This window comes from Lautropia dentalis (genome assembly GCF_003892345.1).
Taxonomy (GTDB): Bacteria; Pseudomonadota; Gammaproteobacteria; order Burkholderiales; family Burkholderiaceae_E; genus Lautropia; species Lautropia dentalis.
Genome location: NZ_RRUE01000001.1, coordinates 1,903,449 through 1,961,119 on the forward strand (window position 1 = coordinate 1,903,449; position 57,671 = coordinate 1,961,119).

43 protein-coding genes and 1 tRNA gene (2 of these 44 cut by a window edge) are annotated in these 57,671 nt (G+C 67.4%); 27 read left to right on the forward strand and 17 right to left on the reverse strand.

The features are described 5' to 3' along the window. Positions 1-2,466, forward strand: partial view of a UvrD-helicase domain-containing protein gene (locus tag EHV23_RS16025; protein WP_420813048.1) — the final stretch only. Its footprint begins 2,664 nt before the window's first position; 2,466 of the gene's 5,130 nt are visible here — the last part of the coding sequence; its start codon lies off the left edge, out of view; the stop codon is at positions 2,464-2,466. Further along, the gene (gene recD / locus EHV23_RS07395; protein WP_238990320.1) at positions 2,463-5,057 is read left to right on the forward strand and encodes an exodeoxyribonuclease V subunit alpha; all 2,595 of its coding nucleotides are present in this window, start codon (positions 2,463-2,465) and stop codon (positions 5,055-5,057) included. The genes EHV23_RS16025 and recD overlap by 4 nt, the downstream gene beginning before the upstream one ends. On the opposite strand, the gene mnmC2 is transcribed toward recD, so the two are convergent. Further along, a complete protein-coding gene (mnmC2, locus tag EHV23_RS07400; protein WP_125095351.1) occupies positions 5,048-5,866 on the reverse strand; it encodes a tRNA (5-methylaminomethyl-2-thiouridine)(34)-methyltransferase MnmC2 in 819 nt (272 codons plus the stop codon). The two genes, recD and mnmC2, sit on opposite strands and share 10 nt — an antisense overlap. 261 nt (positions 5,867-6,127) lie before the next feature. Here mnmC2 and EHV23_RS07405 point away from each other — a divergent pair, with 261 nt between their 5' ends. The 6 genes from EHV23_RS07405 to sstT all read left to right on the forward strand — a co-directional run bounded on the left by EHV23_RS07405 (position 6,128) and on the right by sstT (position 12,607). Then, entirely contained in the window at positions 6,128-6,811 is a 684-nt protein-coding gene (locus EHV23_RS07405) for a paraquat-inducible protein A (RefSeq protein ID WP_158615874.1), read from the forward strand. Continuing rightward, complete coding sequence (locus tag EHV23_RS07410) at positions 6,808-7,638, forward strand: paraquat-inducible protein A (protein ID WP_238990321.1); 831 nt, start codon at positions 6,808-6,810, stop codon at positions 7,636-7,638. The genes EHV23_RS07405 and EHV23_RS07410 overlap by 4 nt, the downstream gene beginning before the upstream one ends. A gap of 44 nt (positions 7,639-7,682) precedes the next feature. Beyond that, positions 7,683-9,458 (forward strand): PqiB family protein, encoded by a 1,776-nt coding sequence (locus EHV23_RS07415; protein ID WP_125095353.1) that lies wholly within the window; start codon positions 7,683-7,685, stop codon positions 9,456-9,458. 25 nt (positions 9,459-9,483) lie between these two features. Further along, the gene (locus EHV23_RS07420; RefSeq protein ID WP_158615875.1) at positions 9,484-10,209 is read left to right on the forward strand and encodes a PqiC family protein; all 726 of its coding nucleotides are present in this window, start codon (positions 9,484-9,486) and stop codon (positions 10,207-10,209) included. 158 nt (positions 10,210-10,367) lie between these two features. Next, positions 10,368-10,991, forward strand: coding sequence for a tRNA adenosine(34) deaminase TadA (gene tadA / locus EHV23_RS07425; RefSeq protein WP_125095355.1), 624 nt, complete (start codon positions 10,368-10,370; stop codon positions 10,989-10,991). Positions 10,992-11,359: 368 nt separating this feature from the next. Beyond that, positions 11,360-12,607, forward strand: coding sequence for a serine/threonine transporter SstT (gene sstT, locus EHV23_RS07430; RefSeq protein WP_158615892.1), 1,248 nt, complete (start codon positions 11,360-11,362; stop codon positions 12,605-12,607). A gap of 378 nt (positions 12,608-12,985) precedes the next feature. Here the strand turns inward: sstT and EHV23_RS07435 are convergent, their stop codons facing one another. The 3 genes from EHV23_RS07435 to EHV23_RS07445 all read right to left on the reverse strand — a co-directional run bounded on the left by EHV23_RS07435 (position 12,986) and on the right by EHV23_RS07445 (position 15,027). Then, complete coding sequence (locus EHV23_RS07435) at positions 12,986-13,801, reverse strand: peptidylprolyl isomerase (RefSeq protein ID WP_125095357.1); 816 nt, start codon at positions 13,799-13,801, stop codon at positions 12,986-12,988. Positions 13,802-13,954: 153 nt separating this feature from the next. Then, positions 13,955-14,221, reverse strand: coding sequence for a BolA family protein (locus tag EHV23_RS07440; protein ID WP_125095358.1), 267 nt, complete (start codon positions 14,219-14,221; stop codon positions 13,955-13,957). Positions 14,222-14,433: 212 nt separating this feature from the next. Then, positions 14,434-15,027: a septation protein A gene (locus tag EHV23_RS07445; protein ID WP_125095359.1), complete on the reverse strand. Its 594-nt coding sequence runs from the start codon at positions 15,025-15,027 to the stop codon at positions 14,434-14,436. 354 nt (positions 15,028-15,381) lie between these two features. On the opposite strand from EHV23_RS07445, the gene EHV23_RS07450 reads away from it, so the two are divergent. After that, entirely contained in the window at positions 15,382-17,229 is a 1,848-nt protein-coding gene (locus EHV23_RS07450) for an acyl-CoA dehydrogenase family protein (RefSeq protein ID WP_203228903.1), read from the forward strand. Between the two features lie 213 nt (positions 17,230-17,442). Here EHV23_RS07450 and ygfZ read toward each other — a convergent pair whose 3' ends face one another. Then, the gene (ygfZ, locus tag EHV23_RS16615) at positions 17,443-19,041 is read right to left on the reverse strand and encodes a CAF17-like 4Fe-4S cluster assembly/insertion protein YgfZ (protein ID WP_158615876.1); all 1,599 of its coding nucleotides are present in this window, start codon (positions 19,039-19,041) and stop codon (positions 17,443-17,445) included. Positions 19,042-19,164: 123 nt separating this feature from the next. On the opposite strand from ygfZ, the gene mltG reads away from it, so the two are divergent. The 8 genes from mltG (at position 19,165) to EHV23_RS07505 (ending at position 27,524) form a co-directional block, all read left to right on the forward strand. Further along, a complete protein-coding gene (mltG, locus tag EHV23_RS07460; RefSeq protein ID WP_125095362.1) occupies positions 19,165-20,253 on the forward strand; it encodes an endolytic transglycosylase MltG in 1,089 nt (362 codons plus the stop codon). A 4-nt stretch (positions 20,254-20,257) separates the two neighbouring features. Next, complete coding sequence (gene tmk, locus EHV23_RS07465) at positions 20,258-20,896, forward strand: dTMP kinase (protein WP_125095363.1); 639 nt, start codon at positions 20,258-20,260, stop codon at positions 20,894-20,896. Beyond that, positions 20,893-22,143: a DNA polymerase III subunit delta' gene (holB, locus tag EHV23_RS07470; RefSeq protein ID WP_158615877.1), complete on the forward strand. Its 1,251-nt coding sequence runs from the start codon at positions 20,893-20,895 to the stop codon at positions 22,141-22,143. The genes tmk and holB overlap by 4 nt, the downstream gene beginning before the upstream one ends. A 5-nt stretch (positions 22,144-22,148) precedes the next feature. Beyond that, positions 22,149-22,526 carry a PilZ domain-containing protein gene (locus EHV23_RS07475; RefSeq protein WP_125095597.1) on the forward strand — a complete coding sequence of 126 codons (378 nt, stop codon included), beginning with the start codon at positions 22,149-22,151 and terminating at the stop codon, positions 22,524-22,526. 9 nt (positions 22,527-22,535) lie between these two features. Continuing rightward, on the forward strand, positions 22,536-23,399 hold the full coding sequence (locus EHV23_RS07480; protein WP_125095365.1) for a TatD family hydrolase: 864 nt from the start codon (positions 22,536-22,538) through the stop codon (positions 23,397-23,399). Positions 23,400-23,609: 210 nt separating this feature from the next. Further along, positions 23,610-25,433: a hypothetical protein gene (locus EHV23_RS15560; protein WP_203228904.1), complete on the forward strand. Its 1,824-nt coding sequence runs from the start codon at positions 23,610-23,612 to the stop codon at positions 25,431-25,433. Then, entirely contained in the window at positions 25,433-27,079 is a 1,647-nt protein-coding gene (locus EHV23_RS07500) for an MFS transporter (protein WP_125095366.1), read from the forward strand. The genes EHV23_RS15560 and EHV23_RS07500 overlap by 1 nt, the downstream gene beginning before the upstream one ends. A gap of 55 nt (positions 27,080-27,134) precedes the next feature. Beyond that, entirely contained in the window at positions 27,135-27,524 is a 390-nt protein-coding gene (locus tag EHV23_RS07505) for a Fur family transcriptional regulator (RefSeq protein ID WP_125095367.1), read from the forward strand. 29 nt (positions 27,525-27,553) lie between these two features. On the opposite strand, the gene EHV23_RS07510 is transcribed toward EHV23_RS07505, so the two are convergent. The 7 genes from EHV23_RS07510 to upp form a co-directional block, all read right to left on the reverse strand. Further along, a complete protein-coding gene (locus EHV23_RS07510) occupies positions 27,554-28,306 on the reverse strand; it encodes an amino acid ABC transporter ATP-binding protein (protein ID WP_125095598.1) in 753 nt (250 codons plus the stop codon). Between the two features lie 28 nt (positions 28,307-28,334). Then, entirely contained in the window at positions 28,335-28,988 is a 654-nt protein-coding gene (locus EHV23_RS07515; RefSeq protein WP_125095368.1) for an amino acid ABC transporter permease, read from the reverse strand. Positions 28,989-29,085: 97 nt separating this feature from the next. After that, positions 29,086-29,895: an amino acid ABC transporter substrate-binding protein gene (locus EHV23_RS07520; protein ID WP_125095369.1), complete on the reverse strand. Its 810-nt coding sequence runs from the start codon at positions 29,893-29,895 to the stop codon at positions 29,086-29,088. A 319-nt stretch (positions 29,896-30,214) separates the two neighbouring features. Then, a complete protein-coding gene (locus tag EHV23_RS07525) occupies positions 30,215-30,709 on the reverse strand; it encodes a DNA alkylation repair protein (protein ID WP_125095370.1) in 495 nt (164 codons plus the stop codon). A 94-nt stretch (positions 30,710-30,803) separates the two neighbouring features. Next, positions 30,804-33,443: a DUF1631 family protein gene (locus tag EHV23_RS07530; RefSeq protein WP_158615878.1), complete on the reverse strand. Its 2,640-nt coding sequence runs from the start codon at positions 33,441-33,443 to the stop codon at positions 30,804-30,806. 501 nt (positions 33,444-33,944) lie between these two features. Further along, positions 33,945-35,372, reverse strand: coding sequence for a glutathione-disulfide reductase (gene gorA, locus EHV23_RS07535; RefSeq protein WP_125095372.1), 1,428 nt, complete (start codon positions 35,370-35,372; stop codon positions 33,945-33,947). Between the two features lie 16 nt (positions 35,373-35,388). After that, positions 35,389-36,024 (reverse strand): uracil phosphoribosyltransferase, encoded by a 636-nt coding sequence (gene upp, locus EHV23_RS07540; protein WP_125095373.1) that lies wholly within the window; start codon positions 36,022-36,024, stop codon positions 35,389-35,391. Between the two features lie 245 nt (positions 36,025-36,269). On the opposite strand from upp, the gene EHV23_RS07545 reads away from it, so the two are divergent. Then, positions 36,270-37,805, forward strand: coding sequence for an FAD-dependent oxidoreductase (locus EHV23_RS07545; RefSeq protein ID WP_275265087.1), 1,536 nt, complete (start codon positions 36,270-36,272; stop codon positions 37,803-37,805). Positions 37,806-37,913: 108 nt separating this feature from the next. On the opposite strand, the gene purL is transcribed toward EHV23_RS07545, so the two are convergent. After that, on the reverse strand, positions 37,914-42,107 hold the full coding sequence (gene purL / locus EHV23_RS07550; protein ID WP_125095375.1) for a phosphoribosylformylglycinamidine synthase: 4,194 nt from the start codon (positions 42,105-42,107) through the stop codon (positions 37,914-37,916). 570 nt (positions 42,108-42,677) lie between these two features. Between purL and EHV23_RS07555 the strand changes: the two genes are divergently transcribed. The 3 genes from EHV23_RS07555 to EHV23_RS07575 all read left to right on the forward strand — a co-directional run bounded on the left by EHV23_RS07555 (position 42,678) and on the right by EHV23_RS07575 (position 47,582). After that, on the forward strand, positions 42,678-43,949 hold the full coding sequence (locus tag EHV23_RS07555) for a Glu/Leu/Phe/Val family dehydrogenase (RefSeq protein WP_203228905.1): 1,272 nt from the start codon (positions 42,678-42,680) through the stop codon (positions 43,947-43,949). Positions 43,950-44,288: 339 nt separating this feature from the next. Then, positions 44,289-47,015 carry an NAD(P)H-hydrate dehydratase gene (locus EHV23_RS16040; protein WP_238990323.1) on the forward strand — a complete coding sequence of 909 codons (2,727 nt, stop codon included), beginning with the start codon at positions 44,289-44,291 and terminating at the stop codon, positions 47,013-47,015. A gap of 132 nt (positions 47,016-47,147) precedes the next feature. Beyond that, positions 47,148-47,582 (forward strand): nuclear transport factor 2 family protein, encoded by a 435-nt coding sequence (locus EHV23_RS07575; RefSeq protein WP_203228906.1) that lies wholly within the window; start codon positions 47,148-47,150, stop codon positions 47,580-47,582. 112 nt (positions 47,583-47,694) lie between these two features. Here the strand turns inward: EHV23_RS07575 and EHV23_RS07580 are convergent, their stop codons facing one another. After that, complete coding sequence (locus EHV23_RS07580; RefSeq protein ID WP_125095377.1) at positions 47,695-48,384, reverse strand: ABC transporter ATP-binding protein; 690 nt, start codon at positions 48,382-48,384, stop codon at positions 47,695-47,697. Positions 48,385-49,032: 648 nt separating this feature from the next. Between EHV23_RS07580 and EHV23_RS07585 the strand changes: the two genes are divergently transcribed. Continuing rightward, complete coding sequence (locus EHV23_RS07585; RefSeq protein WP_125095601.1) at positions 49,033-49,707, forward strand: arylesterase; 675 nt, start codon at positions 49,033-49,035, stop codon at positions 49,705-49,707. A gap of 802 nt (positions 49,708-50,509) precedes the next feature. On the opposite strand, the gene EHV23_RS07590 is transcribed toward EHV23_RS07585, so the two are convergent. Together EHV23_RS07590 and EHV23_RS07595 are read right to left on the reverse strand one after the other, a co-directional pair. After that, a complete protein-coding gene (locus EHV23_RS07590; protein WP_125095378.1) occupies positions 50,510-51,112 on the reverse strand; it encodes an RES family NAD+ phosphorylase in 603 nt (200 codons plus the stop codon). A 6-nt stretch (positions 51,113-51,118) separates the two neighbouring features. After that, on the reverse strand, positions 51,119-51,739 hold the full coding sequence (locus EHV23_RS07595; RefSeq protein ID WP_125095379.1) for an integrase: 621 nt from the start codon (positions 51,737-51,739) through the stop codon (positions 51,119-51,121). Positions 51,740-51,865: 126 nt separating this feature from the next. Between EHV23_RS07595 and EHV23_RS07600 the strand changes: the two genes are divergently transcribed. Then, on the forward strand, positions 51,866-52,333 hold the full coding sequence (locus EHV23_RS07600) for a DMT family transporter (RefSeq protein ID WP_125095380.1): 468 nt from the start codon (positions 51,866-51,868) through the stop codon (positions 52,331-52,333). Positions 52,334-52,550: 217 nt separating this feature from the next. Here EHV23_RS07600 and EHV23_RS07605 read toward each other — a convergent pair. Continuing rightward, positions 52,551-52,626, reverse strand: a tRNA-Gly gene (locus EHV23_RS07605). A 195-nt stretch (positions 52,627-52,821) separates the two neighbouring features. Between EHV23_RS07605 and baeS the strand changes: the two genes are divergently transcribed. From baeS to EHV23_RS07630, 4 genes are all read left to right on the forward strand, one after another. Then, positions 52,822-54,498 (forward strand): sensor histidine kinase efflux regulator BaeS, encoded by a 1,677-nt coding sequence (gene baeS / locus EHV23_RS07610; protein ID WP_158615879.1) that lies wholly within the window; start codon positions 52,822-52,824, stop codon positions 54,496-54,498. 151 nt (positions 54,499-54,649) lie between these two features. Then, the gene (locus EHV23_RS16390; protein WP_275265088.1) at positions 54,650-55,519 is read left to right on the forward strand and encodes a response regulator; all 870 of its coding nucleotides are present in this window, start codon (positions 54,650-54,652) and stop codon (positions 55,517-55,519) included. 394 nt (positions 55,520-55,913) lie between these two features. Further along, a complete protein-coding gene (locus EHV23_RS07625) occupies positions 55,914-57,272 on the forward strand; it encodes an efflux RND transporter periplasmic adaptor subunit (RefSeq protein WP_125095382.1) in 1,359 nt (452 codons plus the stop codon). A gap of 11 nt (positions 57,273-57,283) precedes the next feature. After that, positions 57,284-57,671, forward strand: partial view of an efflux RND transporter permease subunit gene (locus tag EHV23_RS07630; RefSeq protein WP_125095383.1) — the start only. 2,747 nt of this gene lie beyond the right edge of the window; only the first 388 of its 3,135 coding nucleotides appear in the window; the start codon lies at positions 57,284-57,286; its stop codon lies off the right edge, out of view.

Consider the following 57,671-nt stretch of genomic DNA (forward strand, 5'->3'; position numbering starts at 1 on the left):
GCGGACATGGCCGTCCTGGTCAATGACGGGCAGGAGGCCCGGGCCATCCGTCGCGCACTGCGGACGCAGGGTATTCGCAGCGTGTATCTGTCGGACAGTGAATCGGTCTTTGCCACGCCGGTGGTGGGCGAGCTGCTTTTCTGGCTGCAGGCCTGTGCGGAACCGGGGAATGCCCGGGCCGTGCGTGCGGCGCTGGGCACCTCGCTGTGCGGGCTGGATGCGCAGAGCCTGCTGCGGCTGTCGCAGGATGAGCTGTACTGGGAGGCGCAGGTGGCGCGTTTCATGCAGTACCGCGACATCTGGCGCCGGCAGGGCGTGCTGCCGATGATCCGGCGGATGCTGCAGGATTTCCGGGTGGTCGAGCAGCTGCTGGCGCGGGACGAGGAGCGCCAGCTGACGGATCTGCTGCATCTGAGCGAGCTGCTGCAGACCGCATCCGGCCAGCTGGAGGGCGAGCATGCGTTGATCCGCTATCTGCGCGAACAGCGCCGGCAGCCCGAAGGGGAGAGGGATGCCCGCAAGCAGCGGCTGGAGAGCGATGATGCCCGGGTGCGCGTGGTGACCGTGCACAAGTCGAAGGGGCTGGAATATCCACTGGTCTTTTTGCCCTATGCCTGTGCGGCCAGGGAGGTGGATCCGAAGGCATCGGGCGGAAAGACGGCATTTCTGTCGTGGCACGATGCGCAGGGCGATCTGCAGCTGACCCTGTGCGGCAGTGGCGAGCTGCCGCCGGGCGTTCGGGAGCAGGCGGATGAGGAGCGCCTGGGTGAGGATCTGCGCAAGCTGTACGTGGCGCTGACGCGGGCCCGTCATGCCACCTGGGTGGGCATGGCGCCACTGGACAGGCTGGAGCACAGCGCAGCCGGTCATCTGCTGGGGCTGGCGGCTGCCCCGGTGACACGCGTCTCGGGTGGGCGCCGGGATGAGGATGGCCCGGGGGAGGCGCCGGCCGGTGTGGCCGGGGGGCACGAGGGCAGGGCGGATGCCCTCGACGGCAAAACAGCGGATGTCGTCGATGAGGCCGTCGTGGATGCGAAGCCAGCGTCGACGGGCAGCCTTGCCGGTCGGGTGGAGAGCCAGGTGGCAGCGCTGGTGGCATCGGCACGGCCTGGTGAGATGGCCATGGTTCAGCGGGCTGCTGGCGAACATGGGGCGCAACAGCAGGCCGTGCCGGCGGAACATCCAGTTCGCTGGAAGACGCCACCGGCGCTGGCTGCCCGGCGCTGGCCACGCTGGTGGATTGCCAGCTATTCGGCACTGGACCGGGAGGACGGCGTGATGGCTGGTCCGGCGCCGGCCAGCCTGCCGGGTGGGCATGATGCGCTTCGGGGAGGGGCCGCGCTTTCGGGCGGCCATGATGCGCTTCGGGAGGTTTCCGTGTTGCCGGGAGGCCATGACGCGCTGCGAGGGGATTCCGCACAGCCGGCGCGCCGTGATGGGCACCGGGAGGATTCCGCGCTGCTGGGAGACAGTGATGCCCCCTACGGCGATTCGGTACTGACCGAGCGCTGGGCCGAGCAGCAGGGGGCCGATGCAGCGTGGCAGCGCCAGATGCAGGCCCGGGCGCTGCAGGACATGCCGGTGGACGGGATGGATTCGGGCGTGCTGCAGCATGCGTCCATCGCTGAGCGCATGGCAGGTTCCTTCCCGGGAGGGGGCTTGGTTCCTGATGTCCTGCGGCCCGTAACGGGCATACAGGCCGATGGGGAACTGGCCGGTGTGCATGCCTTTGCCCGGGGACCGCAGGCCGGTACCTTCCTGCACGGGCTGCTGGAATGGGCGGGACAGCAGGGGTTTGCCGCTGCTGCGGCTGACCGGGCGCTGCTGGCCGCGCAGGTGCGCCGGCGCCTGCAGCGGGTGCCGGCCTGGCAGCCGTGGGAGGACATGCTGACCGGCTGGCTGCTTCAGGTGCTGACGCAGCCGCTGCATTCCGCCGTGCTGCCGGTTTCGCTGCCAGCACTGGCAGACCTGCAGCAGTATCAGGTGGAAATGGGTTTCATGCTGGCCGTGAATGGCATCGACCTGCCGGGGCTGGATGCCTGGGTGCGGGTGAACACCCTGGACGGGGCGCCGCGTCCGGCACTGCTGCCCGGGCAGCTCAACGGCATGCTCAAGGGTTTCATCGATCTGGTGTTCGTGCACGAGGGGCGGTATTTCGTGCTGGACTACAAGTCGAACTGGCTGGGCAGCACCAATGCTGCCTACCGGCCGGAGACGATGGCGGCGGCGGTGCTGGCGCATCGCTACGAGCTGCAGTACCTGTTCTACGTGCTGGCGCTGCACCGGCTGCTGAAGGTAAGGCTGCCCGATTATGACTACGACCGTCATGTGGGTGGAGCGCTCTATCTGTTTCTGCGGGGGATGTCGGCGCCCTCGGGAGGTGTCTTTGCGGCCCGGCCCTCACGGGAGATGATCGAGACGCTGGATGCTGCCTTTGCCGGCAGGAAACGGGAGGTGGCTGCATGACGCGCAGGCCGACACGACGCGCCAGGGGCGCGCAACCGGACGGGCTGACGGGAGACCTGTTTGCCGGGCTGGATGATGAGGCTGCAGGCATGAAGAGCTTGCCCGGGGATGCGGCACCTGGTGTCGGGGATGACGCCGACCCTGACCGGCCCGCATGCACGGTTCGGAACGGGGTCTCCGATACCGTGTCGGATACGGGGACGGATGCCGCTCCCGGGCGGCTGACGCGTGCCGTCGGGGACGCAGCCCACGATGCGGCGGTGATCGATGGGCTGGATGCGGAACGGCATGCCGGGCAGATGCTGCTCCGGACCCCGGCCCGGATGCTGACCCTGCTGGACGCGTGGCAGACACAGGGGATGCTGCGCTACATCGATGTGGCGCTGGCCCGTTTTCTGGCGCAGGAGGTGCTGTCCGGGGGTGAACCGGACCCGGAAGCAGCCGGTGCGCTGGCCCTGGTGCTGCTGGGGGCGGCGCTCTGCAGTGCGCAGCTGGGCCAGGGGCATGCCTGCCTCGACCTGCAGGCCGTGACGGCCGATCCGGCGGGGATACCGGGCCTGCCGATGGCGGACGCGCTGCACGGCCTCGATGCGCTCCGGTGGCAGGCAGCGCTGCGGGCATGGCCGCAGCTGGTGTCGTGTCCCGCGCAGGCGGAGGATGCGTGCGCCGGACGGTTCACGCCGCTGGTGCTGGCACACGGCCGGCTGTATCTGCACCGTCTGTGGCGTTGTGAGCAGGATGTGCAGCAGGGCATTCTGCAGCGGCTCGGACGGGATGATGCGGCAGTGGCGGGTGCCATGGATGCACAGCGGGCAGCGGCTGCAGCGAATGGGGCAGATGCCATCGATGATGCGCAGACGGCCCGCCTGCAGCAGGCGCTGGATGTGCTGTTTCCGTCGGCCCTGACAGCCGGCGCACAGGCAGATACCCGTGCACCGGCCGATGCCGCTGACGACAGCGGAGGAGACACGGCAGCGGACCGGCCTGCCGGAGGGAAAGCCCCTGTAGAGAGCTGCCTGGTTGCGAGGCATGGGGCCGCAGCCATCCATTCCTCTGGTGGGGGGCGCGGTACTGCGGACCAGCCCGCCGACTGGCAGAAGATCGCCTGCGTGCTGGCTTCGCGCCAGCGCTTCGGGCTGATCACCGGTGGCCCCGGCACGGGCAAGACGACCACGGTGCTGCGGCTGCTGGCGCTGCTGCAGTGGCAGGCGCTGGCGACGCATGGAAAACCCCTGCGCATCGGTCTGGCGGCACCGACCGGCAAGGCGGCGGCACGGCTGTCGGGTTCGATTGCCGGAGCCATCGGACGCCTGCCGCTCGATGATGTCCCGCAGGGGGAGGTCATACGTGCAGCCATTCCCCATGCGGTGAGCACGCTGCACCGGCTGCTGGGCAGCCGCCCGGACTCGCGCCATTTCCGGCACGATGCGCGCAATCCGCTGCGGCTGGATGTGCTGGTGATCGATGAGGCGTCGATGATCGACCTGGAGATGATGGCGGCGGTCATGCACGCACTGCCTGCCTCTGCGCGGCTGATCCTGCTGGGCGACAAGGACCAGCTGGCCTCGGTGGAAGCCGGGGCCATCCTGGGCGAACTGTGCGCACGGGCGCAGCAGGGGCACTACTGGCCGGAAACGGCCATCTGGGTGAGCGAGGTGACCCGGGAGGTGGTGCCTCCCGCCCTGCAGGATGTGGCCGGAACGCCACTGGACCAGAGCATCTGCATGCTGCGGCACAGCCACCGCTTCGGGGCGGACAGCGGTATCGGGCGGCTGGCGGCTTTCGTGAACGCCGGGGATGTGCAGGGCGTGGCACGGCTGTGGCGCGAGGCCGGACAGGGGGCTGGCCAGTTTCCCGACATTGCCCGGTACGAGGTGGATGCATCCCGCCGGGGGCTGCGCGAGCTGGTGATCCACGGCCGGGGTGAAGAGCCGGTGGGTTACGCCCATTATCTGCAGGTGATGCATCAGCATCAGCCGGCGTCCGACGCGGACCCGGCGACGTTCGATGCCTGGGCGCAGCAGGTGCTGCAGGCGCACGGGCGTTTCCAGTTGCTGTGTGCGCTGCGGCAGGGACACTGGGGCGTGGATCACCTGAACCGGCAGATCGCGGTCTGGCTGCAGGGCGCCGGGCTACTGGCTGCCAGCGAGGGCTGGTATGCCGGGCGTCCGGTGATGATCACGCACAACGATTATGAGCTGGGCCTGATGAATGGCGATGTGGGCATCACGCTGGCCGGTCCGGGAGGACGGTTGCGGGTGGTGTTCCTGAATGACCGGGGGGCGGTCCGCTGGGTGCTGCCCAGCCGGTTGCAGGCAGCCGGCACGGTGTTTGCCATGACGGTGCACAAGGCGCAGGGCTCGGAGTTCGACCATGCGGCGCTGGCCATGCCGGAGGCGCTGTCGCCGGTGCTGACGCGGGAGCTGGTCTATACGGCCATCACCCGCGCGCGGCGCTTCTTCACCCTGGTGGGGCCGGCGGCAGAGGGCGAGGCCGGTACCCGGGGGCTGGACGATGTGATGGCCCGGGCGATCCGCCGGCAGGTGCAGCGGGCCAGCGGACTGATGGCGGGAGCGCTGTCTCAACCCTGAAGGCATGCGCTCAGGCAGTGGCGCTTGGGCGGCAGGCCGGGGCGTTTCTCGCAGACGAAACCGCTGGCGGCCAGGGCATCGCGCACGCTGCGGGCCACGCACCAGGTGGCCATCCGGGTACCGGGGCGGCAGTGGCGGGCCAGGGCCTGCAGTGTGCTTGCCTGCCACATGGCGGGATTCTTTCGGGGGTCGAAACCATCGAGAAAGACGCTGTCGGCGTGCAGGGGGCCATGCTGTTGCAGCCACGCGTCAAGCACGCGCGTGGTGTCGCCCAGCAGGATGATCAGTTCGACGGTGCCGTCCGGTACCTCTGTGGCCCCCGGGAAGCAGAAGTGCAGGACCGGGGCCTGCAGGGAGGCCCTGGCCCAGCGCTGGGCCAGCTGTGCGGCCAGTGGCTGCAGGACGGGATCATCGGCTGCCGCCTGCCGGATGTCGTCGGCGCCGACCGGATGGGCTTCGGTGGAGACGAAGCGCAGGTGCCGGGCCGTCCGGGCGTCATCGTCCGCGGAGGCGGGTGCTGGGTCCGGGCGGTTTGCCAGCCAGCTGGCCCAGGTGGACAGGAAATTCAGGCCCAGTCCGAAGCCGGTTTCGAGGATGGTCCAGCGGCCGGATGACAGCCAGGCCCGGGGCAGGCCGCAGCCGCCCAGAAAGACGTGCTCCGCCTGGGCGCGGGCACCGCTGAGCGTGTGGTAGCGGTCACCATACAGGGGGCTGAAGGGCTGGCCGTCCTGCCAGGTGATGAGGGCCGGGCCGGCGGGCAGGGCGGCTGCATCGGCGGTTCCATAGGCGGGGGCCTGTCCGGCAGGCATGGCCGGTACAGCCGGAAGGCCGGATCGTGAAGAGGATGTGACCGCAGGGGTGGCCGGTGAATCCGGAGCAGGTGCCGGGAATCCGGAAGCAGGGAATGGTGACATGTGGGAAGGGAACCAGCCGGGGTTTGGTGGGGCGAATGCGTCCATGACATGCATCCGGAGAGGCAGATCGTGGGATACTGCAGACAGTTCCGTTTTGCGGGCGGGGCGGCTATCATCGGCCGCCCGCCATGCTCCCATTTTCCCGGTTTCGTTTTCATGCGTGAAGTTCATGGTCTGACGGCCTGTCCGATGTGCGATACGCTGCACCAGCGGGTGCGGCTGCGCGACGGCCAGCGGGCACGCTGCCGGGTGTGCGGGTCCGAGCTGGCCCGGTCCTCCCGGCTGAACCGGGCACGGATGATTCCGCTGGTGCTGGCCTGCCTGCTGCTGTTCATCATGGCCAACGTGTTTCCGGTGGTGGCCATCGAGCTGCAGGGCTCGGTGCACCAGCTCACGCTGGTGGGCGCGGTACTGACGCTGCTGCAGTCGGGCATGCTGGCCGTGGCCATGATGGTGTTCGTGCCGACGCTGCTGCTGCCGGGGCTGTATCTGCTGACGCTGCTGGGCGTGCTGTGGCTGACCGGACGGGAAGGAATTCCGGCGCGGGTGGTCAATGCCCTGGTGCGGGCCATGCAGCAGATGTACCCGTGGAGCATGGTGGAGGTGTTCCTGCTCGGGGTGCTGGTGGCCATCGTCAAGCTCTCGTCGATGGCCAGCATCATTGCCGGGCCGGCCCTGTGGGCCTGGATGGGCACGACCATCACGCTGACGGTGGTGCTGACCTTCCGGCTGCGCCGGCTGATCCGGCGCACGCACCGGCCGGTGGGGCCGGTGCGGCTGCACGACGGTGAGGTGGTGTACGGGACGCGCCCGGATGCGGGCCCGGGGGAGATGTCATGAGCCGCAAGGACCCCCTTTCCCGGGGCGATGCCACGGGCCGGGAAGACCTCATGATGCAGGAAGACACCAGAGGCCGCGAGGGGGCCAGGAGGAAGGATGCCTCGCGTCCGGACCGGTCGGGGGCGCAGGCCGGGGCCGGGCTGCCGCTCACGACGGCAGGGTCGGCCCGTTTCTGCAGCCAGCGGCTGGGGATGATCGCCTGCCACCATTGCGACACGGTGTGGGCCGAGGTGCGCGAGGGTGACCGCTGCCGGCACTGCGGGGCGCGGCTTCTGCGGCGCAAGCCGGGCGGACTGGGGGTGACCTGGGCGCTGCTGATCACGGCCATCATCCTGTATTTCCCGGCCAATCTGCTGCCGGTGATGACCACCAGCACGCTGTTCGGCACCGATGATTCGACCATCCTGTCCGGGGTGGTGTATTTCTGGCACGAGGGTGAATGGGCGCTGGCAGCCATCATCTTCATTGCCAGTTTCCTGATCCCGCTTTTCAAGCTGACGGCGCTGGTGCTGATGGCGCTGATGGTGCAGTGTCGCAGTCTGTGGCGGCTGAAGCAGCGCACGCACCTGTACGACATCGTCGAATGGGTGGGGCGCTGGTCGATGCTGGATGTGTTCGTGGTGGCCGTGACGTCATCGCTGATCCAGGTACCCGGGGTGGCGGTGATCAAGGCCGGCCCCGGCATTGCTGCCTTCGGGGCCGTGGTGGTGCTGACGATGCTGGCCACGATGAGTTTCGACCCGCGGCTGGCGTGGGATGCACGGTTCAGGCCCGGTTTTCGGCGCCCGGGGGCGCGCCGCCGGCAGGCTGCCGGCTGGGGGCACTGATGATGGATTTTCTGGCGGGCCGCAGGGCCCGGAGGCTGTGACGGATGGGTATCGAGGATGAAGTGCGGGCCGGGCGCGATGCAGGTGAAGGGCGCCGTGGCCGTGAGGGATACGAGGGGCGCAGCGCCGCGGAGGCCTGGCAGGCAGGTGGCTATCATGATGATGCGCTGGTGCCCGAGGCCGAGGTGGAAGACCGACGCTATCGCTGGCTGCCGTCGCTGGTCTGGCTGCTGCCGCTGCTGGCGGCACTGGTCGGGGCCATTCTGACCTACCGCGAGATGACCCAGCACGGGCCGACGATCACCGTGACCTTCAAGACGGCCGAGGGGCTGGAGGCGGGCAAGACCAAGCTGCGTTACAAGGATGTGGAAATCGGCCAGGTCAGGCGCATCCAGCTGGCCGAGGACCGTTCGCATGTGGAGGTCGACATCGAGCTGGGCAAGGGAGCTACGAGTTTCCAGGCGAAGGATTCGCGCTACTGGGTGGTGCGGCCACGGGCCGACGTGTCCGGTGTGTCCGGGCTGGGCACGCTGCTGTCCGGGGCCTATATCGGGGTGGATGCCGGCCGCTCGAAGGAGATGGTGTCGACGTTCACCGGGCTGGAAAACCCGCCCCCGCTCAAGTATGACGAGGCGGGCAGCCAGTACCGGCTGCGCGCGAAGGATCTGGGCTCGCTGGACATCGGTTCGCCGGTGCTGTACAGGCGGATGGTGGTGGGCCGGGTGACTGGCTATTCGCTGGACGATTCGGGTGAATACGTGCTGGTCGACATCTTCGTCAACAGTCCGTATGACCGTTTCGTCGGGCAGAACTCGCGCTTCTGGGAGGCCAGCGGCATCGATGCGCAGTTCGATGCCAACGGGGTGGCCATCAAGACGCAGTCGCTGATGACGGTGGTGGCGGGCGGCGTGGCCTTTGCCTCGCCCATCGAGGGCAAGGGCAAGGTGGCCGATGTCCATACGCCGTTTGCGCTCAGCCTGGACGAGGCCACGGCCATGAAGCGTGCCGATGGCAAGTCCAGTTTCATCGTGCTGAACTTCGACCAGTCACTGCGGGGGCTGTCGCGCGGGGCCCTGGTGGATTTCCGCGGGGTGGAACTGGGGCAGGTCCGATCCATCGACATGGTGGTCGACGAGAAGACCGGCGAGGTGAAGATGCCGGTGCTGATCGAGGTCTATCCGGAGCGTCTGCACTGGCGCAGTGCGAACGGTGACCAGGCATCGCCTTTCTCGGGTCGTTCCGACAGCCAGCTGCGCCAGGAGGCGCTGGAGCGGCTGCGCAAGATGGTCGATCGCGGCATGCGGGCGCAGCTGCGGACCGGCAACCTGCTCTCGGGCCAGCTCTATGTGGCGCTGGACTTCTTCCCGCAGGCCAAACCGGCTGATCTGAAGGTGGTGGGCAACGACATGGTGGAGCTGCCGACGGTGGGCAATTCGCTGGATGAATTCCAGGCCCAGATCGCCCAGATCCTGGCCAAGATCAACAAGGTGCCCTTCGACCAGATCGGCCGCGAGTTGCATCAGACGCTGGCCGGCATGCGCCGGACGGTGAACGAGGCCGAGGGCACGATGAAGCGGGTCAACCGTGATCTGACGCCGGAGCTGCTCTCCACCGTGCAGAGCCTGAAGAAAACGCTCGATTCCGCCGACCGCACGCTGGCCCATGCCAACCGCACGCTGGCGTCCGATGCGCCGCTGCAGGAGGACATGCAGCAGACGCTGCAGTCGGTGGCGCGGGCGGCCGATTCGCTCAAGCGGCTGACGGATTATCTGGAGCGCCATCCGGAGAGCCTGATCCGGGGCAAAACCGGCAAACAATGAAGATTTTCAGGGGTGTATGGTGAAAATGCGTTCCGTGATGTGGGTGGCGGCCTCGGTCGCGATGTTCGGGCTGGCCGGTTGTGCCAGCGCCCCGGTGTCGTATCACACGCTGCAGGGGGGCAATGAGGCGGGCAGCGGTACGTCGGCCCAGCCGGATCTGCGCTACCAGATTGCGGCGGTGAATGTGCCGGAGCGGCTGAACCGGCCGGATCTGGTGCTGTCGGGCAGTCCCGGGAAGGCGGGCAAACCGGGAGGCGCTGACGCAGGGGGCGGTCAGGTGCGGGCAGATACGTCGGTGACGGTGCTCGAGAATGAACGCTGGGATGCGTCGCTCACCGATGCCCTGCGGGATGCACTGGCCGCGCGGCTGGCCGAGGCGGCGGCACGGCCGGTGACGCCGGCTAGCGCCCGTGAACCGGCCCAGTTGCGGCTGACGGCGCAGGTATACCGCTTCGATGCCAGCCAGCGGGGTGATGTGGATGTGCTGGTGGACTGGCGGCTGAGGCGCCTGGATATCGGGGATGAGGACGATGCCTCTCCGGACGCGCCCGATGGCCGGGTGCTGGCGTGCCGTTACCAGGGCCGTGCCACGGTGCCGGCGGGCAACGTGACGGCGGTGGTGGGCGCCCTGCAGCAGCAGGTGGTGCATCTGGCCGATGACATCGTGGCGGCCACCCGCCCCTGGCTGCGCGGCAGCGCCCAGTCCTGTGCCCAGGGGGGGCAGGCAGTCCAGACGGGGCCGCGCGGATGACGCCGGAGGCCGTTCCCCCTTCTCCGGTGGTTCCGGAAATCGGGGCGCAGGATGGGGGGGTACCATCCGGTGCCGGCAGACCGGATTCTGCCCTGGCGGCTCCTGCTCCGGCAGTCTCTGCTCGGGCGGTGATCCCCGTTCCGGCGGAGGTCTCTGCTATGGTGCCCCCTGCTCAGGTGGAAGCGCCTGCATTCGACACTCGGGATCACGCCATGATGCGTCTGGCCATGGACCAGGCGCTCAATGCCTCGCTGCACGGCGAGGTGCCGGTGGGCGCCGTTCTGGTGAAGGATGGCCGGGTGATTGCCACCGGATACAACCATCCGGTGGGCAGCCATGATCCATCGGCCCATGCCGAGATGCGGGCGCTGCGGATGGCGGCCGAACAGCTGGGCAATTACCGGGTGGGTGCCTCGACGCTTTATGTGACGCTGGAGCCCTGCATGATGTGTCTGGGCGCCATCCTGCACGCGCGGGTGACGCGGGTGGTGTTCGGGGCGCACGATCCCAAGACCGGCGTGTGTGGCAGTGTGCTGAACCTGCCGGCCCATGGGCAGCTCAATCACCAGACTCAGGTGGAGGGGGGGCTGCTGGCGGAGGAATGTGGCCGGCTGCTGCAGGATTTCTTTGCCCAGCGTCGTGCCCAGAGGCGGGCTGCACGCGATGCGCTGCGGGCGCAGCAGGACGAGCTGGTGCGGTGGGCGGCCACGCTGCCTGTGGAGGCTGCGCTGGGGGAATTGCGGCTGGAAGGGGCTGATCCGGATGCCGAGGCATCTGCGTGAGCAGCGTGGCGGGCCGGATGTGCAGGTATCTGCGTCAACGGTAGAGAGGCTCCCCTTGGAGGAGCGGCCCAGCCTGTGGATGCCCTGGCGCAACGACGATTCTGCGGGATATCCAACCCACGACAATTCCGTAAACGCCGGATTGCAAAGGCCCGGAGCGCGCAAAACAGTGCAAAAATAGTTCCTTTCCAGAACCGGCGGAAGTGGGCGGCCGGTGTGCCCGGCGGACCGTGTCCGGCGCCGGAAATGCCCGTCCGGCTCCGGCTTGCCCGGACCGGGGGGCTGGCCGTGTTCTGCCCCGAATACCGACACTGAGAGGCTTTTGTATGGCAGGAGAGGGAATCATCGGGTCGTGGTGACGGCTCAATCTGGTCGGCCGGATTGCCATCGGGCTGGTGGCCGCGGTCTGCGTGGCGTTGCTGACGCGCTGGCTGGGTGGGGGCACCGAGGGCTGGGAGGCCGCGGTGGCCCGTACCGGACACGTTCCGGAGGGCTGGCCGGCCTGGGTTCTTTCGACGGGTGAGCTGCTGGGCGACCTGTTCGTGGGCGCCCTGAAGGCGGTGGCACCGGTGCTGGTGTTCGCGCTGGTGATGGCGGCCATTGCGCAGCATCAGCGGGGTACGGAAACCAACATCCGGCCGGTCCTCGTCCTGTATCTGCTGGGCACGTTCGCGGCTGCCCTGGTGGCGGTGACGCTGAGTTTTCTGTTTCCCTCGGAGCTGGTGCTCAAGGGGGTACAGAAAGCCAATGAGGTGGCGCCCGGTGGCATCACGGCCGTGCTGAGGGACCTGCTGATGAAGCTGGTGAGCAATCCGGTCCAGGCGCTGGCCAACGCGAATTACATCGGCATTCTGGCCTGGGGCCTGGTGCTCGGGCTGGCGTTCCGCCATGCCAGCGACCAGATGCGTACCCTGCTCAACGAGGTGGCCGAGGCGGTGTCGAAGGTGGTCCGTTTCGTGATCAGCTTTGCGCCGGCCGGCATTTTCGGTTTGCTGCTGGTCACGCTGCTGTCACCGGACGGGTTCAGCCAGTTGCAGGGCTATCTGCATCTGCTGGGGGTGCTGCTGGGGGCCATGCTGCTGGTGGCGCTGGTGGTCAACCCGCTGATCGTCTGGACGCGGATCCGCCGCAATCCCTATCCGCTGGTGATCACCTGCCTGCTGGAAAGCGGTGTACCGGCCTTCTTCACGCGCAGCTCGGCCGCCAACATTCCGGTGAACATGGCCCTGGCCAAGAAGCTGGGTCTGCACGAGGACACCTATTCGATCTCGATTCCGCTGGGGGCCACCATCAACATGGCGGGCGCAGCCATCACCATCACGGTGCTGACGCTGGCGGCGGTGAACACGCTGGGGCTGCAGGTGGATTTTGCCACCGCCGTGCTGCTGAGCGTGGTGGCCACGCTGGGGGCCTGTGGGGCCTCCGGGGTGGCCGGCGGGTCGCTGCTGCTGATTCCGATGGCCTGCGCGCTGTTCTCCATCGACAACGACATCGCCATGCAGGTGGCCGGTGTGGGCTTCATCATCAGCGTGGTGCAGGATTCGGCCGAGACGGCGCTCAATTCATCCACCGACGTGCTGTTCACGGCTGCGGTGGATCAGGCGCAGAAGCGCTGAGTAAATATGGGGCCGGCAGGCTGCCGGCCCCAGCCCCTGTCCGGTGTGACCGGCGCTGGACTGGACATGTCTGCTGCAGCCCGTTGGTGTCAGCATGCAGGCAGTTTCCGGTCCGGGTCATCCGCAACACACGGCACAGGGCGCAAGAAGGTGGAACGTGCTCCAGATCGCAGCACGCCAGACCGGTGAAGCGGATATCCGGTGGGGCGGATGTTCCGGCTGAAGGAAAATCTTCGCGGCTTCCAGACAGCAAAAAGGCGATGCCCAGGATTGGGGGGCATCGCCTTTTTGCTGTCTGCGCCGTGGCGGGCCGCATTCGCGATTGCGGGAGGCGGCCATCATGGCGCAGTCCGGGAGCGGATCACGCCTGCGAGAGGATCACTCCTCGATCTTGGCCTTGGATTTCAGGCTTTCCTGCAGGGCCTGGATCTTCTGGCGCTCCAGCTGCTGTTTCAGCTGGGGCTTGACCTGGTCGAACGGGGGCGGTTCGGCGGCACGCACGTCGTCGAGCTGGATGATGTGATAGCCGAACTGGGTCTTGACCGGGATGACGGTGTATTCACCTTTCTTCAGGTGCGTCATGGCCTCGGAGAATTCCTTCACGAAGGTGTCGGGCGTGTTCCAGCCCAGGTCACCCCCGTTGGCGCCCGATCCCGGATCTTTCGAGAGTTTGGCCAGCGACTCGAAGCCTTCGCCTTTCTTCAGTTTGGCGATGATGTCCTTGGCCTCGGCCTCGGAGCCGACCAGGATGTGGCGGGCCTTGTATTCCTGGGCGCCGCTGGCGGCGGAGTCCTTGGCCAGCTTTTCATACTCGGCCTTCACCTCGGCGTCGGTGACGGGCGATTTCTTGAGTTCGTTGGCGATCAGGGCACGGATCAGCACGTCCTGACGCAGCTGCTGCAGCTGCTGCTGCACGTCGGCCGATTTTTCCAGACCGCGCTTGTCGGCTTCCTGCACGAACAGTTCGCGGGTGATCAGCTCGTCGCGGATCATCTTGCGGGTTTCGGGGGTGTCGGGACGACCCTGCTGGGCGAGGATCTTGACGAATTCGTCCACGCGCGAGGCCGGGATGGCCTTGCCGTTGACCACGGCTGCATTGTCGCCGGCGGCCATGGCCGGTGCGCCCATCAGCAGGGTGGCCGAAAGAACGGCGGCGGCACCGAGGGTGCGTGTGAAGCGAAGAGATTGGGTCATGGTGCTTCCAGAAAGTCGGGTTGGTAAAACGAACTGCCCTGGACAGCGGATGGCGTCGAGCAGGTGAAGTTCCTTTCAACGAATGCGCTGCCGATGCGTTGACAGTTTTCGTGCCTGGCCGTGCAACGGCCTGTATGGGGGTGTTGCAGAGGGTCAGTGGCTGGGTGTTTCGGCCCGGATGCTCAGTGCGTGGACCCGGTGTGGCATCCAGTCGGCGACGGCATCATACACCAGCCGGTGCCGGCGCACGGTGCTCAGGCCGGCAAAGACGGGCGAGACCAGTGTCACGGCGTAATGGCCGGCACCGCCTGCAGCGCCTGCGTGACCGATGTGATGATGGCTGTCGTCATGCACGGTAATGTGGGCGTCGGGAAAATGTTGTTTCAGACGTTGCAGCAGGGCGTCGGCAGTGGGTTTCATCGGAAGGAGCTGGGGAAGGCTGGTTCGGGGCGGCGTGCGCGGGTCTGGGATCGGGTTTTGGGCAGCCCCCGGAACGGGTATTTGTGGGCAGGTGCCGGGTGAGTTTTCGGAGGGACAGGGGAGACGGGCTGAGCAAGGTCAGGAATCCCGGGAGCGCGGAGGCGATGAGTCCATGCACGCTCCGGTTGTGGGGTGACCGTGGACGGCCGGCGTCAGGCTTTCGGCGTGTCGTGTTCGTCGGGTGATGGGGTGGCCTCGGTGACCGCTGCCGGGGATGGGTCCTGCAGGTGGGCGCTCAGGTAGAAGCCCTGGGCGATGATGAAGACGAAAGTGGCGCCGGTGGTGCCGAACAGCTTGAAGTTGACCCAGGTGTCGGTGGCGAACTGCCAGGCCACCCACAGGTTGACCACGCCCATGATGGCGAAGAAGGCGCACCAGAGCAGGTTCAGCCGCTTCCAGATGGTCTCGGGCAGCTGCATCTGCTGGCCCATCAGCTGTTTGAGCGGCAGTTTGCCCAGCAGGCTGGCCACGCCCAGCGCGACGGCAAACGACCAGTACAGGATGGTGGGTTTCCACTTGATGAAGGATTCGTCGTGCAGCAGCAGCGTCATGCCCCCGAAGACGACGATGATGGCCAGGCCGACCCACTGCATGGCATCGACCGGGCGTTTTTTTACGAGCAGCCAGCCGATCTGCAGCACGCTGGCCGCAATGGCCACCGCCGTGGCGATGTAGATGTCCGCCAGCTTGAAGGCGGCGAAGAAGAGGATGACCGGCAGCAGGTCGAACAGCCATTTGTTTTTCATGGGGGTGATGATAACGGGGGATTGGCGGCAGGCGAGTTGCGTCCCGTGCCGGAAACGGGAATGAATGGGTGCCTGGGTGTGGATGGCCGATCTCCGGCAGGCAGGTGGCGACGGGTGGTGGTGTTTCAGGTGCAGGCCGGGGCCGAAGGATGGACAGGGGGCGACAATGGCAGCAGCGGGGCGGAGGGCAGAACGGGCAACGGGGCAACGGGGCGAAGGAGCAGAGGGCAGAGGGCGACTCTGTGGGGCGGCGACCCAAAAGGAGTGTTAAATCAAGCGACAACGTAAGCGTTTATGTGTAGATGCAACAGTTGTTGTCTGTTTCGGCGTTAGACTGCGCCAATGAAGAAAACGATGCTTGCCAGCAGGGATCTGAACTTCCTGCTGTATGAGTGGCTGGATGTTCTGTCCCTGTGCCGCCGCGCCCGCTTCGACGCCCATCACCGCGACCGTTTCGATGCGGTGCTCGTGCAGGCGGCAAGGCTGGCCCATGACCACCTTGCCCCGGTCAACCGTCTGCTCGACGAGCAGGAGCCGCGGCTGACCGAGGCGGGTATCCGCACGCCCGAGGTGCTGCGCGAGGCACTGGCGGCCGTGCGGCAGTCGGGCCTGCTGGCGATTTCGCAGGACCGGGCGCTGGGCGGGCTGCAGCTGCCGGTGCTGGTCGAGAAGGCGGCAGCCGCCTGGTTCTATGCAGGCAGTGCGGCGGCCACGGCGTATCTGTTTCCGGCGCGGGCCGGCAGCCGTCTGCTGCAGCGCCACGGCGGTGCGGCCATGGTGGCCGAATGGGTGCCCCCGCTGCTCGATGGCCGGGCCACGTGCACTTTCTGTGTGTCTGAACCGCAGGCCGGTTCATCGCTGTCGGACATCCGCACACGGGCGGTCCGCCAGGCAGATGGGAGTTTCCGGCTCTACGGCAACAAGATGTGGATCGTCGGTGGTGATCACGAGCTGTGCGACAACATCGTGCATCTGGTACTGGCCCAGATCGAGGATGAGGACGGGCGGATCGAGAGCGATACCGGCCATCTGTCACTGTTTCTGGCCCCGAAGTATCTGCCGGGCAGCGACGCAGATGGGCCGGTAACGTCGGCGGCCCGGCCGGCAGGAGGGGTACGCAACGACATTGCAGCCACGGGTCTGTATCCGCAGATGGGCCAGCGGGGTGCCACCAGCTGCCTGCTGAGCTTTGGCGAGGGCAATCATCTGCCGTTCGGGCAGGCCGGTGCGGTGGCCTGGCTGGTGGGCGAGGAGAATGCCGGCATGCGCCTGGTGACCGAAGCCTCGCCGGAGATCCAGATCGATGTGGGCCTGTCGGCGGTGGCACTGGGCTATGCCGGTTATCTGCAGGCGCTGGACTATGCCCGGGAGCGCCGGCAGGGGCGGGTGCCGGGGGTGAGCGTCCTGGGCAGTGGCCAGATTCCGATCATCGAGCACGCCGACATCCGTCGCATGCTGCTGATCCAGAAGAGCTTTGCCGAAGGCGGGCTGGCACTGGCCCTGTGGTGCGCCCGGCTGATGGACGAGAGGGATACGGCCGAAACCGCCACCGAGCGGGTCCGGGCACACGACCTGCTGCTGCTGATGACGCCGGTGCTCAAGAGCTGGTGTGCACAGCACTGTGTGGTGGCCAATTCGCTGGCCATCCAGGTGCTGGGCTGCTATGGCTACACGCGCGACTACCCGGTCGAGCAGCTCTACCGGGACAACCGCTTCAATGCCATCCAGGAAGGCACGCACGGGATTCTGGCGCTGGAGCTGATGCGCGACCGGCTGCTGAAGGATGACTTCCGGGGCCTGCAGCGCTTCATCACGGAGGTGGAAGAAACGCTGGGGCGGGCGGCTGCGCGCTGTGGCGATGTGCGCCACATGGCGGTACAGCTGCAGAAGTATGCCGAACGTTTTGGCTGGATCATCAACCGGCTGCGCCAGGAGCCGGAAGCCGGCCGCCGGCTGGCCAATGCCTCCGTGTTCATGGAGGCTTTCGGGCATTTCGTGATCGGGTGGGTCTGGCTGGAGCAGGCGCTGGTGGCCGAGGTGGCCTACCTGTCGGCCTATGGTGCCGAACGCAATTTCTATGCGGGCAAGTGTCAGACGGCGCGCTTTTACTTCCAGCACGAGCTGCCGCGCATCGAGCCGCAGCTCGTGCTGCTGGAGCAGCTGGACATGTCGGCGATGGACATGCAGCCCACCTGGTTCTGACGCGTTTCCGGCCTGGATGGACATGCAGCCCGCATGGTTCTGATGTGTCTCCGGCCTGAGCGGACGCCCCGTCCCGTCCGTGAACGAGGCCCGGGCATCAGCCCCGGCTGCGGGGCAGCCCGGGAGCGGGGGCCCCATGAGACATACCAGACCGTGCAGGGACGAATGCGCCCATGACACGCGCCCGGCCAGTCGTCCGGCCAGTCGCCCGTCTCAGCCTTCGGGCAGGGGGTAGGGCAGCTGCAGCAGGCCGATGGCGGCGTTGCCGATGCGCAGGCTGGTGGCGATCATGCCGGCCAGACGGGGCTGGGCGCCAACGGCCTCGAGGCGGGCCTCGAAGAGCAGCAGGAAGCGACGCCCGACCAGAGTGATCGGCAGCTCGTCGGGGTTGTAGTCCGGCTGGCCGTCGCCGCTGGCCAGGGCCTCGTCATCGGTGTCGGCCGAAAGGCGTGCCACGCAGATGACCTGGCCGATCGGACTGCCGTCCCAGGCCAGCACGTCGGTACCGGCCTCGGGGAGCGGACCGCTGCACATGCCGGCGAACATCCGGCGTTTGACCTTGCCGCGGTATTCGCTGCGGGCCACCACTTCCTGGCCGGGGTAGCAGCCTTTCTTGAAGCTCACGCCACCGGCCAGTTCGAGGTTGAGCATCTGAGGCACGAAGGATTCGGTGGTCGCAGCCGTGATCCAGGGCACGCCGCTGGCCACGTCGAGCTGGAGCCAGTCGGCCTCGGTGAAGCGGAACTCGGCCGAGGCCGGGAGTGACCGGGGTGGCGTGCCGTCTGCGGCAGCAGCCGTGTCACCGGATGGGGTGGTGCTGGCGGCGCTCGCTGGTTCACCCGATGCCGCGGTGCTGCCAGATGCCCCGACATTGCCGGATGTCACCGCGTTGTCAGAGCGGGCGTCATCACCGGACGCTGCATCACCATTGCCAGAGGCTGCATCATCGCCGGACGCTGCATCACCATCGCCAGAGGGGGCATCATCGCCGGACGCAACATCACCATCGTCAGACGCTGCATCATCATCGGTCGCTGCAGCATTGCCGGATGTCGCGGCGTCGGAGCCGGCGTTGCCGGCATCGCCGGCAGCCGGTGTCTCCGGTGCTGCGTCGGCCGGCAGCGTATCTGCCGGTGACGGGTCTGCCGGTCCTGTGTCTGCCCGTGCCGTGGCGGTGGCGGCGGCCGGTGCTGCGTCCTGTGGTGCGGATGGGTCGTCGTCGCCGGCCTGCGGGCGGGGTACGACCAGCAGGCTGCGCACCAGCAGGCGGCCGGGGGCCAGCTGATGCTTGGCCGGGGTGGTCAGCAGGTCGGCCGTGGTTTCGGTGATCTGCACCTCGGGCAGCTCGGCCACCACCGGCTGGATACCCCGTTTGGTCAGGGCGCGGGCCGCGCGGCTGGTGGCGCCGACAAAGCCCAGCAGCTGGTGGTTGTCGCTCATGTCGCGTACCCGGCACTTGGCGCGCAGCACGTACATCGACAGGCGTTTGGCCATGGGGGCGGCCAGATCCCGGGCGCAGACCATCCAGAAAACCGGTTCGTCGGGTTTGCCGGCCTCGGGCGGCGCGTCGTGGCGCAGAACCCAGAAGGTGGCGAGCAGCCGGCCGTTGGGGGTGAGATAGCCCGCCAGACGGGCCTGGCCCGCCGGGAGGGAGAGGATGTCGTTGCTGAGCTGGCCCTGCAGGAAGGTGGGTGCGTCGTTGCCGTGCACCTTCAGTACGCCCAGGTGCTCGAGCGGTGCATAGGGCAGGGCATGCGTGGCGGCGTTGGGGCCGGCCTGCATGGAACGGGCGGGGGATGTCAGGTCGTTCATGGCGGATGGGCTGTGACTGGGGTGTTGTACGCAGGAATCGAACGCGGCCCAGTCCTGTCTACTCTGTATCATAGCGTGTAGCGCCACATTCTTTCGGCGAAATATCTGGCCGGTCAACTTCCTATGCGTCTGCTTCGTCGTCTTTTGCTGTCCGTGCTGCTGGTGTGCCTGTCCGTGGCGGGCTGGCAATGGTGGAGCTACGGCCACCGGGTGCTGGTTGCCGACGGTGCCGAGGCCGCCTTCGATGTGCCGCGCGGGCAGGCCGGTCCGCAGCGGCTGGCCGGTGTGCTGCAGCAGGCCGGGGTGCCGGTGTCGTCCTGGCAGCTGGCGGCGGCACTGCGCCTGCGGGGTGATGCGGCGCAGATCAAAGCCGGCAATTACCTGATCACCGGGCCGGCCACGCTGCAGGACGTGCTGGGCGAGCTGGTGGCCGGGCAGCAGGAAAAGGGCAGGTTGCTGACGCTGCTCGAGGGCTGGCGCATGCGTGACATCCGGGCAGCCCTCAAAAGGGCGCCCGAGCTGAACGATACGCTGTCGGCGCTGAGCGATGCCGAGGTGATGGAACGGCTGGGGGTGGCCGGTGCGAGTCCCGAGGGACGCTTTGCGCCCGACACCTACGCCTACCGTCCGGGCAGTGACGACATCACCGTGCTGCACCGGGCGCTGGCGCTGCAACAGAGCCGGCTGCAGGCAGCCTGGGAGAACCGGGCCACCGATTCCCCCCTGAAGACTCCGGACGAGCTGCTGACGCTGGCCTCGGTGGTGGAGAAGGAAACGGGCCACGAGCTGGACCGCGAGATGGTGGCCTCGGTGTTCATCAACCGCCTGAAAAAGGGCATGCCGCTGCAGAGCGACCCCACCACCATCTACGGACTGGGCGAGGGCTTCGACGGCAACCTGCGCAAGAAGGATCTGCGCCATCCGTCGCCCTACAACACCTATGTGCACAGGGGCCTGCCGCCCACGCCCATCTCCCTGCCCAGCATGCGGGCTTTGCAGGCAACCGCCCGCCCGGCCCGGTCGGACAACCTGTATTTCGTGGCACGGGGAGATGGCCGCTCGGAGTTCTCGGCCGATCTGGCCAGCCACAACCGGGCCGTGAACCGCTTCCAGCGCAAGGCGGGGGGCCAGCCGCTCAAGGGGACGGCAGCGGCAGCCGAGGCCGCGGGGGCGGCGTCCAACCACGCGCCAATGAGACAGAATCATGAGTGAAGCCATGAAACACAAGCAGGGCTGCTTCATCAGCTTCGAGGGCATCGACGGTGCCGGCAAGAGCACGCACGTGGATGCCTGTGTGCAGTGGCTGCAGGGGCGGGGCGAACAGGTGACGCTGACCCGGGAGCCGGGCGGCAGCCCGCTGGCCGAGACGCTGCGCGGGCTGCTGCTGGCGCAGGACATGCAGCCCGATACCGAGGCGCTGCTGGCCTTTGCGGCGCGCAGCGACCATCTGCAGCGGGTGATCCGTCCGGCCCTGGCGGCGGGCGGCTGGGTGGTCTGTGACCGTTTCACCGATTCGACCTTTGCCTATCAGGGAGGCGGTTCGGGGGTGGATACCACCCGGCTGGCCCAGCTCGAGGCGTGGGTGCAGGGCGGGCTGTCACCGGTGCGCACCTACCTGTTCGACCTGCCGCCCGAGGTGGCAGCGGCGCGTCGCGCTGCCGTGCGGGCAGCCGACCGCTTCGAGGCCCGTGAACTGGACTATTTTGCCCGGGTACGCCAGACCTACCTGGACCGGGTGGCGGCCGACCCCGGCCGCTTCTTCGTGCTGGATGCCACGGCCACGCCGGACGTGGTCGGCGCCCGGCTGCTGGCCGATCTGGCCGGCGTGCACGCGCGCTGGCGGGAGGGGGCGTGAACGCCGCCGGCCGTGCCTCCGGCAGCGGCGCCAGCCGCGGTACCGCTGGCAGCGGGGGCGGGCGCGGTGCCGCATCTGCCCACCGTGCTGCCACGGGGCGCGGGCGTACCCACCTGCCGGTGCACGATGGTGAAGCGCCGGCACCGGCCGATGGCGTCGATGAGGCCGCGACTGCCACCACGCTGGACGGCCCGCTGCTGCCCGTGTTCGACAGCCAGCAGCCGCTGCTGCACCGTCTGCTCGGCGAGGGCGACGACCTGCACCACGCCCTGCTGCTGGCCGGGCTGCCGGGCATCGGCAAGGGAGCGTTTGCGCGGGCGCTGGCCCAGGGGCTGCTGTGCGAGCAGCTGCCGAAGCCGCCCGCGCCGGTCCAGGCCTGCGGGACATGTCCGGCCTGCCGCTGGTTTGCGTCCGGCCATCATCCGGATTTCCGGCTGCTGGAACTGGCCACCTCCGAGTCGCGCAGCAGCCGGGCGAAGGAGGGGGCACAGACCACGAAGGCGTGGGACATCTCCATCGACCAGGTGCGCGATCTGGAGCACTTCATCACCACCACCAGTGCCCGCGGGCATGCACGGGTGGTGATCATCGATCCGGCCGAGACGCTGTCCACGCCGGCAGCCAATGCGCTGCTCAAGATGCTGGAAGAGCCGGGCGAACATACGTGGTTCCTGCTGGTGTCCCACCTGCCAGCCCAGCTGCCGCCCACGGTACGCTCCCGCTGCCGGTCGGTGGCAGTGCCGCAGCCCGCGCAGGACGAGGCGATGCGCTGGCTGCAGGCGGTCACCGGGCTGCCGGCGGCCGATGCCGCCCAGCTGCTGGCGTGGTCGGGCATGGCGCCGCTGCACGCGCGCGATCTCGCCGACCCAGCACACCTGACCGTCTATCGGACGCTGCTTTCATCGCTGTCGGCGTTGCCCGACACTGGGCTGGATACGGTGGCCGACAAGGCGACGACGGTGCCGGCGGCAACCTGGTATTACCTGCTGCTGCGCTGGATCAGTGATCTGCTGCGTGCCCACGCCGGTGCCGCGCCCCGTTTCTTTCCGGAGTCTGCATCCCGGCTGGCCAGCCTGGCCCAGCGCAGTTCGCTGGTCCGGCTGGCCGAGGTGTCAGCAGCGTTGCAGCGGCAGGCGGGGCTGGTTCGGCATCCGCTCAACCCGCGCCTGTTCATGGAGTCTGCGCTGACGGCCTATCTGGAGGCATTCGTCCGTCGTCAAACCCCAGGACGCGCACACCCACGATGAGCACCATGTACCCGGCGCCCGGCGCCACCTCCGGCAACCGGCCCGCCACCCGCCCCGGCGTGATCCCGCTGTCGATCAAGGAAAAGTCTGCCCTGCTGGCGGCCTACATTCCGTTCCTGGAAAACGGCGGGCTGTTCGTTCCCACCGACAAGCCGGCGCAGCTGGGCGATGAACTCTACATCATCCTCACGCTGATGGATGACAGCACCAAGACTGCCATTCCCGGCCGGGTGGCCTGGATCACTCCGGCTGGCGCCACCAACCGCCGCCAGGGCATCGGCATCCAGTTCAGCAAGACCGATGCCAGTGTGGTGGCCCGGGAAAAGATCGAGACGCTGCTGGGGCCTGCACTAAAATCGCCTCCCAATTCGTACACGATCTGAACGGGCTGCATGTTTGTCGACTCCCACTGTCACCTGAATTTTCCTGAATTTCACGACCCGGAGCACCCGGAGCGCTGGCCGGAGGTGCTGGCCACCATGGCCGCCAACGGGGTCGAGCATGCGCTGTGCGTGTCCGTCAATCTGGAAGACTGGCCGGACATGATGACGCTGGTGGGCAGGCACGCCGGCCTGCTCAGCGCGTCGGTGGGGGTTCATCCCGACTATCTGGATGTGGCCGAACCCACCGTGGCCCAGCTGGTCCAGCTGGCCATGCATCCGCAGGTGGTGGCCATCGGCGAGACCGGGCTCGATTACTACCGCATGCCGGCCGCGGAGCTGGACTGGCAGCGCGAGCGCTTCCGAGTACACATCCGGGCTGCGCGCGAGGCGGGCAAGCCACTGATCATCCATACCCGTGCGGCGGCCGAAGACACGATGCGCCTGCTGCGGGAAGAGGGCGCCGGGGCGGCCGGTGGGGTGATGCACTGCTTCACCGAAGACTGGGAGATCGCCCGGCAGGCGCTGGATATCGGCTTCTACATCTCGATGTCGGGCATCGTCAGTTTCAAGAAGGCCACCACGGTGCACGAGGTGGCCCGCCGGGTGCCCGCCGACCGGCTGCTGATCGAAACCGATTCGCCCTTTCTGGCGCCGGTGCCGTACCGGGGCAAGCAGAACCAGCCGGGCTGGGTGGCCCATGTGGCCGAGGCTGTTGCCGCCCTGCGACAGGTGCCGGTCGGGGAGATCGGCCGCATCACCACCGAAAACTACGACCGGCTGTTCGGTCGTGGCCGTCCGGCTGCCGGTGTGATACCTGCCAATACACGGATTCACGGCCCAGGCGGAGACGAATGTACCCATGGCCCATCCTGATGGGTTTCCTGCAACATCCGGGGCCGTTTCAGCCGCCCCAGGTGGCCGCTCATGCCCGGGTTGACGCAGTCCGTCCGGCGTCCGAAGATACTTGAAGCCGTTCGAGACCCCGGCCCACACGACATGAACCGCGCATTCGCCCCGTTGTCCGATTCCTCATCCCTTCGCCCGGCCCCGGCGCCGCGGCATGAATCGATCTTCCAGCCTGCCATGTCCCCATCCGATGCTTTCGCTCCGGTCTCCCGCCTGCCCGCCGTGTCGCTGCAGTCCATCCATTCGCCGGGGGGGCGCCTGCGGGGCGCTGCGCTGGCACGGGGCATCCAGGCGGCCCTGCTGGGCATGGGGCTGGCGGCGCTGGCTGCCTGCAGCACACCCGGCAGCAGTTCCGGGGGGAGCGGTGCCGACTACAGTACCAATTCGTCGATTTCCGGGGCGGCCAGCGTCAGCAGCCCGGCGTCCGAGCGCGTGCTCGATGGTGTGGTGGACCTGGCGCTGACCGACCGCGTGACTGGTAGCTTCGACGAGGCGCGTGCGCACCCGGTCGGTACGGTGAAGGATGGTCAGTCGCTGTACCTGTACCTGCGTTCCACCCGGCCCCTGGGCGAGATTGCCCACCCGGCCGACCCCTACGGCAAGAATTCGTTCTCGGGTTATCCGCATCTGTTCGTGCAGATCGGTGACAACCAGAGCCTGCGCATCATCAATACCTGCTATGTGACGCTCACCCCGGCCGAAGCCAAAGCCACCGAGCTGATCGTGCCGCTGGCGCCGCTGTCGAACCGCGTGGGGGATCTGCCCACCGACTGCTGGCTGGAGACGGTGACCCATCTCGAACCGGTGCGCCAGACGCTGGAAGTGCGCCTGGCCGGCTTCCCCGGCAAGTTCGAGAGCTGGCTGCCGGTGCCCGACCTGCTCGGCGTGGTGGCGGTCGATACCGACCTGTCGGGTGGCAGCGCGGCCTGGGGCCGGATGCTGCGCGCCAAACCGGTTGAATCCCCCGCGCTGCCAGCAGCCGGGCGTGCTGGCAAGACGGCCGCAGCCGGGGGTGCGTCCGGTACCGCGGGCGCTGCCGGTGCCGCAGTATCCGCCCGCAAGGCCGAGGAAGCCCGTCGTGCCGAAGAGGCACGCAAGGCCGAAGAGGGCCGCCGGGCAGAAGCAGCCCGCAGGGCGGAGGAAGCTCGCAGGGCTGAAGAGGCCCGCCGTGCCGAAGAAGCGCGCAAGGCAGAGGAAGCCCGTCGTGCCGAGGAGGCCCGCAAGGCCGAAGAAGCCCGTCGTCTCGAAGAAGCTCGCAAGGCAGAGGAAGCCCGTCGTGCCGAGGAGGCCCACAAGGCAGAAGAAGCGCGTCGTGCCGAAGAGGCCCGCAAGGCAGAAGAGGCGCGTCAGGCCGAAGCCGCCCGCAAGGCTGCCCGTGACAAGGCCCAGAGCCCCATCACCCGTAACGAGATCTTCCCGCTGAACCGGGCGGGCAGTGCGGTTGCACAGGGCGGTGCTGCCGTTGCCGGCGGCGCGGCTGCGGTGGCTGGAGGGGCAGCCTCGGCGGCCGGGGCTGCCGGTTCGGCCGGCACGGCCCAGCCCGCAGTACCCGTCAACAGTCGCGCAGCCACGGCCGCCTCGACGGCGGCAGCCGTCAAGGGCGCCCGTGAAAGTGCTGCCCAGCAGCCGGTCAAGCCGATCAGCACCATGCCGGCTGGCGCCCGGCTGACCGCCGTGACGCCGTTGCGCCCGGCGGCCCGGCAGGCCGTGGGTACCCAGCGCATGGCCCACCAGCTGCAGAGTCTGACCAGCACGCTGCTGGGACGTGAGCCGAGCGAGACCTATTTCATCGATCGCCGCTGGCAGACCCAGCGCGAACCGGGCGCACCGCGCAGCACGGCCCGCCAGACCATCCATGCGGTGGCCGTGTTCCGCGGCGAGGAATGCAGCTGGCAGTCGCTGCTGGTGACCCGCCGTCCGGGCTCCGGCACGCTGACCGAGGTGGTGGCCGAGGGGGATGAGGTTCGCATTCCCTGTCCGGACCTGAAAGCCGCGCCCTGATGGCGGAGCAGGCGTCTTCGCGCCGGCGATGGCTGGCGGATTCTCCACTGGGCATCCCGGCCTACCGGCAGCTCTATACCGGAGCCGTGACCACCTCCATGGCCTACACCATGCAGTCGGCCATGGCCGGCTGGCTGATGGCCGGGCTGAGCGGATCCGCGCTGCTGGTTGGGCTGGTCCAGGCGGCCAGCACCCTGCCTTTTCTGCTGTTCGGGCTGGTGTCGGGGTCGCTCTCCGACGTGTTCGACCGTCGCTACATTCTGGTGTTCACCCATCTGATGATGGGTCTGGCCACGGCCGCCGTCGGGCTGATGGCCCAGCACGGTTCCCTGCAGCCCTGGTCGCTGGTGGCCTGCACGCTCCTGTGCGGGCTGGGCTATACCTTCTACCAGCCGGCACAGCAGGCTTCGATCAATGGCCTGGTGCTGCGCCCGCTGCTGCCCAAGGCGGTGGCGCTGGGTTCCGTGGCCTTCAATGCCGCCCGTTCGGTGGGGCCGGCGCTGGCCGGCCTGATCGCAGCCACGCTCGGCGAAGGACTGGCCGTGATGGCGGCTGCACTTTTCTTCCTGCCGATGCTGCCGGCCGCCCTGCGGGCACTGCCGCCGCAGCCACCGGCCTACAGCACGGGCCGCGAAACCCTGTGGGCCGGCATCCGCAGTGGCATGCGCTTTGCCGGTCATGCCCGCGTGCTGCGGGCGGCGCTCATCGTCAACTTTGCCTTCTGCTTCTGTGCGGCCGCCCTGTGGGCGATGTTCCCGCTGGTGGCGCAGCAGCGTCTGGGTCTGGCGGCCGACGGCTATGGCTTTCTGTACAGCACCTTTGGGCTCGGTGCCGTGGCCTCGGCCCTGTGGCTGCCGCGCTTTCTGCGCCAGGGGCCCGGTGCCGGACGCATCGTGCGGGGTTCCCTGTGGTTCTGGAGTGCAGCCAGCCTGACGGTGGGGCTGTCGCGCTGGGTACCCCAGGCCGTGGTGGGCACCTTTCTGGCCGGCATGGCGTGGGTGGGCGTGCTGGCGGGCCTGTCCACGGTGGCCCAGAGCATTGCGCCGGCGTGGGTCCGTGCCCGCGCCGTGGCCAACAACCAGATTTCCGTTCAGGCCGGACTGGCACTGGGCAGCCTCTTCTGGGGGGTCGTGGTGAACGTGAGTGGCCTGCAGCAGGTGCTGATCGCGTCGGCCGTGCTGCTGGCCGTCTTTGCCGTACTGGCACGGCGTCTGCCGGTGCGGCTGGGTACGGACGAGGATGTGACGGCCGATGACTACATGGTGCGCCAGCTGGACACCATGGACGGGCAGGGCGGTGATGTTCCCTCCCGGCCGGCAGCCATGGAGATGCCGGATGGCCGCTATCGGGTGAGCGTGGGTTATCGTGTCCGCGCGGGGCAGAAAGCCGCATTCCAGCGTGCGATGCAGGGGATGCGCGAAAGCCGCCTGCGCAACGGCGCTTCCCGCTGGCAGCTGCGGCAGATGCCGGTGGCGGGAGGGGCCTCTGTCTGGGAAGAGGTGTTCCTGCTGCCCTCGGCGGCCGAATGGCAGCGTTTTCCGGAGCGGATGACCCAGGCCGACCGCATCGCCTTCGAAGGTGTGCTGGCCGTGCTGGCCCCCGCCAGCGGTGCTGCTGCCGGCGAGCCGGAGGCCGGGACACCCTAGGGACACGACACTATAATCGGAAGCAGTACAGCTGCTGCCGGAGGGTGCCATCCGTATGAAACGCGTGACCCGACAACGCACCGAGATCCTGCGGGTCATCGACGAGTCCGAACGGCCGCTGGGGCCGCAGGAAATTCTGCAGGCGGGCCGCGAGGCCATCCCCTCGCTCAGCATCGCCACTATCTACCGTACGCTGCGCGACCTGCTGGCCGAGGAGCTGATCAAGACCGTGGCCCTGCCGGGCGACAGCCCACGTTACGAGAGCCTGCACGCCCACGCCCATCACCACCACCATTTTCAGTGCACGCGCTGCCAGAAGGTGTTCGACATCCATGGCTGTCCGGGCAGCCTGCAGGGCATGGAGGTGCCGCCCGGCTTTCAGGTGGACCACCATGAGGTGACGCTGTACGGCCTGTGTGCCGACTGCGTGGGGGTGGGTAGCTGATACGCGCGCCGAAGGGCGATGGCTTCGGCCTACAGCACGTGTTCGAGGAAGGCGCGCGCGCGCTCGTGCTGCGGGTTCTCGAAGAAGGCGCGGGCAGCGCGCTCCTCCACGATCTGCCCCTTGTCCATGAAGCAGACCCGATGGGCCACCTCGCGGGCGAAGGCCATTTCGTGGGTAACGACCAGCATCGTCATGTGTTCGTGGGCCAGCTGGCGCATCGTGCGCAGCACCTCGCCGGTCAGCTCCGGATCGAGCGCCGAGGTGGGCTCGTCGAACAGCATGATGTCCGGGTCCATGGCCAGTGCCCGGGCAATGGCCACCCGCTGCTTCTGGCCGCCCGATAGCCGGTTGGGGTAGGCACCAGCCTTGTCCAGCAGGCCCACCTTGCGCAGCAGCTCCTCGGCACGCGGCACGATCTCGTCGCGCTTCATCCCCTTGACGGTGACGGGGGCCTCGATGAGGTTTTCCAGCACCGTGAAGTGCGGGAACAGATTGAAATGCTGGAACACCATGCCCATGCGCCGGCAGACGCGACGGATCTCTGCCTCGGGTATATAGCGCGCGCGGCCCTGGGTGTCGGTGTCGACCAGCTTCTCGCCGGCGATGAGAATTTCGCCGCGGTCGATGATTTCCAGATGGTTGAGGCAGCGCAGCAGCGTGCTCTTGCCCGAGCCGGACGGGCCGATCAGCGCGATGACCTCGCCACGGTCGATGTGCAGCGACACCCCGCCCAGCACCTGCAGGGCGCCGAAACGCTTGTGCAGGTCGCGGGCCACCACCATCGAAGAGCCGGGCAGGGCGGTCGTGGACTCAGGCGTCATGGCTGGCATAGCGTTTTTCGAGAGACTGGAACATCCAGGTCAGCAGCAGCGTCATCAGCAGATAGAACACGGCCGCCACGATGAACGGGGTGATGGTGAAATCGCGCTGCACGATGCCGCGCGCGGCGCGCAGCAGGTCATTGAGGGCCAGCACGTAGATCAGCGAGGTGTCCTTGACCAGCGTGATGAACTCGTTGGACAGCGGCGGCAGAATGCGCCGGATGACCTGTGGCATGATGACGCGGCGCATGGTCTGCGGATAGCTCATGCCCAGCACCTTGGCCCCTTCATACTGGCCCCGGTCGATCGACTGGATGCCGGCCCGGAAGATTTCGGCGAAGTAGGCGGCGTAGTTCAGCACGAAGGCCACCACGGCCGCCGGAAAATCCGGCAGCTGAATGCCGCCCCCCGGCAGCAGCGGCAGCGCATAGTAGATGAACAGCAGCTGCAGCATCAGCGGCGTGCCCCGCATCAGCCACAGATAGCCGTTGACGCCCAGCCCCAGCCAGCGATGGCGGGACAGGCGCATCAGCGCCAGCACCACGCCCAGCGGGATGGACAGCAGCAGCGTGATGAAGAAGAGCTGCAGCGAGACCAGCGAGCCTTCACCCAGTGGTCCGAGAAGGGAAAGAATGTAGTCCAAGACGGGAACGGCCTGTCAGGAAGGTCGGGGGAAGCAGGGTGGTGAGGGGGCCACGCGGCGGGCGTTGAGAGGTGCCGTGCAGCCCCCGGCACGTGCATCACTGGATGATGTTCTTGCCGAACCACCGGGTGGAGATTTCGCCGGCCTTGCCATCCTTTTTCATGGCGTCGATGGCAGCCCCCAGCTTCTGCTGCAGCGCCGTGTCGTCCTTGCGCAGGCCCACGCCGTATTCCTCGGTGCCGAAGTTGTCGTCGAGCACCACGTACGCATCGGGCTTCTTGGCGATGTAGTAGCGGCCGACCACTTCATCCAGCACGGCCGCATCCAGGCGGCCGGCATCCAGATCCAGCAGCACCGACACGTTGTCACCGTATTTTTTGAGAGTTTTCATGGACTTGAGCGTGGTCTCGTCCTTCTCGATGGCATCGACCGCACTGCTGCCATCCTGCGTGCCGACCACCTTGCCGGCCAGACCGGCCTTGTTGGTGATGGGCGAGCCGGCCTTCACGATGATGATCTGGTGGTTGGTCATGTAGGGCTGCGTGAAGGCGATGTTCTGCTTGCGCTTCTCGGTGATGGTCAGCCCGTTCCAGAGCGCATCGACCCGCTTGCCGATCAGCTCGGCTTCCTTGGCGTTCCAGTCGATGGGCTTGAACTCGACCTCGATGCCCATGCGGCTGGCTGCTTCACGGGCGAAGTCGATGTCGAAGCCGACCAGCTGGTTCTTTTCGTCCCGAAAGCCCATGGGCGGGAAGTTGTCGTCCAGGCCGATGACCATGTGTGTGGGCGCGGCTGCCTTGCCGGCATCGGTGCCCGGGGCCGGCGCGTCGGAGGATTTTGTACAGGCAGCCAGGACCAGGGCAGCGGACATGGCCAGCAGGAGACGGCGACGGGACGGTGTAATCATGGCGCAGGGAGTCTGAAGGTGCAGGGGCTGGGGGAACCATGCAAACCCGCACGGCAGAAGCGGCGTACCCGGAGACGCTCCCGCAGGCGGTGTATGGCACAGACCACGATGTTAAACGAAAGTTGCGTTATGTTTTCCTGCCACAAGAAGCGCCAGCAATGGAGGGCGTGGATTGGGCGGGCATGTGCAGCGATCCCGGTGAACCCGGGTGGCGGGATGATAGTACTATATTTCGCATAATCAGTATTATGTCAAATTGACGATGCTACTGATGCTGGCTGCAGCCAGGCCCGGCGTAAGCTTCCCTGTCATCAGGTGCTCAAGCTCCAGCCTGGGTAAAGCTGCGCTGCACGTCGCGCGGCATCTTTTCGATGGCATAGCGCAAGGTGGAGCGTTTGATCCGTGCCAGATGCCGGTGCAGGAAGTCATGCACGGCCTGAAGTTCATATTGGCTGAGCACCTTCAGCATCCAGCCGACGCCCTTCTGCACATACGGGTCGGCATCGCCAAGCAGGCGCTCGCAGTTGGCAAAGACCAGCGCCTGATCGACGTCGGGGCTACGGCCCACGAACTTGAGCAGCGCCACATTCGAGGCGCGCCGGCACCACGGGCCTGGCAACGTTCCCCAGTCGTGGATACGCTCCAGCAGCTGCGGACGCCGCTGCAGATACACGTACAGCGGTTTGATGCAAAGGTCATCGCATTGCGCCCAGTTGCTCACATAGCGTTCCAGCCAGACTTGCAGGCGCTTCAGCAGGCGGCCGTTTTTGTCATCCAGGCCACGCGCCACTTTCGCCACCAGCGCCGAGGCCATGATGAAATACTCGTCCCCGCGAAACCCCTTGGATGGTACAGGGGACACTTTGGGTGTCGACAGGACCGCGCAGCATCCTGTCAGGTCATCCGCATCAGGCCGCCTGCAGCGCGTCGATGGCCGCTGCCGTGGAAGCAGGCTTGCGCACGACGCGAACCTGTCGGGCCACCATCAGCTCGTGCAGCTGGCGACGGTTGACCGTCCAGTGCTCGCGCGGATAGCGCGAGAAGATGTACACGGTGGCCGACGGGCTGACCCAGCCCAGCTTGTAGCGGCGTGTCTCACCGTCGATGTCGCGTTCGATCTCGTCGCCGTGGGCCAGCCGGTTGCGGGTAATTTCGTCCCAGGCCGGATCGTAGTCATCTGCGACACCGGGTGTGCCGCCGGTGGTTGCCGGCTGTGCAGCCTGCAGCGTGCTGCCGTCGGACATCGGCCGGGTGGCCGGGCCTGCCATGGTACCTGCGGCACGGGCCGTCGAGGCTGCCAGGCTGGGCGAGGCAGCGATGGCCGAACCCGGTGCGCTGCCGGTGCGCATCGGGCCGGTGGCCGGTGCGCTGCCGGTGCGCATCGGGCCGGTGGCCGGTGCGGTGGTCGTCTGGTGTGCCTGGGCGGTGGCTGGTGCGGCGGTCGTCTGGTGTGCCTGGGTGGTGGCCGATGCGCCGGTGGCCGGTTGTGTCCGGCTGGCTGCAGCAGCCATGGTGCCTGCCGGGCGTGTCTGGGAGGCTGCAGGCGCCGTGGCGGATGGGCGTGCGCCGTGTGCCTGCGTGGCCGGTGTGCCCGGCTGCCCTGCCCGGCCCGTGGCGCCATGCTTCGCCGTGATGGTCTGGCCGGTACTGCTCGCTGGTTGGTGCTTGCTCTGTTCGATCACCTTGCCATGGGTGGCCATCAGTTCCTTGAAGAACGCCTCGCGCTCGTTGCTGGGCATGGCGATGAAGGCCAGTCCGCGTGACAGGTCGGCAATCAGCTGTGGCAGTGTCTTTGCCAGCTCCTTGATGTCCGTGGCTTTCTTGGGCTGAACGCTCCAGATGAGGGTTTCCAGCACGCGCTGGGCACGGGCCTCGTCGAAGGGCAGCTCGCCGGTTTCGTCGCGCAGCCGCACGATGACTTCGGTCCAGGCGTGTTCGGCAAAGTGCTGGATGGATTCCGGCACGCCGCCGGCACCGATGCGGGTACGCATGCCCTGACGGATTTCCTGGCGCAGCAGGTCGATGCGTTCGGCACGGCTGGCGGCTTCGGCGATCTTCTGCAGGCGTTCGTCGCGGCGGGCGGTTTCCTCGGCAATGATCTTCTCGGTGCGGTCCAGTGCCTCGGCAATCACCACCAGTTCGCGCTCGAAGTTGTTGAGCACCCAAGTGACCAGCGCTTCGGTGGCGTTGACCAGTGGCGAGCCGGGTTCCGTCTCGAAGTCCGGATCCGAACCCATTTCGGCCAGCCGGTCGACGAAGCGGCGCATTGGGTGGTCGGGCCGGGCAAAGAAGCTGGCGTCGATCAGGGCGGCCTTGAAGGCGGCCACCTGCAGGCGCAGCAGCTGCTGCTTGATGGCGTTGGCAATGGCGTCGTCTTCGTAGACGTGCTGGAACACCTGGGCCACGGTTTCGACGATCAGCCGGTCCAGCGGTGTGCCGTGCGACTGGGCGGCGGCCGACGACTGCTGGCGCACTTCCTGAATCAGCACGCCCATGTCCTCGGGGCTGTTGGCCTCCTCGGTACGGGCCTGCAGCTCGTTGAGTACGGCCATCAGCTGGTCGGAGGCAGCCTGCCGGTGGGCGGCCACCTGGCCATCCTGACCGAAGTTGCGCGGATCGGCCAGATAGCGGGTGGCCTGGGCCAGCGAAGCCGACCGCTCGTGGCTGTCCACGGTGCCGATCTGGTCGGCCCACCGGCCCAGTTCGGCCTCGGAGACCTCGACGGCACCCAGGCCGCGAGCGCTGCCCGCACCCCCTGCCCGTCCAGAGCTGCCTTCGCCCTGGGCGTCCTCTGTCGCACCACCCTCGCCTTCCTGCCCGAAGGCGCCGGCCTGCTGGGAACCGCGCGATTTGGCAATGCTGTAGCGCAGCTCGGGCAGCACGCCGCGGGCGATCAGCTGTCGGTTGACGTCCTGATAGGTCTCGATCAGTTCGACCGTCAGTTTGGGTTCGAACAGATCCAGCAGGAACGAGGCGGTGCTGGCGTTCTGCCGCGGTGCCTGTCCCTGGTGTGCGGTGAAGATCTCGCGCAGGATCTCGAAGATGATGTCCGGCGCGATCGGGTATTCGTTCTCGGCAAACCAGTCCTGGCCCAGCAGTGCGCCGAAGCGCGCACGCAGGCCATCGGCCAGCTCCTCGTCCATGCGGCGGCGGGCGCGGGCCGAAATGCGGGCGACCAGCAGCTGGTCGCGCATGGTGTCGTCGTCGACGAGACGCAGTGTGGGCGGTTCGTCGCTCAGCAGGACGGCCTCCGGCATGCTGTACGAGCCATCGGCCGAGACGCCGGTACGGCGCTTCCAGTTGCGGGCGCAGGCGGTTTCGAACTGCTGCTCGATGCTGGCCTTGCCGTTGCGCAGCAGGTCGAGCGAGGCGTTGAGCTGGTCCTGCCGCTCCCAGGAGGTTTCGAGCACGATCTGCTCGACCAGCTGGTCCACCACGGCGACGTAGGCGTTGCGGAAGCTCCGGCTCAGCGCAAAGAGGATGGGCTGGCGAATATCCCGCAGGATTTCCAGGTGTCTGGCTTCGATCTCGGTACCGGTGGTTGGCACAGGGGGGCTCCCGGGTATGGCTTGGAGGGCTCGGGAGCCTCCGGGAAAGTCCTGGGACCAGGGCGCTGGCAGACTTTTTCGGAGGCTCCCTGGGGAGTCTCTCCGGTCAGGCTGCCCGTGCTGCCTGCTGGCCCGGCTGGAGACTCCCCTGCAGGAAATCCCGGATGCCACTGGCAATGGGGTGTCTTTGGCTGCCATGACACCACATGCCCGGTTTCCGGGAATTCCCTGCCCCGCGAGAATGCCAGTTTGTGCACGAAAATCCGCCGGCTGCCGTCTATTCGTCTGACGGCAGCCGACTGCCGGTCGGCTGTGCGGCGTGCCGGACACGTCATGGCCGTGATGCGCGGTGCTTCCTGCCCCGGACTGCGTCCTGCTGGTGGCCAGTCATTTCCGCGCAATGCGGCAGCCTGGCGTTCTCCGGCCGATTGCTGCGGCCGCGGAGCATGTGATGCCAGGGCTAGCGGCCGCTTCCGGTCGCGCGAGTGCGCGTGATCGTGATCAGCAGTCCTTGCAGAGCACCTTCTGCCGGTGCAGATGCCGGCGGTGCCGGGTGGCCGGGGTGCGCATCGTCATCAGCTCCTCGGCGCTGCTGGGGTGCAGCGGCATGGTCTGGTCGAGGTCGCGCTTGGTCACGCCCATGCGCATCAGTGTGGCGATGATCTGCACGGTCTCGGCCGAATCCGGGCCCAGCAGCTGCACACCCAGCACCTTGTCGGTACAGGGGTCGACGAGGATTTTCTGGTGCACGCGTTCCTGCGTGCCCGACAGCGTGGCCTTGAGCGTACGGAAACTGGTGCGGTAGACATCGACCAGCGGATAACGCTCGACGGCCTGCTCCTCGTTGAGCCCCACGGTGCCCAGCTCCGGTGTCGAGAAGATGGCGGTCGGGATGAAGTCCAGATCGGCCACCCAGGGCTTTTCGCCGAAGGTGGTGTCGGCAAAGGCATGGCCCTGGCGGATGGCCACCGGGGTCAGCGCCACGGTGCCGGTGACATCGCCCACCGCGTAGATGCCCGGCATATTGGTGCGCGAGAGCCGGTCGACGATGATCTCGCCCTGTTTGCCGGTTTCCACGCCCACGTTCTCCAGGCCGAGGTTGCGCGTGGCCGGACGGCGGCCGGTGGCGATCAGCACCTGGTCCACGTCGAGTGTGCTGTCATCGTGCAGGGTGATGCGGATGCTGCCGTCGGGCTGGCGGTCCAGCCGCTGGAGGGTGGTGTTCATCCGCATGTCGATGCCCTTCTCGCGGTAGGCCTCGACGATCAGGTCGGCCATCTGCACATCGAAACCGCGCAGCACGCGCGGCCCGCGGTGGATCTGCGTGACCTGTGCACCCAGCCCGCTGAAGATGCCGGCAAACTCTACGCCGATGTAGCCGCCCCCCACCACGGCGATGCGACGCGGAAACTCGGGCAGATCGAAAACCTCGTTGGAGCTGATGGCCAGTTCCACGCCGGGCAGGTCGTCCGGCATCACCGGCTCACCGCCCGTGGCAATGAGAATGTCCCTGCTGCTGACGGTTTTCCTGCCGTCGGCCGTGGTGATTTCCAGCTGGTTGGGGCCCAGGAAGCGGGCGTAACCGGCAAAACGCTGGACACCGGCCTTGTCGAGGTTGCCCGAATAGGCACCTTCGAGGCGGGTGATTTCGGCATTCTTGGCGGCCACCAGTTTCTTCCAGTCGAAATGGACCTCCGGCACTTCCCAGCCGAAGCCGCGGCTTTCGGCAAAACCCTGCGGAAAGCGCGAGGCGAACACCAGCAGCTTCTTGGGCACGCAGCCACGAATGACACAGGTACCGCCATAGCGGAAGCCCTCGGCAATGCCCACGCGGGCGCCATGCTGGGCCGCGATGCGGGCGGCGCGTACGCCCCCCGAACCGCCACCGATGACGAAGAGATCGAAGTCGAATTGCTGTTCTGCGGTCATGCGGGAATCCTGTGGGTTATTTGGTACCGAATATCCGGTCGCCGGCATCGCCCAGGCCGGGCAGGATGTAGCCGTGATCGTTCAGGCAGCGGTCCACCGCTGCGGTGAAGACGGGCACATCGGGGTGGGCCTTCGTGAAGGTGTCGATGCCTTCCGGGGCGGCCAGCAGGCAGACGAACTTGATCGAGCGCGGCTTCGTTTCCTTGATGCGCGAGACGGCCGCCACGGCCGAGTGACCGGTGGCCAGCATGGGATCGACGACGATCACGTCACGCTCGTCCAGCTCCGGTGGCATCTTGAAGTAGTATTCGACGGCCTGCAGCGTTTTCGGGTCGCGGTACAGGCCGATGTGACCGACGCGGGCGCCCGGCACGATGGCCAGAAAACCATCCAGAATGCCACTGCCGGCCCGCAGGATCGAGACCAGGCACAGTTTCTTGCCGTCGATCAGGCGGGACTGCATGGTCTCCAGCGGGGTTTCGATGGTGACTTCGTGCATGGGCATGTCGCGCAGCACTTCATAGGCCAGCAGCGCACTCAGCTCGCCCAGCAGGCGGCGGAAGTTGGCGGTGCTGGTTTCGGCCCGGCGCATCAGGGTGAGTTTGTGCTGGACCAGCGGGTGATCGACAACCGTGACGTTGGCACGATCCATGGCAGTATGGGCTCCTGGAATGTCCTGGAATGTGAATGCGCCCCCGGGGAAACGCCGTCGAAGTGCCGCAGGACCTTTGCAGAGGCTTCAAGGGCCTTTGCGGGATTGCCCGGGCCGGCAGGCGGCGCAGAACGCCGGCGCGGACGACCTTGCAGGGGCGCCTGCCCGGGCGGCACGGTTTTTCGGGGGCTCAGGGTAAACCATGAAAGACTAGCACGGATCGGGTACTGGTGCAGGTACCTGGTGTGGCGGATGCTTCCGGTGCCCGGACAGCGGAGATTCAGATGCAGCATGTGGTGGTGATTGGCGGTGGCCTGGCGGGCTGTGCGCTGGCCGAGGCGTTTTCCCGCCGGGGCTGGCAGGTGACGGTGCTGGAGGCCCGCGACCGGCTGGGCGGTGCGGTGGCCGGGCTGCCGCTGATAGCCCAGCATCCGGCACTCACGCCGGATTTCGATCTGCGCAGCCGGCTGCTGGTGACGGCGCTGCAGCAGCATGCCCGGTTGCGGGCCGGACCGGCAGCCGATCTGGCGCCGGCTTTCGAGGTCTGCGGGCGGCTGCAGCCGATGGATGCCGCGCGGGCCGCACGCTGCGTGGCCCACGTGGCGGCCCCGGTGGCGCAGGTCTGGCGGGCTGCTTCCCTTCCGATGGCAGCTTCCCCTGTGATGGCGGCATTGCACCAGACCGGCCCTGCCGGCCAGGGATCCCGTACCGTGCGGGATGAGCTGCCGCCCGATGTGCCCGGGCAGCCTGCACAGGCCGGCATCTGGTTCCCCGGTTGTGCGGCGGTGTCGCCGGCACGCTGGTGGCAGCAGGTACGGCAGCGGCCGCAGGTGACGGTCCGGCTGGGTGTGAAGGTGGGGCGGATCCGGGAGCATGCGCCCCGGGAGGGCGCGCCGGCACCGTTTTGCTGGCAGGTGTTCGACACGGCCGGTGCGCTGCTGGCCCGGGCCGATGTCGTGGTGCTGGCCTGCCAGCTGGACAGTTTTGCGCTGGCGGACATGCAGGAGGCCGATCATGGCCGGCTGCGCCTGAGTGCCGCCTGTGCATGGACGGCCCGGGCCGACGGTGGCTCCCGGGATGAGGACCCTGGCCACCCTGCCCTGTTGCCCATGGTGGGCGGGAAAGGTCTCGTACTGACGCGGCCGGGGAGCTTCTGGCTGCGTTCGGACGAGGCCCATCGGCACTGGCTGGACACCGGGGTGTTGCCCGCCGCCGTGTACTGGCCGGGTCCGGCGAACGCGGCTGCTCCGGATGAGGCGGGGCCTGATGCCGGGGAAGGCATGCCCACATGCGCCGTTACCGGCCGTGAAATGTCGTGCGGCACCGTTGCGCAGGGTTCCACCCCATGGGGAGGTGCTGCGGGGGGCTCCTCCGCATGGGATGACGACGCGCTGCAGGACTATCTGTCGCGCCCCGAATCGTGGCTGCAGGGGCCGGTCGGTGAGCGACTGCAGCTGCGTGACAACCTGCCGATGATCGGCCGGGCACCGGACCTCGTGGCCATTGCCGCGCAGGCCGATGCGCTGGCACGCAACGACCGGCTGCCGGTGCCGCGGCGGGCGGGGCTGCACATCCTGACCGGCATGGCTGGCCGGGGGGCGCTGTATGCCGCCATCGGCGCCGAGATGATCGCGGCCGACGCCTGCGGCGAGCCGCCGGTGGTGGAGGCCACACTGGCCCGTGCCGTGGATCCGGCCCGTTTCATCAAGCGCCGGCTGCAGCGGGCGTGGAGCCGGAGGGACTCATCTGGCGCCAGTGGTTCTGCCTTTGCCGACAGATGATGTCTTCAGGCGCTCATCCCGGTTCGGGGTCCAGAGCGCCCGCAGATTTGTGCAGAGATTCCTCTGCGGTGCTTCATCCCGATCCCGGGGCCGCCCGGAGGGCATCCATTACCCGAACTGCCGCCGCGCGTTGTGCCACAGACGCATCCACGGCGAGTGATCCAGGCCGCTGTCGCGCAGCTCGCGCGGTGCCCACGACCACTGCGCCAGACGGAATACCCGCTCGGGGTGCGGCATCATGATGGTGGCGCGGCCGTCGGCGCTGGCAAAGCCCGTCACCCCCTGCGGTGAGCCGTTGGGGTTCAGCGGATAGGTCTCGGTGGCCTGGCCCAGGCCATCGACGAAGCCCAGCGCCGGGTGGGCGGCAGCCATGCGTGCGGCCAGTGCGTCGGTGGTGCCTGTGCCGGTCTCGCCACCCTCCCTGTCCAGGCCGAAATCGGCCCGGCCCTCGCCGTGCGAGACGACGATGGGCAGCCGGTCACCGGCCATGCCGTCCAGCCACAGGGAGGGGGAAGACAGGATTTCCACGCTGGACAGGCGCCCTTCGTACTGCTCGGAACGGTTGCGTACGAAGCGCGGCCAGGCGTCGGCCCCCGGAATCAGCCCCTTCAGGTGCGAGAGCATCTGGCAGCCGTTGCACACGCCCAGCGACAGTGTGTCGGGGCGGGCAAAGAAGGCGGCAAAGGCATCGGCCAGCTGCGGGCTGAACAGGATGGTGCGCGCCCAGCCGGCACCGGCACCCAGCACATCGCCGTAGGAGAAGCCGCCGCAGGCCACCAGTGCCTGGAAGGTGGCCAGATCGTGGCGGCCGGCGATCAGGTCGCTCATGTGCACGTCGAAGGCGTCGAAGCCGGCCAGGTCGAAGGCCGCCGCCATTTCGCGCTGGCTGTTGACGCCCTGCTCGCGCAGGATGGCCACGCGCGGCCGCTTGCCGCCGACCGCCGGAACCGGCATGTTGCGCCAGGCCTCGCGGGAGGCGTCGGACAGGTGCACCGACAGCGGTGCGGGATCGTCGCGGGTGGCCCCTTCCAGCGCAAAGGCTTCAGCCGTGCAGGCCGGATTGTCGCGCAGGCTGGCGATGCGATGGCTGGTCTCGGACCACGCCTGCTGCAGCGTGGTACGCGGCAGGCTCAGCAGGCATTTGCCGTCGTTGTGGACCTCGATGGTGTCCTGGGCGTTGGGCGTGCCCACCACGTGCGAGTGCACCGACAGGCCGTGGGCGCGCAACAGGCCCAGCAGGGTGTCGCGCTGGGCACGGGTGGTCTGCAGCAGTACGCCCGGCTCCTCGTTGAACAGGGCACGCAGCACCCGGGCCTGCCGCAGTTCGGCCACCTGTTCGGTGCGGATCTTGAAGTCGCCGGCATCGGCCGTGAACGGGTCGATGGTCAGCATGTCGAGCTGCAGCGACACGCCGCAGTGGCCGGCAAAGGCCATCTCGCAGGCGGTGGCGAAGAGGCCGCCGTCGGAGCGGTCGTGGTACGCCAGCAGCAGGCCCTGGGCCTGCGCCTCGCGCACGGCATCCCACAGCCGGACGAGCAGCTGCGGATCGTCCAGATCCGGGGCGGCATCGCCGGTGCGGCCGGTGATCTGCGCCAGTGCCGAACCGCCCAGGCGCTGGTTGCCGGCACCCAGATCGACCAGCACGAAGCAGGTCTGCAGGTCGGCGCTGATCTCGGGGGTGAGCGCACGGCGCACGTCGCTGACCGGGGTGTGGGCGGTGACGATCAGCGAGACGGGCGAGCCGACTTCCACGGCCTGTTCACCATCCTGCCAGCGGGCACGCATGGACAGCGAATCCTTGCCCACCGGGATGCTGATGCCCAGATCGATGCACAGCCGGCTGGCGGCCTGTACGGCGGCGTAGAGGGCGGCGTCTTGTCCGGCGCTGCCGGCGTTGGCCATCCAGTTGGCCGAGAGCTTCGTCTGGCGCAGGTCGTCCGGCACGGCCGACAGCAGGTTGGTCAGCGATTCGGCAATGGCCAGACGCGAGGCGGCGGCGGCATCCAGCACGGCCACCGGCGTGCGCTCGCCCATGGAGAGTGCATCGCCGTGGTGGTTGCGGTAGTCCAGCAGACCCACGGCGCAGTCGGCCACCGGCACCTGCCACGGGCCGACCATCGGGTCGCGCACCGACAGGCCACCGACGGTCCGGTCGGCAATGGTGATCAGGAAGCTCTTGCTGGCCACGGCCGGCAGCTGCAGGATCTGCATGGCCAGCGTGTCGAGGTTCAGTTCGGCCAGTTCCATGCCGGGCAGTTCGCCGGCTGCGGGGGTCCGGCCCTCGCGGCGCAGCTTCGGCGACTTGCCGAACAGCACGCTCATGTCGATGTCCACGGCGGGGGCCTCACCGGGGCTGGCCAGCTTCAGGTGTTCGGCGTCGGTGACGGTGCCGACCACGGCCATCGGGCAGCGCTCGCGCGCGCACAGGGCCTGCAGCTCGGGCAGACGTGCCGGATCGATGCCCAGTACATAGCGTTCCTGCGACTCGTTGCACCAGATTTCGGCCGGCGACATGCCGCTCTCGGCCACCGGGATGCGGGAGAGATCGAAATCGGCCCCTTTGCCGGCATCGTGCGCCAGTTCCGGGAAGGCATTGGACAGACCCCCTGCCCCCACGTCGTGGATGGACAGGATCGGGTTGTGCTCGCCCATGGCGCGGCAGGCATTGATGACTTCCTGCGCGCGGCGCTCCATTTCGGGGTTGGCACGCTGCACCGAGGCAAAGTCCAGCTCGGCGGCATTGCTGCCCACGCCCATGCTGGAGGCTGCTCCGCCACCCAGACCGATGCGCATGCCCGGACCGCCCAGCTGCACCATCAGGGTACCGGCCGGCAGCGGGCGTTTGGTCTGGTGGCGGGCATCCACCGAGCCCACGCCACCGGCGATCATGATGGGTTTGTGGTAGCCCCAGCCGGACAGGGCGGAGACGTCCCTGCCCTGCACGGCAGCGGTCTTTCCGGCCTGCGCACTGCCTGTCGCGGCAGCATGCTTCGGTTGCAGTGGTGTTTCGAAGGTCCGGAAATAGCCCAGCAGGTTCGGGCGGCCGAACTCGTTGTTGAAGGCAGCGCCGCCCAGCGGCCCCTCGATCATGATCGAGAGCGGCGTGGCCAGGGTGGGCGGACGGCTGTTGGCCGCCTCCCAGGGCTGTTCCCAGCCGGGAATGCGCAGGTTCGAGACCGTGAAGCCGGTCAGGCCGTAGCGCGGGGTGCCACCGCGGCCGGTGGCGCCCTCGTCACGGATCTCGCCGCCGCTGCCGGTGGCTGCCCCCGGGTGCGGGGCGATGGCGGTGGGGTGATTGTGCGTTTCGACCTTCAGCAGGCGGTGCACCGGGGTATCGGTCCAGCGGTACTGGCCGGTGGCCGGATCGGGCGCCCAGCTTTGCTGCGTGCCGCCCTCGAGAATGGCGGCATTGTCGGAATACGCCACCACGGTGCCCTGCGGATGGGTCTTGTGGGTATCGCGGATCAGGCCGAACAGGGATTTTTCCTGCGGCTGGCCGTCGATGACGAAATCGGCGTTGAAGATCTTGTGGCGGCAGTGCTCGGAGTTGGCCTGCGCGAACATCATCAGCTCGACATCGGTCGGGTCGCGGCCCAGGTCGCTGTAGGTGCGGGCCAGATAGTCGATCTCGTCGGCCGACAGGGCCAGGCCCAGGCGGGTGTTGGCGGCCCGCAGTGCGGCACCGGCATCATCGCCCAGGGGCACCGCGATCAGCGGCACGGGGGCGTGTTCGGCAAAGAGCTTTGCCGGGTCCGGTGCTTCGGTGAACCAGCTCTCGGTCATCGGGTCGTGCAGGCAGGCGGCCAGCTGGGCGAGGCGTTCGGCCGGATAGTCCCTTGCCTTGCTGCCGCCCAGCAGGCCATGCCTGAAGCCCAGCTGGTAGCGGATGCCGCGCTCGATGCGTGTCACGTCGCCAAAGCCCGCATGCTGCAGGATGTCGATGGCCTTGGATGACCAGGGTGACAGCGTGCCCTGCCGGGCCGTGACCCAGAGGGAGCGCTGGTGCTTGCCGTCGGTGTCAAGGGGGGCGGGCTGGTCGTCGACCAGCTGCTGCAGGCGGGCCAGCCGGTCGCCTTCGGGTGGTGTCGCGGCCGGATCCTGTCCGGAGCATGGGGTGCCACCCTGCCCGGCCGCTGCGGCCTTGCCGCCTGACCCGGCCCGGATTGCGAGGGGGTAGAACCATTCGGCCCCGATGCTTTCGATGTTTTCGTCGATGGCCTGCAGCCGCGCAAGCAGTGCCTGGGCGCGGAAGGGGCTCAGGGCCTGCCCACCGGGCAGCGTTTGATAGGGTGTGGCGCTCATGGATCCGGACCGGGTGGTGTGTGCAAAACTCTGCAAACGGGGATTATAGAGCGTGTCATGGGCTCGTCCGGTCCCGCATCGCCCTTCTCCCGGTGTGCGCTGCCCGATACCCGGGTCGTGGAATTCCCAATGGATTCAGGGTATTGCCAGCCCGGAGGGAAACCACCTCCAGACGCGCATGACTGTGCTGGCAGTGCCTTGACGCCGTCAAGGATTCTGCGGTCCTGTCGCCCTGTCCTGCACGCCCGGAGGGGCGCGGGGATGATGGGTTCTTGACACGTTCAAGGCCCGCCCTGGCCGTGCGCTGCCGGTGCTGGTTGCCCTGTCCGGCAAAAGGCCAGCCTCTGCCTGTGCACGGCATCTGCCAGCATCCGGCGCGTCTGTCGGCATCACGGCGTCTGCCGGCAACATGGTCGAAGCCGGTGCGCAGAGGAACAGGAATGCGCATCGCGTTACCAGAAACGCGATGCCAGAAAAAGACAGCTTCCCGAATGGGTCCGATTCGCGGGATGCTTCATTTCGCGGACAGCGGTAGTATCGTGGTCTTCAACCACTGACGATGGAGACATCATGTCGAAGCTGTCGTATCTCACGCCGCAATCTGGCAGCCCCTGGGATACCTATCTGGCACAGGTCGACCAGGTCACGCCCCACCTCGGGCCGCTGGCCAAATGGGTCGAAACCCTCAAGAAACCCAAGCGTGCCCTGATCGTCGATATTCCGATCGAGCTGGACAATGGCACCGTGGCCCACTTCGAGGGCTACCGCGTGCAGCACAACGTCTCGCGCGGGCCCGGCAAGGGCGGCGTGCGCTATCACCCGGACGTGACACTGGAAGAGGTGATGGCACTCTCGGCATGGATGACCATCAAGAACGCCGCGGTCAACATCCCCTACGGCGGTGCCAAGGGCGGCATCCGCGTCGATCCGAAGAAACTCTCGGCCAACGAGCTGGAAAAACTCACCCGCCGCTACACCAGCGAGATCGGTGTGATCATCGGGCCGACCAAGGACATTCCGGCGCCTGACGTCAACACCAATGGCCAGATCATGGCCTGGATGATGGACACCTACTCCGCCAACCAGGGCGCCACCGTCACCGGCGTCGTCACCGGCAAGCCGGTCGAACTGGGCGGCTCGCTGGGTCGGGTCAAGGCCACGGGGCGCGGTGTGTATTTCACCACCCGCGAGTCGGCCCGCGAACTGGGCATTCCGCTCGAAGGGGCGAAGGTGGTCGTGCAGGGCTTCGGCAACGTGGGCGGCGTGGCCGCCGAGCTGCTGTCGCAGGCCGGCGCGAAGGTCATTGCCGTGCAGGATCACACCGGTTCGGTGAAGAACGACAAGGGTCTGGACATCACCGCCCTGGCCGAACACGCCAGGAAAACCGGCGGTGTCAAGGGCTTTGCCGAAGCCGAGGCCATCGACAACGAGGATCTGTGGGGGCTGCCCTGCGACATCCTGGTGCCGGCCGCGCTGGAAGGCCAGGTCGACGAGAAACGCGCCGAACGCGTCAAGGCCCGGCTGGTGGTCGAGGGCGCCAACGGCCCGGTCACCAAGTCCGGCGACAAGGTGTTCAACGACCGCGGCATCACCGTGGTGCCGGACGTGATCGCCAACTCGGGCGGCGTGATCGTTTCGTACTTCGAATGGGTGCAGGACTTCTCCAGCTTCTTCTGGGGTGAAGACGAAATCAACCAGCGGCTGGAAGTCATCCAGCTCTCGGCCTTCCGCGACATCCAGAAACTGGCGAAGGAAAAAGGCGTCACGCTGCGTACCGCGGCCTACATCATCGCCTGCCAGCGGGTGCTGCAGGCCCGTGCCGAACGTGGCCTGTATCCATGATCCGCATGATGGCCTGAATCCTGCCGGCCGGTTCGCAACCGGCTGACGGACGCGGCGCATCCCTGCCGGTTCTGTTCCGGAAGACCTCGGGTCATCCGAGACCTCGTGTCATCCGGACGTGACCGGCCCCGGGCCCCTGCCTGGACGCGCCCTCCCCCGTGGGGGCACGTTCCGGGCAGGGGCTTTGTGTCTTTGCGTTCACGGCGTGCCCAGGGGCCTCGTGTCTGCCTGCGGGGGGCCGGGACCGTTGCCGGCAGTGGCATACTGTCAGGATGAAGGAAAAGCGCCTGCCGGTTTTTCGGCGGGGGTGTTTTCCGGTGTCTCTCTGGCGTCCGAATCATGAAACTGCATGCGATCACCCCGGCCGTTCACCCCTGCCTGCGGCCCCTGCCGGCCTCCCTGCTGAGCCTGGCCACCATCCGGCGGCTTGAGGCGCACTGGCTGGAAGAAACCGGTCCCGGCGAGCTGATGGCCTCGGCCGGGGCGGCCGTGGCGAAGGTGGCACTGGCCATGTGGCAGGACATGCCGGCGCAGGCGCCGGTGATCCTGCTGGTGGGGCCGGGCAACAACGGCGGCGATGCGCTGGTGGCGGGCCGGATTCTCCGGCGCGCCGGGCTGGATGTTCGGGCCGTGGGGGTGGCGGGGCTGGAGCAGTCGCCACCTTCGGCTGCCGATGCCCGCGCCGCATGGCAGGCCTGGCGTGATGACGGACAGGTCATTCATCCGCTGGCACAACTGCTGTCGTGGCTCTGGCCCGACGGCGATGCGCCTGTCGTGCCGGACGCTCATGAGGCACGTGATGACCAGTGGGTGTCCAGCCATGATCCCGCGGGCGATGACGCGTCTGCCCAGGGGGCCGGGCGCGAGGCCGTGTGGCCGGATCCGCTGGCGGGACAGGGCGTGCCGGGTGGACTGGATGCGGCCGGGCAGACACCGGCTGCGCCGGCCCTGCTCATCGACGGACTGTTCGGTATCGGTCTGGACAGGCCCATGCGCGGGGCGCTGGCCACGCTGGTGCGGCAGATCAACCAGGGCCGCGTGCCGGTACTGGCCATCGATGTCCCCAGCGGGCTGGATGCCGACCGCGGTGCGCCGGTGGGTGATGACGATGCGCCGGTGCTGATGGCCCGCCAGACGGTGACGATGATCGCCGACAAGCCGGGGCTGCACACGGGGCTGGGGCTGCGGGCCGCAGGTCGGGTCTGGGTGGCACCATTGTCGGACCGGCCGCTGGAAGCGGAGCTGGTTCGCATCGGTGAAGCTGCGCCGGCGGGTGGTGGTGCATCTGCCCGTTCTGCCGGCGCTGGTGTATCTGCTGCTTCGGCCGGTGGTGATGTGGCGGGTGCGGATGACGCGGCCGTAGGCGACGTGGCCGGTGTGCTGCTCAATGGCCCGCTGGCTTCGCTGCTGATGCCGCCGCGGGATGTCGATGCCCACAAGGGATCGGCCGGCGATGTGCTGGTGGTGGGTGGCCGTCTGGGCATGGCAGGGGCTGCCCGGCTGGCGGCCCGAGGTGCCGTGATGGCCGGTGCCGGCCGGGTGTGGGTGACCACGGAAGCGGCCGATGGGCAGAACATGGCAGCGGGCGCAGATACTGCTGATCTGGCGGACGGGGCGGATCGTCCCGGGCATGCTGCCCCCGTCGATCCGCAGCAGCCGGAGATCATGCGCTGCGACTGGCCGGGCGCCGGGGAAGCACAGGAGCCTGTTTTCTCCCATGCCGGAGATGAAGACGGGTTCTCTGACTGGCCCGAAGCACCGAAGCCAGCGAAGGGGGATGCGGAGGGCGACGGACCCACGGAAGATGGCGGGAAAGCGCTGCCCCCGCCCTTTCCCGGCCACGACCCCGTGCTGGTGCTGGGCTGCGGTCTGGGCCGCGACGATACCGCCTGGCAATGGCTGCAGTGGTCGCTGGAGAGCGCCGCGCCCGTGGTGATCGATGCCGATGCCCTGGGGCTGCTGGCCGAGGACCTGTGGGATCTGCTGGACCCGGATGCCGCGGATGAAGATGCCATGGAGGCGGAAGCCGCGGGTGCCGGTGGCACGGAGAGGAACGTCCGGGCTGGCGATGCTCCCTGGTCTGATGACGCACCCTGGCCCGATGACGATTTCTGGCCCGATGAGGACGATGATGCACGCTCGCCCGGCCGTGCCCGGCCGCTGGACGTGGCGCTTTCCGAGGCCTACGGCACCGTGGAAGACAGTACCGGCACGGCTGCCGCGTCCATGCTGTCCAGTGTGCTGTATGCGGGCGTGGATGCAGATCTCGATCCGGAAGCCGAACTGGATGATGATTTCGCAGGCGCGGAAACCGGAACGGATGATGACTTCGGCGACGGCCTGCCGGAAGACGGCGGGCCGGCGCCGCTGATGGCTGATGACGACGGACTGGAGCCGCTGATCGTCGATTATCCGGACGATGACGATCTGCTCCTGCCTGAAGAAATCGCCCGGCAGGCAGCGCTCGATGTCGCGGAAGCACCGTTCGATGATTTTGCCGCGCCGTCTGCGGCAGATCCGTCGTGGGGTGAATACGGCGATGGCGACGATGGATACGTCAGCGCTGCCCCCGAAGACGAACCGGTGGTCGAAGAGGTACCGGCTGTCGAGGTGGCCCGCATCATGACCCCGCATCCGCTGGAGGCCGCAAGGCTGCTGGGGGTGCCGGTCAGTGTGGTCCAGACCGACCGGCTGGGCAGTGCGCTGCAGCTGGCGCATGCCTTCGATGCCGTGGTGGTGTTCAAGGGCGCCGGCACGGTGGTGGCCACGCCCGACGGGCGCTATGCCATCAATACCAGCGGCCATCCGGTGCTGGCCACGGCGGGCACCGGCGATGTGCTGGCCGGAACCATCGGCGCCCTGCTGGCCGGCCTGCTGCGTGCCCAGTGCCCCCCGGCCGAGGCCGCCTGGCAGGCAGCCTGTGGCGGTGTCTGGCTGCATGGCCGGGCAGGCGAACGCGTGGCGGCACAGTTCGGCCCGCGCGGCGTGCCCGCCAGCGCCCTGCCCCGGCAGTATCCGGCCATCATGGGAGCACTGGCGCGCCTGCGGCCCACCTTGCCGGGCTGATGATGGGGCGCCCGCCAAGCGCCTCCTGGCTATGCTATGTATGGCGTCCTGTTGCTGCGCGGATTCAGGCCAGTACGGAGGTGAACACGTTCGGGATATGCGCCAGCCTGCTCGATCCTTCAGGAGAACACCATGGAACATGACACCGCGTCCATGACGCGCATCTACCGGCAATGGCACGATCATGCCCGGAATCGCGATACGGCCGCCCTGATCGGCCTGTACGCCGACGACGCCGTGTTCGAGAGCCCGCTGGTGCCGGTGATCATGCACACGGACAGTGGCATTCTGCGCGGCCGGGAACGGATTCTGGCCTTTCTGGAAGAAGGTACCCGTCGCCGCCCCAACGAACTGGTGCGCTGGTACCGTACGGGCCAGTATCTGGTGGCGGGAGATACGCTGGTCTGGGAATACCCCCGCCAGACGCCTGATGGTGACCAGATCGACATTCTGGAGCTGATGCAAATCCGCGACGGCCTGATCTGCCATCACCGCATCTACTGGGGCTGGTTCGGCACCCAGATGCTGCTGGCTTCCGCTACGGCCAAAGCGTCTGGCCAGGGCTGACCGGCGCCGTGATGTCTGGCAGCGGGGGCACGTGCCGACGCGACGGCCGGTTCAGCCAGTGCCATCTTGCCTGCCCGGGCCTGCCTCATGCCCTCAAATGACGGAATTTCCGTCAGGCGGAATCTGACTGGTCTGTCTGACTGATCAGCCGTCCGCGGGCGATTTCCAGCCGGCGGCCGCAACGGGCGGCCAGGCGCGGATCGTGCGTGACCAGGATCAGCGTGGCGCCGAAGTCGCGGTTCATCTCGAAGAGCAGATCGATTACCCGCTCGCCGGTGGCATGATCGAGGCTGCCGGTCGGCTCGTCGGCAAACAGCAGCCGGGGCGACACGGCAAAGGCACGGGCCAGCGCCACCCGCTGCTGCTCGCCGCCCGAGAGCGTGCGCGGATAGTGCCCGGCCCGCTCGGCCAGCCCGACCCGGGCCAGCAGGGCCTCGGCCGTCTGGCGTGCCCTGGGGTGGGCGGCCAGTTCCAGCGGCAGCATGACGTTTTCCAGGGCCGTCATGGCCGGCAGCAGCTGGAAGGACTGGAACACGAACCCCACTTCTTCGGCCCGCCAGCGGGCACGCTGCTCCTCGTCCCGCGCAAACAGCGACTGGCCGTCCACCTGCACGTCGCCGCTGCTGGGCAGGTCCAGCCCGGCCAGCAGGCCCAGCAGCGTGGACTTGCCTGAACCGGAAGCGCCGATGATGGCCACGGTTTCACCGGCCTGTACCGTGAAGCTCACATCGTCGAGAATGGTCAGCAGCCGGCCACTGTCGGGCACGCGCCTCGTGAGGTTCTGGACTTGGATCAGGGCCATGGGAACGGGGCCACATCAGGTGGCTGGGAAGTAGAAGGGGCAGTGCCCGGTACGGGGTGTTCCGGTTCGACCGGGCAGCTCGCACGCGGGCTGGCGGCACATGGTAAACCGGGATGCGCCGGTTGTGCATCGGTTCCGCTGTGCATCGGCGCCGGGGTCCATATATACCTATATGGCCTTTCGTCAACACGGCAGGCTGGTGTTGCGTTTGCTCTTCGATGATGTGCGGCAACCCGGGTGTACATGGGCGGGGTGTGCCGGACGGCGTGATGCTGGACGGAACGTGTCTGGTGAGGTGTGCCGGTGCGGTTTGGAGGTCGATGACATGGTATGCCAGTATTCTGCCCGTCGGGCTGCTGCTGAATGTCCGGGCGCTTCCTGCGTTTTTTCTGTGTACGGTTTTTCTGGATGCTTTCGATGAACAGGTCTTTCCTTGCGGATGGGCGTTTCCCGTCCGTTCATTTTCCTGCCCGCCGGCGTTTGCTGATGTCTAGCCTGACACTGACGGCGCTGGGCGTGGCTGCCCTGCCCGCCCGGAAGGTCCGGGCGGCCGGACTGGGAGAGCCCGGTGCCGCCTTCGAGGACACCGGGAACGCAGCGCCACGTGCAGGTGGTTCGGCAGAAGGGACAACGGGCAGCCCCGAAGCCATGGGGCATGCGGGGGGGAAGGATACGCCCGCCGGCCCGAACGCCACGGGCAGCGCGGCCGCGCGTGGTGGCGGTGCGGATGCGCCCCGCAGCGCAGACGCCACCGGCAGCTCGAACGCTGGTGGCCCCACCCTGCTGGTGCTGGGCGACAGCCTGTCGGCCGAGTATGGGCTCTCGCGTGGCCAGGGCTGGGTGGCCCTGCTGGAGAAACGTCTGGCTGCCGATGAAAGGACCCGGCGCTGGCAGGTGGTCAATGCCAGCATCAGCGGCGAGACCACCGCGGGTGGCAAGGGGCGGCTCCCTGCCCTGCTGGCGCAGCACAGGCCGAAGGTGGTGGTGATCGAGCTGGGCGCCAACGATGCGCTGCGTGGCCTGCCCCTGAAGGCCACCACGGCCAACCTGCGCCAGATGGTGGCTGATGTGCAGGCGGCAGGTGCCCGTGCGGTGCTGGTGGGGCTGCAGGTACCGCCCAATTACGGGCCGGCCTACACGCGCCAGTTCAGCCAGATGTTCGGCAAGGTGGCCGCCGACACGGACAGCCCGCTGGTGCCCTTCCTGCTGGAAGGCTTTGCCGATGACCCGGACTGGTTCCAGGCCGACCGTATCCACCCGCAGGCGAAGGCCCACCCGCGCATGCTGGATACGGTGTGGGCGGTGCTGAAGGATGTGCTGTAGCGCCGTGTGGCGCTGCGTCCTCACGGACGCAGCGAAAGGTAGCTGACTGCCCCACGGCTGCCAGTTTGATATGGCTGGGACTGTATGCCCACCAGCTCGGCATGCAGCGCAATGGCATGACGCCGATGCGGTGCAGGGGCAGCGGCCACGGGTGTCTGGCCGCTGCGAGATGGTTGGTGCCCGAGGCCGGAATCGAACCGGCACGACCGAAGGTCGAGGGATTTTCATGCCACTGCGGCTTTCGCCGCCCGCTGTGCCGGGCACGACGGTTTGTGGTCTGGAGCACGCCTTCACCATGGCCGTAGCCGGTCAGGTCCGATGCAACCGCAGTGCGGTACGCCATGGGGCGAACTGCAGGGCCATCCGGCCCGGGTCGTCAGTCTGCCGGCAGGGCGACAGGTGCCCGCCGTCTGCTCTCTACACCTTCCCGGGGAGGCGCTGCCCCGACCTGTTCGGGCCACGGGCTGCCAATGCGCAATGCCGGCCGCAAGCCTCGGGCTGCTGCCTTGCAATGCCTTGCGGCAACTGCATGATGCCCTTGCAGCTGCCCTGCCTCTCCCCGGGCTTGGCTCGGCGTTGGCTCGAAGGTGCGGCCGGCCGGGGCCGCCAGCGCCTTCAGGGCGTTCGCCGAGTTTGACGGGGTTCATCCCGCAGGTTTCCCCACGGGCGCTCAAATTTTCAAGTCCCTTGTGTCTACCAGTTTCACCACTCGGGCAGGCACAGGGAGCAATTACACCACACAATGCGGGTGAGCTGGGAGGGGCCGTGTTCTACCCTGCCAAATCTTATCGGGGTCAGGACCTTACGGACTGGAGATCACGCCAATCCGGTAGGCAGCGACGAACCGGGGCCAGTCGACATGGTCGGCCAGGTCGATGTCTGCGATTACACGGACCTTGGTGGCAGCCCGTTCGAACAGTGCAATGCTTGCGGCAGGATAGTTGTTGCGCGACGGGAAGCGAATTCCATCGAAAGAAGCCTGGCCTCTTCCCCGTGTCATGGCATGAATCCGGGCCGATATTTGCTGGGTATGGGTGTAGTCACGGCTAGCCAGCTGTTCGAGATTCAGACCAAAGTAACCGGCCATGATGCCGGGGGCGGTCAGGTCGGCCAGGTACAGATCCATCAGCACACCCGTGGCGCGAACCATTCGACCCTGTACCTCCTGCAGGGTAATGGCACGCCTCCCCTCTTCCAGCCATCGATGCTTGTGAAAGACCGACTCCATCAATGCAGTGGACAGGTCGAAACCCAGATAAAGCACACCATAGCCTCGGGCGGGATCGTCGTAGCGGTTGGTGCCGCTTCGGCCAAAGTACAGGGGGCAGCCGCGGTATACCGTACGGCTGGCATGCTGCAGCAGTTCGCCCTTTCTGACGCGAAAGGATGGCAATGGCTGGTTCATGCGGGCTCAGTCTGGCTGTATGCCCAAGGCATTGAGTACCGCCATGACCGTGCCCTGGAGCGAGGCAGGCGTGACTGCTTCCACCGGAGAGCGTCCGGCCAGCCCTTCCAGGGGTTGGGAGAGCGCATCATGAATCGTCCAGCTGTCGATGCCCGCTGCTTGCTGCAGGACGGATTCGGTCAGTCGTTGCCGCAGGGGATCAAGCTGCCAGTCGGGCAGTTTCTGGCCACGTCGCCCCACGCTCAAGGCAAGCAGCCGCTGTGCGGCAATGTCCTTGTAGATCTGCTGGCGCGATTTGCCGGCGAGTCTGGCAAATTCGGGCAGGGGCAGATTGTGGGGGTCTGCGTATGCTTCCAGCAGCAGCGCACGCCCGCGCTGGATATCGGTTTCCGATGGGGTCCAGCGTACCGGGGCATGCAAGGTGGCAGCTTTGTGCGCCAGGGCTTCCTCGACGGACGGTTTCTGCCCGGCAACAGGCAGTTTGACGGTCCGCAGGCGTTCGAGCACGAATGCCTGCAGCTCCGACGCGAAAGCACGGGCATCGCGGATGTCGACCACACCGGCGAAGCGATGTATGTCGTTTTCGGTGATGCGTGGCAGGTGCTGGGCCGTGATGTCGGTACGCATGGCCTCCCCTCGCAGAGGTGTTGACGGCCTCCACTTTGGTCTACTTTGTCTATTTTGTCAACTATGTCTATCATATCCCCAGCCAGCGTTCTCCCTGTTTTTCCGGTAATCAACTCATTCATCCCGATGAACATCCTCTATCCCCTGATGGCCCTCGGGGCCGGTGTCGGCACGGCGTTACAGGCGGCGGTCAACAGCCGGCTGAGCGCGGGCCTTGGTGGGCAACCGCTGGCCGCCTCGTTCTTTTCCTTTGCCATTGGCACGCTGTGTCTGGGCGTGGTGGCCGCGTTTTCGGCGGACTGGTCCGGAATGGCGGGCAGTCTGGGCCAGCAGCCATGGTGGCGCTGGCTGGGTGGGGTCATTGGTGCCGGCTTCGTCTATACCGCCGTTTTTCTGGCGCCACGCATCGGGATCACTAGCGTCATGTTCCTGTTCATCATCGGCCAGCTTCTGGCCGGGATGTTCATCGATGGCTTCGGGCTGATCCAGATGCCGGTGCGACCCCTTCACTGGTGGAAGTTCGTCGGGCTGGGCGTGATGCTCCTCGGCCTGGCCTGCTTCATGTTTGGCGACCGGGTTTTTGGGGATGGATGAACGGGGGCATCCATCACGCGGGCGGAGGGTTGCGGCTGGGTGGCAGCAGTGACGGGCTTGCCCCGGTCGCTTTCATCGCGCGGGCAAGGAGCGCCGGAAACGGGCGCGAGGATAGCCCAGGGCACTAACCCTCCCAATGGAGGCACACATGATGGAAGCACACATCGTGAAAACGAAAAGGCCGCCAGCGGCATGAACCGGGCGGCCTTTGAAAATCTGGAGCGGGAAACGAGTCTCGAACTCGCGACCTCAACCTTGGCAAGGTTGCGCTCTACCAACTGAGCTATTCCCGCGTCGAAGAAGATGTGATTATAGGGAACTTTTGTGCGGGTGCAAATCTGTTGTGTCAGTTTTTGTTAATTCTGGGGCGTGTCACGGGTCTGCCTGCCCTTTCATCTTCCCATCCATGGCCGGAACCATTGGACTGAGAGCTTTGGGCTGGGGGCGGTATGATCTCCCCAACCCGTTCCCTGCCCCGACCCGTTCCGATGAAACCGAGTATTCCCACCCGGCTCTTTCTGGCCGTGCTCTCGGCCTGTGCCGTGGTGCTGGCCGTCAATGGCGTGGCCGAGCGCTTCAGTTTCGAGCGGGTGTTTCTGCAGTATCTGAACGAACAGGGCATGCAGCGCATGCAGCAGCTGGCCACGGTGGTGGCCGGCGAGTACCGGTCGCATGGCAGCTGGGATTTCATGCGGGCCGACCCCGACGAGTGGTTCTGGAACCGTATCCTGCCCCAGCTGGTGGAGCATGTGAGCCCGCCCGGAACGACAGCGGTGCCTGCCGGGCATGCCAGCTCGCGGCCGGAGGCGCCGGCGATGGGGGCATCCACGACAAGGGGGGCGGATACACCCACGGCAGGTGGGACGGATGCACCCATGACAAAGGGAATGGATGCACCCGCGGCAGATGTGGCAAGTGCGTCCACGAAAGGCGCAGAAGATGTGCCTGCAGCAGGTGGAACGAAAGCTTCCGCAGCAGGCGTGACGAAAGCCCCCGCAGTAGAAGCGACGGATGCCCCCGCAACAGGCGGCCCGTATGGCCCGGAGGATGCACCGGAACCACCGCTGTCCGACCTGGCGGGCGTGATGCTGCGAATGGCCCTGATGGACACGCAGGGCCGGCTGCTGATGGGCAATCCGGCGGCGGCCACACCGCGGGGTGTCCGGCTACCCGTGCGGGTCGATGGGCAGACGGTGGGCTGGCTGTCGATGCTGCCGCTGGAAAAGGCGGTCGAGCGCAGTGACGTACGCTTCTACGAAGCCCAGCAGCGGGCGCGCTGGCTGAACATCGCGGCCTCCATTGCCGTGGCGGCGCTGCTGGCGTGGCTGCTGTCGCGTGCCCTGCTCTCGCGGCTGAAAGTGCTGGCCGGGGGGATCCGACGGCTGGCGCGTGGCGATTATGACAGCCGTCTGCCGGCTGGTTCGGACGATGAGCTGGGGCGTCTGCGCGATGACGTGAACCATCTGGCCCAGGTGCTGGAGCGCACCGAGGAAAGCCGGCGCGATTTCATGGCCGACATCTCGCACGAGCTGCGTACCCCGCTGGCAGTGCTGCGGGCCGAGCTGGAAGCTATGCAGGATGGCATCCGGCCGCTGACGCCCGAAGGCCTGCAGGCGGTACAGGGACCGGTACAGCAGCTGGGCAAGCTGGTGGAAGACCTGCACGAACTGTCGATGGCCCAGGCCGAGGTGTCGTACCAGCATGAGCCGCTGGATGTGGGCGTGGTGCTGGCGCAGGCGCTGGCGGGCATGGCGTCACGCCTGGCGGATGCCGGATTGCAGCTGCATCAGGTACTGCCGGCCAGCCCCCTGCCGGTGCTGGGCGAGGCCCGCCGCCTGGAGCAGGTCTTCGTCAATCTGCTGGAGAATGCGGCCCGTTATACGGATGCCGGTGGCCAGGTACGGGTCGTCGCCCGCACCGTGTCCGGCCGGCAGGTGGAAATCGTCGTGGAAGACAGTGCTCCCGGCGTGCCGGCCGACAGGCGGGTCCGGCTCTTCGAGCGTTTCTACCGGGTCGACAGTTCCCGTGCCCGGGCCCGGGGCGGCAGCGGACTGGGCCTGGCCATCTGCCAGCACATCGTGCAGGCGCATCGGGGTACGATCACGGCGGATGATTCGCCCCTGGGAGGGCTGCGCATCACCGTGACCCTGCCGCTGCAGCCATGATGCGTGCATCCATCCGGCCCGTCTGGCATGCTTGCGGCATGGGCGCCGGCATCTGCCCGCCGTGCCGAACATCCACATCCCGTCCCCACGATCATTCTCACGACCGTCCTGTGTCCCACGGGTGCCATGCGCCGGATGGGGCCGTCTCTCCATGAATCTGTCTGCCGATGAACCCGCCCGCATCCTGGTGGTGGAAGACGAGCCGCAGCTGGCGGCCGTGCTGTGTGACTATCTGAAGGCGTCCGGGTACGAGACCTGTCATCTGGCCGATGGCGAGGCGGTGCTAGACACCTTCACGTGCTGGCAGCCCGGGCTGGTGCTGCTGGACCTGATGCTGCCGGGCGCGGATGGTGTGTCCCTGTGCCGGGAACTGCGGGCGCACAGCGATGTTCCGGTGATCATGGTCACGGCACGGGTGGACGAGGTGGACCGGCTGCTGGGCCTGTCGGTGGGCGCCGACGATTACATCTGCAAGCCGTTCAGCCCGCGGGAGGTGGTGGCCCGGGTGGGGACGGTGCTGCGGCGCTATCGGCGCCATGGCGGCAGTGGTGCGGCAGGTGCGGATGCGGCGCAGCCTGTCTCTGGTGGTATGGCGGTGTCCGCGCATGCCGGTGAGGCCGGCATCCGGCAGACGTTGGGTGGTGCAGGCACTGCACAGGCCACAGGCATGCCGGAGGCCGGCATGCCCGGGACTGCACCGGCTGGTTCCGGCGTGCCGGGGAGCCTGCCGGGAAAGAGCCTGTACGTGGACGTACCCGGCTGTCGCGCCGCGCTGCATGGGCGCTGGCTGGACCTGACCCCGGTGGAATTCCGCCTGCTGCGCACGCTGGCCGGTTCACCGGGGCGGGCGTGGTCGCGGTCGCAGCTGATGGATCATCTGTACGAGGATGACCGGGTGGTGACCGACCGCACAATGGACAGCCATGTGAAGAACCTGCGCCGCAAGCTGGCCGAGGCTGGTGCCGGAGAAGATCCGATCACCTCCATCTACGGGGTGGGCTACCGTTTCGAGCTGGGGTGAGTGCTGCGCCGTTGTCATGAAGTGCAGGGCCGTTCCTTTGCCGACGCTGCCTTGCGTGCAGTCGGGGGTTTCCTGCGCCCTCATGACCTCATGATGTGCAGACCCGGGCATGTTTGTGCAGACCTGGGCATGTTCCGCTGCGCTCACGGTACGCCACGGTCCGGATGTTCTGGCGTCCTGGCCAGAAATTTTTCATCTCGCAGCGTGAATCTGCCCAATTGCTGCACATTTGCATGTCACTATGTGACGTATCGGGATGATTCCGTGCCTGCGACCTTGCCGGTGGCGACAGCCCCTGTCCGGCAGACGCTGTCCAGCAGAGGCCGTTTCCGGCGCTTCACTGCTTCGGCCGTACCGGCTGGAATCCATCCTTCCCCTCTCAGGAGATCCCCGCATGTCCGCTTGTCCTGCTGCCGTGTCCCGGCCAGCTGCTCACCGACGCGTGTCGCGTCGTGCAACATCCTGCGCACGCAGGCCTGTTCGCGCCCTGCCCGGTGCCCACCTGCTGATTGCCACCGCCGTTGCGCTGGCGCTTGCCGGTTGCCAGAAGGCCGGGGCGCCCGCGCCTGCGCCAGAGGAAACCACCGTGGTGGTGCAGCCCATCGTCACGCAGCGCCTGGCGGTGGAACAGTCGCTGGCTGGCCGGACGGTGGCGCACATGAGCGCCGAGGTTCGGCCCCAGGTGGGTGGCATCATCCAGAAGCGGCTGTTCACCGAAGGCCAGGATGTGAAGGAAGGTCAGGTGCTCTACCAGCTGGATGCCGCCAGCTACGAGGCAGCCTACGACAATGCGAAGGCATCGCTCGTTCAGGCGCAGGCCGTGGTACGCGCGGCCAAACCGAAGGCGCAGCGCTACCGTGATCTGCTGGCCATCGACGCGGTGAGCAAACAGGACGTGGACGATGCCGAAGCCACCCTGCAGCAGAACCGGGCCGCCGTGGTGGCCGCCCAGGCCTCGCTGCAGTCGGCAAAGATCAATCTGGACTATACGCGCATCAAGGCGCCCATTTCCGGCCGTATCGGCACCTCCACCTATACGCCGGGGGCACTGGTCACGGCCAGCCAGGACACGGCACTGACCACCATCCAGCAGCTCGACCCCATCTACGTGGATGTGACGCAGACCAGCGCCCAGCTGCTGGCGCTGCGCAAGGCCATCGACAGCGGCGCCCTGCAGGCCGTCAATGGCAAGGTGAAGGTGAAGATCTTCCTGGAAGACGGCAGCCTCTACAACCACGAGGGAACGCTGGAATTCGTGGGCACCTCCATTTCCACCAGCACCGGCAACATCACGCTGCGGGCAGTGGTGCCGAACCCCGACCATCTGCTGCTGCCGGGTGCCTATGTGCGCGCGGTGCTGCCGCTGGCCATCGACGAACAGGCCATCCTGGTGCCGCAGACGGCGCTGACCCGCAATACCCGCGGTGAGGCCGTGGTCAAGCTGGTGGGCAACGACGGCAAGGTCGAGGAACGGGTGATCGGCGTGGCCGACACCGATGGCGACCAGTGGATCGTGACCAGTGGCCTGAAGGCTGGCGAGAAACTGGTCATCGAAGGAGGCAGCCGGGCATCCGGTGGCCAGACCGTGAAGGTCGAGGAAAAGCAGGCAGCCCCCCATGGCACCGTGAAGGTGAAGACCGGCGCGAAGGATGATGCCACGGGCAGCCACGAAACCCCGGCAGCGTCCGTCGAGCATGAGGGAAGCGTGGCCCCGGCGCAGTCCGGCACGGATTCTGCCTCCGGCAGGCAATAAGGAGGCAGCCCATGGCCCGATTCTTCATTGACCGTCCCATTTTTGCGTGGGTGATCGCCATCGTCATCACCCTGGCGGGGGCGATGGCGGTCTTCTCCCTGCCGGTGGAGCAGTACCCCAACATTGCGCCGCCCAGCGTCTCGGTCCGTGCCACCTATTCCGGTGCCTCGGCCGAGACCACCGAGAACTCGGTCACCCAGGTGATCGAGCAGGCCATGATCGGCATCGACAACCTGCTGTACATGTCGTCGAGCAGTTCGTCGGATGGCAGCTCGGAAATCGAGCTGACCTTTGCCTCGGGCACCGACCCGGATGTGGCGCAGATGCAGGTGCAGAACAAGCTGCAGGAGGCCCAGTCCAGCCTGCCGGAGTCGGTGCAGAATGATGGCGTGACCGTGA

Coding starts and splice junctions, on each gene's coding strand:
- recD (WP_238990320.1), top strand. CDS start 2,463: ATGACGCGCAGGCCGACACGACGCGCCAGGGGCGCGCAACCGGACGGG.
- mnmC2 (WP_125095351.1), bottom strand. CDS start 5,866: ATGCCTGCCGGACAGGCCCCCGCCTATGGAACCGCCGATGCAGCCGCC.
- EHV23_RS07405 (WP_158615874.1), top strand. CDS start 6,128: ATGCGTGAAGTTCATGGTCTGACGGCCTGTCCGATGTGCGATACGCTG.
- EHV23_RS07410 (WP_238990321.1), top strand. CDS start 6,808: ATGAGCCGCAAGGACCCCCTTTCCCGGGGCGATGCCACGGGCCGGGAA.
- EHV23_RS07415 (WP_125095353.1), top strand. CDS start 7,683: ATGGGTATCGAGGATGAAGTGCGGGCCGGGCGCGATGCAGGTGAAGGG.
- EHV23_RS07420 (WP_158615875.1), top strand. CDS start 9,484: ATGCGTTCCGTGATGTGGGTGGCGGCCTCGGTCGCGATGTTCGGGCTG.
- tadA (WP_125095355.1), top strand. CDS start 10,368: ATGGTGCCCCCTGCTCAGGTGGAAGCGCCTGCATTCGACACTCGGGAT.
- EHV23_RS07435 (WP_125095357.1), bottom strand. CDS start 13,801: ATGACCCAATCTCTTCGCTTCACACGCACCCTCGGTGCCGCCGCCGTT.
- EHV23_RS07440 (WP_125095358.1), bottom strand. CDS start 14,221: ATGAAACCCACTGCCGACGCCCTGCTGCAACGTCTGAAACAACATTTT.
- EHV23_RS07445 (WP_125095359.1), bottom strand. CDS start 15,027: ATGAAAAACAAATGGCTGTTCGACCTGCTGCCGGTCATCCTCTTCTTC.
- EHV23_RS07450 (WP_203228903.1), top strand. CDS start 15,382: ATGCTTGCCAGCAGGGATCTGAACTTCCTGCTGTATGAGTGGCTGGAT.
- ygfZ (WP_158615876.1), bottom strand. CDS start 19,041: ATGAACGACCTGACATCCCCCGCCCGTTCCATGCAGGCCGGCCCCAAC.
- mltG (WP_125095362.1), top strand. CDS start 19,165: ATGCGTCTGCTTCGTCGTCTTTTGCTGTCCGTGCTGCTGGTGTGCCTG.
- tmk (WP_125095363.1), top strand. CDS start 20,258: ATGAAACACAAGCAGGGCTGCTTCATCAGCTTCGAGGGCATCGACGGT.
- EHV23_RS07475 (WP_125095597.1), top strand. CDS start 22,149: ATGTACCCGGCGCCCGGCGCCACCTCCGGCAACCGGCCCGCCACCCGC.
- EHV23_RS07480 (WP_125095365.1), top strand. CDS start 22,536: ATGTTTGTCGACTCCCACTGTCACCTGAATTTTCCTGAATTTCACGAC.
- EHV23_RS15560 (WP_203228904.1), top strand. CDS start 23,610: ATGTCCCCATCCGATGCTTTCGCTCCGGTCTCCCGCCTGCCCGCCGTG.
- EHV23_RS07500 (WP_125095366.1), top strand. CDS start 25,433: ATGGCGGAGCAGGCGTCTTCGCGCCGGCGATGGCTGGCGGATTCTCCA.
- EHV23_RS07505 (WP_125095367.1), top strand. CDS start 27,135: ATGAAACGCGTGACCCGACAACGCACCGAGATCCTGCGGGTCATCGAC.
- EHV23_RS07510 (WP_125095598.1), bottom strand. CDS start 28,306: ATGGTGGTGGCCCGCGACCTGCACAAGCGTTTCGGCGCCCTGCAGGTG.
- EHV23_RS07520 (WP_125095369.1), bottom strand. CDS start 29,895: ATGATTACACCGTCCCGTCGCCGTCTCCTGCTGGCCATGTCCGCTGCC.
- EHV23_RS07525 (WP_125095370.1), bottom strand. CDS start 30,709: ATGGCCTCGGCGCTGGTGGCGAAAGTGGCGCGTGGCCTGGATGACAAA.
- gorA (WP_125095372.1), bottom strand. CDS start 35,372: ATGACCGCAGAACAGCAATTCGACTTCGATCTCTTCGTCATCGGTGGC.
- upp (WP_125095373.1), bottom strand. CDS start 36,024: ATGGATCGTGCCAACGTCACGGTTGTCGATCACCCGCTGGTCCAGCAC.
- purL (WP_125095375.1), bottom strand. CDS start 42,107: ATGAGCGCCACACCCTATCAAACGCTGCCCGGTGGGCAGGCCCTGAGC.
- EHV23_RS07555 (WP_203228905.1), top strand. CDS start 42,678: ATGTCGAAGCTGTCGTATCTCACGCCGCAATCTGGCAGCCCCTGGGAT.
- EHV23_RS16040 (WP_238990323.1), top strand. CDS start 44,289: ATGAAACTGCATGCGATCACCCCGGCCGTTCACCCCTGCCTGCGGCCC.
- EHV23_RS07575 (WP_203228906.1), top strand. CDS start 47,148: ATGGAACATGACACCGCGTCCATGACGCGCATCTACCGGCAATGGCAC.
- EHV23_RS07580 (WP_125095377.1), bottom strand. CDS start 48,384: ATGGCCCTGATCCAAGTCCAGAACCTCACGAGGCGCGTGCCCGACAGT.
- EHV23_RS07585 (WP_125095601.1), top strand. CDS start 49,033: ATGGGGCATGCGGGGGGGAAGGATACGCCCGCCGGCCCGAACGCCACG.
- EHV23_RS07590 (WP_125095378.1), bottom strand. CDS start 51,112: ATGAACCAGCCATTGCCATCCTTTCGCGTCAGAAAGGGCGAACTGCTG.
- EHV23_RS07595 (WP_125095379.1), bottom strand. CDS start 51,739: ATGCGTACCGACATCACGGCCCAGCACCTGCCACGCATCACCGAAAAC.
- EHV23_RS07600 (WP_125095380.1), top strand. CDS start 51,866: ATGAACATCCTCTATCCCCTGATGGCCCTCGGGGCCGGTGTCGGCACG.
- baeS (WP_158615879.1), top strand. CDS start 52,822: ATGAAACCGAGTATTCCCACCCGGCTCTTTCTGGCCGTGCTCTCGGCC.
- EHV23_RS16390 (WP_275265088.1), top strand. CDS start 54,650: ATGAATCTGTCTGCCGATGAACCCGCCCGCATCCTGGTGGTGGAAGAC.
- EHV23_RS07625 (WP_125095382.1), top strand. CDS start 55,914: ATGTCCGCTTGTCCTGCTGCCGTGTCCCGGCCAGCTGCTCACCGACGC.